Raw genomic sequence first — 55,078 nt, forward strand, 5'->3', positions numbered from 1 at the left:
CAGGCGGGCGACGCGCCGGAGCAGCACCTGTGGGAGCTGCAGCTGATCCAGAAGCGGCGTGGCGTCGAGGACTCACCGTCGCTGTACTCGTCACCCGGCTGGCTGAAGATGCGCAACGACTACCTGAGCACGAGCTCGGCGCCGTCGGTGAACATCCAGTACTTCGGTTTCGGGTCGACCAGCCCGCAGTGCATCGGCGTCGCGTACGTGCTGCTGCCGGAGTCGTTGAATCTGTACCTGTGCACGCCGAAGCACGTGGCGCACGAGATGGAGCTGTTCGCGACGGAACTGACCGGGGCGGTGCGGGAGCTGCAGGAGCTGCTGGCCTAGTGAGGGTCTGAAACGGGCCGAAGGCGTCCTTCGCCGCGTCGGATGCGGTGATGGACGCTTTCGGCCCAGGTAAGGTTCCGGTGTGCTGGGGAAACTGGGGTTACTGGGTGGATTGCTGCTGGTCGTGGCGGGGTGCGGCGAGCCTCCGCCGCCACCGCCGCCGGTCCCGCCCACCGTCCACACGCCGGATCCGGGCCCGGTGGTCCCGGCAGGCTGTCTCGACACCGGCGTGACGGTGAAGTCCGGGCCGGTCGAGGCCGCACTGGGCCATCGCGCCGTCGTACTCACCCTCACCAACTGCGGCACGACCCCGCGCACGCTTACCGGCTATCCCGAAATCCGCTTGCTGGACAAGGAAAAGCGGCCGATGAACGTCGCCGTGGAGCACGGCACGTCGTATATGGCGATCGATCCCGGCGTCAGCCCGCAGACGGTCCAGCCCGGCGGGACGCTGCTCTCGGTCGTCTCGTGGTCGAACACGGTCACCGTGGGTTCGCCGGAGGCCGGTGCCTATGTGACGGTCGCGGCGGCGAAGGGCGATCCGGAGCAGCGGATCACGGTCGATACCGACCTCGGGACCACGGGCAAGCTGACGCTGACGGCTTGGAACGCCAAGCTCAAGAACTAGGGTTTTGTGACGAGACCGCACGGCTTCGCGACGGTTCCGCCGCAGGCCACGGCGAGCACGACGAAGCGCCCTTACGATCGGTGAGCCTTTCGATCTTGGGGGAACCATGCCGCGCATCCTGCTCGTCGAGGACGACGTCGCACTCGCCGAAGCGCTCACGCTCGCGTTGAAGGCCCTCGGCCACGACGTCGTCGTCGCGCCGACCGGGGAGCGGGCGCTGGAGGCGCTGTTCACCGACCGGCGCGAACTCGATTTCGTCCTGCTCGACGTCATGTTGCCCGGGATGGACGGGTTCGAGGTGTGCCGCCGGATCCGCGCGCGCAGCCGGGTGCCGCTGGTCCTGCTGACCGCCCGCGGCGACCCGATCGACATCGTCGCCGGGCTGGAGTGCGGAGCCGACGACTACGTGGTCAAACCCGCCGAGCCGCGGGTGATCGACGCGCGGATCAAGGCGATCGGGCGGCGTGCCGTCACCGCTCCCGGGCCGTCGGCCGGTCAGTTGCGGGTCGGGCGGCTGGAGATCGACGCGGCCGCGATGAGCGTGATGCGCGACGGCGTCGAACTGGCGCTCACCGCGACCGAGATCCGGTTGCTGGTCGAGTTCGCCGAGCATCCCAACCAGGTACTGAGCAGGCGGACGTTGCTGAAACGGGTCTGGGACTACGGCTATGTCGGCGATTCGCGGATCGTGGACGCGGCGGTCGCGCGGTTGCGGGCGAAGATCGAGGACGATCCGGCGAATCCCGTGGTGCTGAAGACCGTGCGCGGACTCGGCTACCGGTTGGTGGGCGAATGAGGTTCGGATTGCGTGCCCGGGTGACCGCGGCGGTCGTGGTGGTGACCACGACGGCGACGGTGGTCATGGCCTTCAGCGCGGCCAAGATCCAGGAGGACGACGCGCTCGACCGGTTCACCGCCGCGGCGAAGATGTCGTTCGGGGCGATGTTCGGCCAGGCATGGCCTCATCTCGAACAGTCCATGGCGGGTTCCCCCCGGGCCTTGGAGATGTTCTCCCAGGGAATGGACAAGGCCGCGGCGGACTGGATGCTCGTCACGAGCCATCCCCAGTTGACCAACGACGACTTCAAAGCCCCCGAAGGACCTCTCTCGGTCGTCAAAGCCTCTTCGCAAAGCCACGACTGGACGACGGGTGCCGAGAACGCGGCCCCTCCCGACCGGCGAGCCGCGCTGGAAAGCGTGCGAAACCTGGTCATCCAGCGGACCCAGGGGCCGGAGAAGCTGTTGTCGGCGACCACGACCGATCCGGCGACCGGGCGCAGGCTCCTGGTGCTGAGCGGGAACTTCGTCGCGTACTGGGTGGTGCAGTTCTTCGACCTCACCGCCTTCGAGCAGGATCTGGCCGCCCAGCGCTGGAAACTGGTGTGGATCGCGCTCGGTGTCACCGTCTTCGGCGTGGCGGCGGCCGTCTTCGCGGCGGGCCGGATCCGGCGGCCGGTGCTGCGAGTCGCCTCCGCCGCGCGTGACCTGGGCGACGGCGCCTTCGACGTCCGTGTCCCGGTGAAGGGCCGCGACGAACTCGCCGATCTCGCCGCGTCGTTCAACACGATGGCCGATCGGGTCGGCGCGGCGATCGGGGAACTGCGCGCCAAGGACCGCCAGCAGCAGCGGTTCGTCGCCGACGTCGCCCACGACCTGCGGACCCCGCTCGCGTCGATGGTCGCCACGGTCGACACCCTCGACGACGCCGGCCCCGAGGTCAGGACCCGCGCGGCCGAGTTGCTCGGGACGCAGACCCGGCGCCTGGCGCGGCTCGTCGAGGATCTGCTGGAGATCTCGCGGTTCGACGCGGGTTCCGCGGACCTGCGGCCCGAACTCGTCGACCTGCCCGCGCTCGTCGAGGACGCGATCGAGGTCAGCGTGCCGGAGACGCCCGTCCAGGTGACGAGCACCGGCGACACGACCGTCTCCGCCGATCCGCGCCGCGTCCACACCATCGTGGGCAATCTGCTGGTCAACGCCGAGCGGTACGGCCGGACGCCGATCACCGTGTCGGTGGAAGGCCTTTCCGACGCGGTGCTGATCCGGGTGTCCGACGCCGGACCCGGCGTGCCCGAGGAGTTGCGGCCGATCCTGTTCGACCGGTTCGTGCGCGGCGATCACGCGCGCCAGGCGACCGAGGGCAGCGGGCTGGGGTTGTCGATCGCCAGGGAGAACGCGCTGATCCACGGCGGCGACATCACCGTGGACAACGATCGCGGCGCCGTTTTCACCGTGCGTCTTCCACGGGAGTCACCAGCGTGAGCCCACGTGGCGCGTAGCCGTCGAAATACGGCAACGGGATGTGGGTGAGCACCAGCAGAAGCGCGGTCAGCACCCCGATCTGGGGCAGTTTCAGCTCGCGGTGACCGAGCCAGAGCCACACGACCACGAAGAAGTTGGTCATCAGCAGGAAACCCCACCGGGCGTCGTCCCAGCCGCCGAACGCGAGCAGCACCGGCGCCCCGATCGCGGCGGCGGGCACCACGGCCGCGAGCGTGGGCCGGTGCAGGTACAGGAAACCGCCGAGCACCACGGCCGCGATCGGCAGCAGGTAGAGCAGGACACCGGTGATCGAGTACAGCCGCCAGCTTTCGGACTGGGTGCGCCCGAACAGATCCAGCGCGTCGGCGCGGTAGGCGAAGTCCGCTGTGGACAGTGCGCGCCGGAGACCGTCGATGGTGCCGGGAGCGGCGGGCGGCAGGGCGAGGATCCCCAGGCCGAGTGCCGCCGCCGGAGTGATCAACGCGCACGCGCGCCGGAACGGAAGCTTCCGCAGCAAGGCGAAACCGAAGATCGGCAGCACGGTGAGCAACGCGATCTCGTGCACGGTCACCGAAAGCGCCATCACCGCGCTCGCGAGCACAGGTCTGTTCCGGTGCACCGCCCACAGCGCGCCGGACAGCAGCAGATACAGCACCTGGTCGAGGTAGCCGACCTCGTGGAACAGGTAGCCGCCGGTCGGCAACAGGAGCCAGCCGACGATCAACCACCGTCGGCTTTCGGTACGGCTGTGGAAGAAGACGAGCGTCACGACCGCCAGAAGCGCGCCGAGGACGGCGAAACTCGCGACCGCGAAGACCGTGTAGTCCTGCCCGAACGGCTTCAGGAGCGTGCCGACGAGGAAACGGCGGTGGAATCCGTCCGTCAGGGACACGGCCTGCAGGGTCGCCGCCCACTCCCCCGGCAATCGGAACCCGGTGTAGCCGGCGAGAAGCACGGCGATCGCGAACAGTGCGGTGACGCTTCGTCGCGAAGTCTTCCCGGCGACGGGGACCGGGGCCCGCTCGAGCAAGGTGGTCATGACGCCAAGCTAGGAACGGATCGTCCCACTGCCGTGATGGTCCCGCGACAGTTCCGCCACAGAACCGTTACATGGTTGTCGAAGTCAGGAAGGCCTGTTCGGACCCGTCCGCGACGAACGCGGTCCGCGCCTTGCCGTTCATGGGCAGCTCACAGGAAAGCCATTTCACCCCGGACGGGAACAGCCCTTTCAAGGGCTCGGGCACCGCCGGGGAACCGGCCTGGCATTTGTAACCGTCCAGCACCTTCGCGACGGCCTCGGGACGCAGCTTCACCACCGCGGACAGCCGGAAGTCGGACGGCCCCGGCGCCGCGACCCGCCCTTCGGAGGCGCCCATCCGCTCCTCGACCCAGGACGCCTGGACGATCTCGCCGACCTCCGGGAACGTCTCGGCGACCGGCGCCGGATCGGTGTGGACGGCCACTTCCTTCGGCGGGACCGGGTCACAGGCCGCGATCAGGACGATCGCGGCCGTGACTCCCAGCATCTTCCCCAAGGTGCGCATGGGGACATCTTGGCTCAGGCGGTGAGCTTCAGGATGTCGATTCCGCGAGTGTTGTCGGCGACATAGACGTAACCCTTGTGCCAGTACGGCGCCCACGCGCTGGCGTCGGCCGGGCGGAAGTAGGCGATCTGCTTCGGGTCGGTCGGGTCGCTGACGTCGAGGAAACGCGTTCCCTGCGTGTAGAACGACTGCACGAGGACCTTGCCGCGGACGTCGAAGTAGTGCGCGGAGCAGTCACCCGTGGTCGGGTCGCTGCCTTCTTGCCCGGCGACGCTCCAGGTGCCGACGGACTTGAGGCGGAACGGCTTCTCCGGCGTCGAGCGCCAGCCTTCGCCGTTGTAGGAGTTCTGCAGCGACGAGATCGTCAGCACGCCGTCACCGGCGCAGCCGTCGAGGAAGCTCTCTTCGGTGGCGTAGATCAGGTCACGGCCGTGCCAGCGGTTCGAGTCGGCACCGTCGGCCGAGCGGTGTCCCGCCGGGTGGAAGCTGTTGTGCATGAACTTCGACGGCGCCGCCGTCTCCTCGATCCCGCCGCCCGCGTACGGCACGGGGTCGAACGCCGTCGCGCGGCGGACCTTGCCCTGCACGGGATCGCGGTGGTAGCCGTTGGTCCAGTAGCCGCGGACGCCACCGCGTCCGGACACCCACGCCACGCCCTCGTCGTCGACCTGGACGTCGTGCACGTAGTCGGTCTTGCCGTCGTTGCGCGCGAGTTCGATCGGGTTCGGGAACGTCTTGGGGTTGCGCGGATCGCGGATGTCGGTCACCCAGATCGGGCGGCCGCCCCAGTCCGCGGGCTGGTTCGCGGCCTTCGCGGGGCCGCCGGTCCAGAGGTACCGGCAGTCGTCGACGCAGCTGGTCGTGTGGCCGGCGGGCACCTTGGTGTAGCTCAGGATGGCCGGTTTGTCCGGGTTTTTCAGATCGATGATGTAGATACCGGATTCGCCGGTCTGCGTGGTGCCGCCGTAGGCCCGCGGGTCCCGCGCGAGGAAGACGAGCTTGCGCTTGACGTCGACCTCGGTGTCTTCGGTCTCCCACAGGCCGGGGAGGCTGACCTCGCCGATCAGCTTCGGGGCGGTGGGGTTCTTCGTCAGGTCGTAGACCTTCAGGCCGAACTCGCCGGAGACCGCCATGACGTCACGTTTGCCGTACTGCAGGAACCCCATGGCGATGGCGCCTTGCGCGTCGGGCACGTTGCCGACGGCCTTGACGTTCTTCACCGCGCCGGGCGCGCCGGCGACCCGGACCTTCTCACTGGCCGGTTTGTCCTCTTCGCCGCAGGCCGCGGCGGGCAATCCGGTGGCGATCAAGGTCGCGGTGACCGTGGTGAGCGCCAAACACGAACGGAGCAACCAGTTTCCTCGCACAGAAACCTCCCAGGCTGGTCCCCGCACCCTATGATCGCCACTTTGCCCGCACAACCGCCATTGGTTGTGGGACTGCTCGGTGCGGGACTGCTAAGACATCCTCATGCGCTTGCGTCTTCTGGCCCCGCTCCTCGCCGCCGCCCTGGTCGCGGCGGGCTGCACCGAATCCGGCGAACCGCCCGCACCGGACGTTCTTCGCGTGGGCCTGGCCGCCCCGGCGACCCTGCTGCCCGCGGACGTCCGCGACCAGTCCGGACGGATGGTCACCGGCGCGCTGTGGACGCCGCTGGCGGACTACGACCCGGCGACGGGGAAGACGGCGCCGCGGGCGGCCGAATCGTTCTCCAGCCCCGACCGGGTCACGTGGACGGTCAAGCTCAAGGACGGCGGGAAGTTCCACGACGGCACCCCGGTCACCGCGCAGTCCTATGTGGACACCTGGAAGGCGATCGGCGCGGAGCAGTGGCAGGCGTCCCGGGTCGTCAAGGAGCTCTTGCGGGCCAAGGAGATCACCGCACCCGACCCGCTGACCATCCGGCTCGTGCTCGACCGGCCGTCCGGGCAGGTTCCGGCGCTGCTCTCGTCGCCCGCGCTGGTCCCGCTGCCCGCTTCCGCGCTGGCTTCGCGTGATTGGGCGGGCTTCGCGCAACGGCCGGTCGGCAACGGGCCGTTCCGGCTGGACGGCGCGTGGCAGCCGTCGGGCGGCAAACTGGTCCGGGTCGCCGACGCGCCGGGCAAGGCGCGGACGGTCGAACTGAAGACCGGCGACGCGGCGGCACAGTACGACGAGGTGAAGGCCGGGAAACTCGACCTCTCCACCTTCGTCCCCGGCGATCGCCACGAGGCCATGCACGCGGATTTCGCGCAGCGGCACGTGATGTGGGCCCTGCCCACCGTCGCCTACCTCGGCTTTCCCTTGAGCGCGCCGCATTTCTCCGACGCGACCGTCCGGCACGGCTTCGGGCTCGGCATCGACCGCGCGGCCTTGGAGGCCGGCGCGCTCGGCAAGCAGGTGGATCCGGCGAAGTCGCTGCTGCCGCCCGCCGTCGCCCCTGGCGAGCGCAGCAGCACGTGCCGTCCCTGTACCTTCGACGCCGGAGCCGCGAAATCCTTGCTGACCCAGGCGGAGTTCCCGACCGCTCCGGTCCACTTCGGACAGTCGCAGGCGAGCTGGCTTCGCCCGCTCGCGGAGCAGGTCGGCAAGGCCGTCGGCGTCCCGCTCGCCCCTGAACCGGGGCAGGGACCGTTCGCGATCGACGTTGCCCTGACGACACCGAGCCCGCAGGAAGTGCTGGCCGAGATCGTGCAGGCGACCGGCTACCAGAGCGACGGATTCGCCGACCTGCTGAAATCGGCCGAGGAGACCGACTCCGCCGAGAGCGGCGAGGTCTACCGGCTGGTGGAGAACCAGTTGCTGCGGGATCTCCCGGTCGTCCCGCTGTGGTCCGGGCACGGGCACGCCGTCTGGGCGGACCGCGTCGGCGACGTCAAGGCGACGGCGTACGGCGGTGTGGACCTCTCAGGGGTTTCCGTGCGGTGACCCGAGCGTGCATTTCCCCGCGACGACGTCGATGAAGGCCGAGGTCAGCGGGTCGGGAGTGCTGCGGCAATAGGCGGCGAGCGTGCGGTGGATCGCCGGTTCGGGCCGCAGGACGCGGCCGTGGAAACCTTCGGGCAGCACGTTGGCGGGCACCAGCGCGGGACCGAGACCCGCGGCCGCGAGCAGCGGGGCCGCGGCGCTCTGCTCGGTGCGGACCGCGGCCCTCGGCTGGAATCCCGCCGCGGCGCACGCCTGGTCGACGAGGTCGGCCAGGCCGTTGCCCGGCGCGTAGTGCACCCACGCGCAGTCGGCGAGGGTCGCCAGGTCGACGACGCCGGTGCCGTCGTCCTCGCGCGGCCCGTCGATCGGCAGGACGACGACGAACTCCTCGACCCCGAGTTCGCGCACCGGCCCGTCCCAGTCCGGCGGGACCGGGCCGACCGCGACGTCGGCCTCCCCCGCCGCCATCGCCTCCCGGAGTTCGTCCGCGTGCCGGAACTCCACCAGCCGGACGTCGACGTCGGGCCGCTCGCGGCGCCACACCCGCAACGCGGCGGGGAGGACCCCGAGGCCGACCGAGTAGACCGTGGCGATCTGCAGTTCCCCGGCTTCCAGTCCCGACGCCTGCCGTGCCGCGCACCGTGCGCGTTCGGCGTCGGCGAGGGTGGCGCGGGCGTGCGGCAGCATGGCACGGCCCATCGGGGTGAGCCGGACGCTGCGCGGCAGCCGTTCGAGCAGCGGGCCTCCGACGCCTTTCTCCAGCGCGCGCACCTGATGCGAGAGCGCGGGCTGCGTCACGTGCAGCAACTCGGCGGCCCTGGTGAAGGAGCCGGTGTCGACGACGGTCACCAGGTATTCGAGCTGCCGCAGACTGGTCATGAAGAGAGTTTATCGGAGCGGTGAGATCTATGCCTTGGACTTATCGACCGGCCGGGGCCAAGCTCGATGACATGAACGAAGAACGCAAGGTCGCCCTGGTCGCCGGGGCCAACGGGGTCGTCGGCAAGAACCTGATCGCCCATCTGGAGACGCTGCCCGGCTGGCGCGTCATCGGCCTGTCGCGGCGTGGCGGCCCCGGCCGGATCGCGGTCGATCTGCTCGACGCGGACGACACCCGCGCGAAGCTCGGTGGCCTGGACGACGTCACGCACGTGTTCTACGCGGCCTATGTCGACAAGCCGACCTGGGCCGAGCTGGTCCCGCCGAACCTGGCGATGCTGACCAACCTCGTCGACGCGATCGAACCCGTCGCGACCGGCCTGCGGCATATCAGCCTCATGCAGGGCTACAAGGTCTACGGCGCCCACCTCGGCCCGTTCAAGACCCCGGCGCGCGAGGACGACGCCGGGCACATGCCGCCCGAGTTCAACGTCGACCAGCAGCAGTTCCTGGAGCGGCGCCAGGCCGGAAAGCCCTGGACGTGGTCGGCGATCCGGCCGTCGGTCGTCGGCGGGACCGCGCTGGGCAACCCGATGAACCTGGCGCTGGCCATCGCGGTCTACGCGTCGATCTCGAAGGAACTCGGCCTGCCGCTGCGGTTCCCGGGCAAACCCGGCGCGTACGACAGTCTCCTGGAGATGACCGACGCCGGACTGCTGGCGAAGGCCACCGTCTGGGCCACCGGTTCGGAGAACGAGGCGTACAACATCGCGAACGGGGATCTGTTCCGGTGGAACGACCTCTGGCCGCGGATCGCGCGCTACTTCGACCTGGAGGTGGCGCCGCCGCTGCCGATGTCGCTGGACGTCGTCATGGCGGACAAGGAGGAACTCTGGACGTCGATCGCCGCGAAGTACGGCCTCGAAGTGCCGTACAGCGCCGTTTCGTCGTCGTGGGCGTTCGCGGACTTCGTGTTCGGCTGGGACTACGACATGTTCGCGGACGGCTCGAAGGCGCGGCGCGCCGGTTTCCACGAGTACGCCGAGACGCCGGAGATGTTCTTCCGGCTGTTCGACGAGTTCCGCAAGGCGAAGGTGATCCCGTGAGGCGCTCGTGAGCGGCTGAGATCGTTCTAGCGAGGGGCGAGTCAAAAGTGGCGTGATGGAGTCGGCGGTGCAACCGGGCTCGCCACCGAGGCCTAGACCCTCAGACTATCCAAAAAGGACATTCGTCGAGATCCTCGTGTCTGATTTGATCACTTTGCGCAGTATTGTCCGGGGGTCGTGAGTGGTAATGGTCGTTCTAACCCTCTTTACCACTCACGACAGGCGTAACCTGGCCGGAAAACTAGCCGCGCCCGATGTACGGCATCGCGGTCGCCGTGACGGTCAAAAATCCGACGTTCGCGTCCAGCGGCAGCCCGGCCATGTACAGCACGGCGTCCGCGACGTGCCGCGCGTCGAAGGTCGGCTCGGCCTTGACGCTGCCGTCGGCCTGCGGGATCCCGTCGGCCATCCGCAGCGTCATCTCGGTGGCCGCGTTGCCGATGTCGATCTGTCCACATGCGACATTCCAGGCGCGGCCGTCGAGGGAGATCGACTTCGTCAGCCCGGTGACCGCGTGTTTCGTCGCGGTGTAGGCGACGGACGCGGGGCGCGGAGCGTGCGCGGAGATGGAACCGTTGTTGATGATCCGGCCACCGCGCGGATCCTGCGCCTTCATCAGCCGCACGGCCTGTTGCGCGCACAGGAACATCCCGGTCAGATTGGTGTCGACGGCGCGTTTCCAGTCCGCGAAGGACAGTTCGTCGACGGCCCCGCCCACGGACACGCCCGCGTTGTTCACCAGGAGGTCCAGCCGCCCCCACCGGGCGCGGACCGTCTCGAACAGCGCCGCGACGGAATCGGGGTCGCCGACGTCGGTGGGCACGGGAAGCGCGTCCGCCGCGCCCTCGGCGGTCTCGGCCAGCGCGTCCGCGCGGCGGCCGGCGAGGGCGACCCGGTAGCCGGCGCCGAGCAACGCGCGGGAGATCTCCCTGCCGAGCCCGGAACCCGCCCCGGTGACGACCGCGATCCTGCCGTTGCCCATCGATCCTCCTCGCAGACCGTGCCGGAGCGGACCGGCTCGGTGATTTTTTCCGATTACCCGCGTCCGTTCAGGCTAGCGCGCCGCCGCCGGGGGAAAACGTTCACCCGTCGGCCGTCGCGCCTTAAGCGGATCCGGTAACCCCTTCACCACATGGCGGCGATTCACGGGATGTGACCAGGGGGAATTCAGTAGCGAAGAATCCACGCTTTCAACTCGTCCAGACCGGCGAGCAGACCCTGCGATGGCGGCTGCTCGGCGGCAACAACGTGTCGCTGGGATCGGCGCCCGAAGACTATCCGCGAGCCGAGGAATGCCTTGTCGCGATCGCCTGGCTCAGCACGCATATTTCCGAACTGACCAGCGATTTCAGTCATCTCAGCGGTGGTCGCTGGCGCTGGCGCCTGCACACCGGCGACCGGCTCGTCGCGATCGCCAGCCACGCCTACGGAAGACGTATCGAGGCGCAGCGCGGCCTCGACCGGTTCCGCTCGGCCACCACCGAAGCGTCCATCGGCGAAGGAATCGAGACGATAGCCGATTGGCGCCGGAAATACCGTCGCGATTCCGGCGGACATTCACCGAATCGTTCTCCGTGACGGCCGATCACGGAAAGTTCGTTCCCCGGAGATTAACCACCATGACGTCGGGCGGGAACGCGAAGCACCGCCGCCGGACAGTGTCGCGGAGCGAGGATTGTGCCAAGTCACGGAATCCCGCGACTACTTGGGGACTAGAGAAAGAGTGCAAACAAGATGCGTGCTCGTACCACTCGGTTTCTCGGCGCCACCGCGATCGCCGCGTGTGCCTGCCTCACCCTGACCGGCACCGCCTCGGCGGTCACCCCCGCCAACGGCCTTTCCGAGGTCATCGCCGCGGCGGGCTCGGACACCACCGTCGACATCACCGGCGCGATCCTGGCGAACGCGAACGGCGGCGCCTGGAACAGCGACCCCGACAACTTCGTCAACGTGCCGCCGCTGCTGTCCGGCACCCAGACCTTCACCGTCCCGGCCGACCCGTTCGCCGACGAGGTCGTCTACAGCGCCGGCAACCCGGCCCCGAACGGTTCCTCGCAGGGCAAGGCCGCGCTGAAGGCCTCCGCCGAAGCGGGTGACGGCAAGATCGACATCGCGCGGTCGTCCTCGGCCCGCGGCTCGTCCGACCCCGGCACCTTCGAGTACTTCGCCTTCGCCACCGACGGTGTCACCTGGGCCTCGTCGGCCACCGGTTCGGGCGCGGGCCTGACCCTCACCCTGGCGCAGCTGCGCGGCATCTACGACGGCTCCATCACCAACTGGAACCAGGTCGGCGGCGCCAACTCCCCCATCAAGGTCTACCTGCCGCAGACCGGTTCCGGCACGCTGAGCTTCTTCACCGGTACCGTCCTCGGCTTCGACCCGACCACCAAGCCGGTCACCATCAAGCGCTTCCAGGAGCACGACGGCAACTCCATCCCGACCGCCGACCGCGCCACCGCCATCGCGCCGTTCTCCATCGCGCAGTGGATCGCGCAGGGCAACACGGTCGTCGCCGACAAGCGGGCGGGCTTCACCGTCAACCCGCTGACCGGTGCCGGCTTCAACGGCTCCCCGGTCGCGGGTTCCGCGGGCAACTACACCCCGGCGTTCACCACCGCGTTCCTGGGCTCGCGCAGCGTCTACAACATCGTCGACTCCCGCACCCCCAGCTACGACCAGGCCAAGCGCGCCGTCGGCTTCGACGACGGTGACACGGCCTCGACGGCCAGCCCGCTGTGCGGCGGCCAGCTCGCCACCACCATCAAGCGGTACGGCTTCCTGACTGTGTCGGGCCCGAACGGCCTGTCCTGCGTCAAGTCCTGACCCCTCCTAGCGCGTGAAGGCCCCCTTCCCTCTGCTGAGCCGAGGGAAGGGGGCCTTCACGCGGGAAGTGCTACTTGGGGGCGACGCCCAGCGCGGCGAGCGCCGGGCCGGTCATGATGACGCCCGCGCCGGTGACCGGGTCGAAACCGGGGGCACCGAGGTCGATCGCGGTCGACACGAGCGCGTTCCGGATCTCCGCCGGGGTCGCGGCCGGCTTGCCCTGCTTCAGCAGCGCGGCGATCGCGGCGGCGCTCGGCGCGGCGGCCGAGGTCCCGAAGAACGGCTGGAAACCGCTCACCGAGGTCGCGACGCCGTCGGCCGCGGTGATGTCCGGCTTGTTGCGCGTCGCACCACCGGTCGAGGACACGTTGCCGGGGGTGATCACCGAACCGTCCGGGTTGTAGAACTGGTGACGGCGACCGTCCGAAGTGAACCGCTCCCACTTGCTGGCCGAGGTGAACAGACCCGGGTACGGACCGGCCGGGTTCGCCGGGTCGCCGGTCTCGAGCGCGCGGCCGAAGGCACCGGCGGCCGGGGCGGCGGCGACGCTGAAGGCGTTGACGGCCGCCGAGTGGCCGGAGGTGACACCGTTGGTGCTGAAGGCTTTCAGCGCACCCGAGGTGACGAAGCGGCCGCGGATCACGTTGAGCGCGATGAACCGGTCGGAGCCGCTGTACTTGACCACAGCGACCTTGAAGCCCGAGCCGCTGGCCGGGACCTGGGCGATCTCGTACGGGTTCTGGGTGCCGTTCTGCGAGCCCTCACTGGAGGCGACGACCGAACCGGACGAGTTCAGGACGAACAGGTCGTAGTCGCTGGTGGCCTTGCCCCACGGGTCGGACCAGAACAGGGTGACGTAGCGGCCGACCGAGTTCGGCGAAAGCGCGTTGTACAGCTGGGTCGTGGTGCTCGGGTCGAAGTCGTGCGGCGTGCCGGTGATCCCGGAGATCTTGCTGCTGGAGCCGCGGAAGTCGCCCTCGTAGTAGCCGCTGGTGCCGTCGGTCAGGTTGCCCGAGTTCCCCGCGGAGGAGAAGTAGAGCACGCCGGCCGCGGTCACGTCGTTGACGGCCTGCGCGACCGGGCCGTCCTGGAACGGCGACTCGTCGAAATAGGACACGTCGTCGACGATGATCGTGCACTTGCCGGTGGTGCGCAGGGCGCGGATGTTGTCGGCGAAGCTCTGCTCGCTGGTGAACGCGGTGGCGAAACCGAGCGCGGCGCCGGGCGCCATGTCGTGGATGATCTCCAGCATCGCGGTGCCCTCGTCACCGCTGCCCGCCTGGCCGGGGAGGACGTCGACGGCGGGGAGCTCGCCCGCGGTCTGCGACGCCTTCAGGGATTTGATGCCGTCGGAAAGCACGCAGACCTTCTGGCCCGCGCCGGTGACGCCGTACTTGGTGCGGGCGGTGTCGTTGCCGTGCGCCTTGTCGCCCTCGGCGACCTGCAGCGCGGCGGCGGTCTGCTTGACCGCGGCCTGCCGCCGGTCCTGCTGCGCGGATTCGTTCCAGGTCATGGCATGGGAAGCGGCCTTGACCTCGGCGACGTCCCCGCGTCCGGCGATCGCGTCGACGGCGTTCAGCGGGAGGTCGGCGCGGATCGCGCCGGCGGGAGAGGCGTAACGGACGGTGCCGCCCGCCGCCTTGACGGCGTCCACCAGGGACTGTCCGGCGCCCTTGATGTCCACCGCGACCGTGCCGGCGTCGCTGACACCCAGTCCGGTCCGGTATTCGGGCAGCTTGCCCGCCAGGCCCTTGTCGGCGCGCAGACGCTTCTCGACGACGAGCTGGCTCGACTGCTTGCGCTCAGCCGGGGTGAGGCTCTTCTTGATGCTCTGCAGCGCGGTGATCCCGGCCTGCGTGCGCGCCTCCTCCGACGGTTGGGCGCCGGAAACCGCCGTCGACAGCAGCAAAGCGCCGACCGCGACCGGAACCGAGCATGTGACCACCCGGCTGAATCTGCTCATCGAAATCTCCCTGGCTTTTCAAAAGCACTGCCCACACGACACAGCCCGCAACAGGAATCCCTTCGGCCGCCCGAATGAATTACCCTGACCGGGTGTAATGGGGAGAATCTAAAGAGCGATCCGTGACGAGTCCACCGACCAAAGTCTGGATCGGGGGATGATCCACATCCTGGGAACGATTTCGGTCCGAAAAGACCGATATCCGGTTTACGCCCAGGCCGGGAACAGCCGCCACAACGCCAGCGCCGCGAGCGCGGCGAGAGTGAGCAGCACCGGCCCGGTGATGACATAGGTCGAAACCGGACGCCAACGGCGATAAAGGAATGTCGCCCCGGCCGCCGCGACCACGAATCCGCCGAAGGCCAGCACCAGCCCGGCCCACGCTTCGCCGTCGCCGGTGCGGCCGTCCTGCGCGTCCGCCCGGCCGTTCTGCGGACTCGGCCGGAAGGGCCTGCCCTCCAGGACGGCAGTCACCACAGTCGCCTCCTCGGCGGCCAGCGGCCACCACGACGCCGACGTCACCAAGGTCAGCCGGTCGTTTTCGGTCTTGCCGTAGTCGGCGCCCTCGTCGAGGGGGCGGGTGGCCTTGTCGGTCACCCGGTAGACGGACTTGCCCTGCGTGGTCGCGACGACGATCTCGTCGCCCTTCTCCAGGGCGCCGAGCGAGCCGAACGGGCCGCCGAATCCGGCGTTCCGGGCGGCGATCACCGCGTTGCCCGGCTGCCCCAGCCCGGCCGTCCCCGGCACATGCCCTGGTCCGGACGCGGTTTCCCCGCTCGAAGCGCCCTCGATGACGACCTGCTGCACCTTGAGGGCGGGGATCTCCATGACCGCCACCGGCCTGCCGAACTCGACCGGTTTCGCGGGCGGCGCGGCACCGAAGAGGCTCTGGCTGGCACCCAGCGCCACGCCGATCTCACCCCGGATCTCGGTCAGGGCCTTCCGCTGATCACTCGACTGCAGCAAAGGGCCCAGCGCGTAGACGACCAGCGCCAGCGCGACCAGGGTGGTGACCAGCCAGGCGAACACGACCGCGCCGATCCAGCCGGGACCGAACCGCAGGAACTGCCTTTCCTCCACTTCGGTGTTCACGCCGCGCCGCCCGACTGCCTACGCCGCAGGAGAGCGGCCAACGCCCTCGTCAACCACGACGGCACCGGCCGCCCTGCCGCGAGATACGCGGTCGCGGACGGCAAGGTCGCCAGGATCACCAATGCCACCAACGGGATCAGGGCACCGAGCGCGCCGGCACCGGCGAACTTCGGGATGTCGATCGATTCGGCGAGGTTCTTCGCCGCCGCCACGCTTTCGGGTGTCGGGGCTGCCGCCGGTGCGGGTCCGGTGGCGGCCGAGGGGGTCCCGGCCGACGAGCCCGGACCGCCGGACGGGCCGGTGAGCGAGGCGTTGGACGCCTGGGTGGCCCCGTTCGCGCCCGGTGGCGGCGGATTCTTCGCTTCTTCCTTTTCCTGACAGGCCTTTTCGGCGGTCCCGGTGCCGATCTTGGCGACGCGTTCCGCGGCGGTCGCGGCCAATCCCGGGGTCAGCCGGGCCATTCCGGGCGGAAGCAACGCCTGTCCGAATCCGGCCGCGAGACCGGCGAACGCCTTCAGCTGGTCCTGCTTCTCCTTCATCGGCTTACAGGTCGCGTCGATCACCGGGTTGACCGGAACTGCCATGTACTCGACGAAGGTGAGCGGATAGGCGCCGTCCTTGGTGACGGTGCCGGGCTCGGCCGTCCCGTCGGGCCCGACCTTCATCGAATCGGCCGCCAGCTGCAGGCTCTGCTCGGTCGGCGCGACGAAGTTCCCCTTGCCGTCCGGGAGCGCCACCGGCGTCCAGCGGTTGACCGTCGCCGTCGCGAGATCGGTGATCACCCAGTTCAGGCAACCGCCCGCGCAGTCCGCGCCCCGGCCGACGACCGCGTTGTCCACGGTCTTGCGCACCGACAGCTGCCCGGTCTTCGCGTCGACGTTGTTCACCCGCGACTTGCCGGGATCGAGCGCGCTCAGATCGGAGATCACCCCGGGCGACTTCCCGCTCAGCTCGCCGAAATAGTCGGCGCCCAGCGCCGGGAAGACCCACGCCTCCGGCGCCGTCGTGGCGAGGAGCCTGCTCAGCGCGAACGGGACCGTCCCCGCCCCCGATTCCCCGGTCACCCCGAAGAAGTCCGGGTTTCCGCCGTATCCGGCCCGTCGGTTCACCGCGATCACGCCGGCGGGCTGGCCGTCCTTGATCGCCGAGAGCGCGGGATTGCGCTCGACCAGCGGCGAACCGTTCTTGAAGACGCCGCCCCGGCCGTTGGCGTCGGGGTTCTGCCCGCCCTTCGTGAACATGTGCGCCAGTTCGGTGGTGGTGAACGACATCGTGGTGGCGAGCTTCGAGCCGAGCGGGTTCCCTTCGTCGTTGACGTCGGTCGGCGACCAGCCGACCGCGGCGATCACCGCCGCGTTGACCCCGACGGGGACGTATTCCCTGGACCGCACCGTCTGGGCGGCCAGCGCGTTCCCGCTGCCGGTGATCAGGAGATCGGAGGTGCCCTTGTCGAACGCGGTCAGCCCGGTGTCCTCGGTCTCGCTCACGATGTTGGCGGGCTGATCGGCCTGGGTGGGCGCGCACAGCGCCTGGTTCCAGGCGACCGCGGCCCGGCCGAGCCGCTCCGGCATGCTGGCGTTGAGCGTGTTCCGGCCGATCCCCTTGCAGCCCTTCACGCCGATCCCCGGCAGGTACGGGGTGAACTTGATCGACTCGTCGACCCAGGTCACCGTCTTGCCCGTCGCGTCCTGCGCGGTGATCTGGATAGTGACGGTGCAGGGATTGTTCTCGTCGCAGGTGAACGAATACTGCCTTCTGGTCTTCGCGCCGGTCACCGGATCGACGACGACGGGATTGTCCGCCCACGGCACCTTGGGGAATTTGTCGCCGGGATTCACCGCTTTTTCATAGGTGGTGTAAAGCGGGTCCCAGGCCACCGCGTGCGGGCGCAAGGTACCGCGTGGAATCGTCGTGTCGAAGACGATGTCGCCGGTCGTGCTGCTCCGCACCCTTTCCATCGACTGCATCCCCGCGGCCTTGCCGGTGAATTCGTCGCCGAATTCGTCCTGACAGTAGGACTGCACCCGGGTGAGCAGGGTGCTGTCCTTGGGCCACGGCGGGACGTACACCTTCTTCATGAGGTTGTCCGGCACGTCTTTCGGGCAGATGACGAGCTTCGCCTTGGCCCCCTTGGGCAATCCCGAAAGCGTGATCCTCAGTGGATCGCCGTTCTGGACCGCCGAAAGATCGGCGGGTTCGATCTTGAGCCGATACGGCGGATTCGCGGGCGCCTGCGCCTGCGCGGCGGGAACGGACACCCCCGCGACCGCGAGTATCCCGCAGAGCAGCACGATCCCGGCTCGTCTCGCGCGGAACAGGAACACGGACGACTCCCCAGATTTCACGGGATCCAACGTCCACGAATCACCCGGCGGGGGTCAACGGGTCCCCCGCACTGATTCACACACGTCCCGTCGGGCGTTCTCCGTGTGGACACCTTTCCCGGGCGCGGGCACCACATACTGGCCGCATCGGGGGCGACGTGGTGTGCCCTCGACTCCTTTACCCGCCAACACGAAGGAAGGCCGCTCGTGACCATCGCGCCACCCCGGCCCGACCCGTCGCCGCCCGGGGTCCCGGCGCGGCGGGCGATCACCGAAGTCCTGTCGCGGGCCGACCGCGCGTTCCGCCGCGTCACCACCGGCGCCGGGCTGACCATGCTGGCGATCCTCGTGGTCATCGGTTTCTTTCTCGTCTACCGGTCCGGGCCGGCGTTCGACTCCAGCGGTTTCGGCTTCTTCACCACGATCCGGTTCGATCCGGCTTCAGGTGTTCTCGGCGTACTCGGCCTGCTGTACGGGACGATCGTGGTGGCGCTGATCGCGGTCCTGATCGCGGTCCCGCTGAGCGTCCTGGCCGCACTGTTCATCACGGAATACTCCAGCGGGCGGATCCGCGGCTTCCTGACCGGGCTGGTCGACCTGCTCGCCGCGATCCCGAGCCTGCTGTACGGCCTGTGGGGGTTCGCCTTCCTCGGACCGCAGATCGTGCCGGTCTCGTCGTGGCTCACCGAAAACCTCGGCTGGATCCCGGTGTTCTCGGCCAAGGAGAACGCGCTGTACATCCAGTCCATGTTCATCGCGGGCCTGGTGGTCTCGCTGATGGTCCTGCCGATCACGACCTCGGTGATCCGGGAGGTGTTCGCGCAGACACCGCCCGGGGAGAAGGAGGCGGCGCTCGCACTGGGCAGCACGCGCTGGGGCATGGTCAAAACCGTGGTGCTGCCGTTCGGCCGCGGCGGCGTCATCGGCGGTTCGATGCTCGGGCTCGGCCGCGCGCTCGGCGAGACGATCGCCGTTTCCCTGCTGCTGCCGCAGGTTCCGGAGATCACGAAACATCTCGTCCAGTTCGGCGGCGCGACGATCTCCGGGTTCATCGCCAACAACTCCGGCGCGTCCGGGCTCGCGCTGTCCGGGCTGATGGCCGCGGGCCTGGTGCTGTTCGTGTTCACTCTGGCGACGAACTTCACCGCGTCGGTGATCATCTCCAAGAGCCGGTCCGGCGCGGGAGTGGACGCATGACCGCGACCATGACTCCCCCGGTGACCCCGCCTCGCAAGCTCGTCAAACGCCGCCCGTCGGAGACGACCAGGCAGGACCGGCTCGCGGCGCTCGGCTGCGCGGTGTCGGCCACGCTGCTCACCTGGTTCGTCATGCATCTGCTGCTGGATTCCCCCGGCTGGCTGGCCGACCTGATCGTCGCGTACCTGCTCTACCTGGCGATGCTGTACCTGGTCACCCGCGACCGGCTGGGCAAGCTCGCCGCGTCCGACCGGCTCGTGTCCACCATCGTCGTCACCGGGGCGCTGGTCCTGCTCGCGCCGCTGCTGTCGCTGTTGATCTACATCGTCGCCGAGGGCGCGCCGTACCTGCGGCCGGGCTTCTTCACCCACGACATGTCCGCGGTCGCGCCGACCGATCCGGTGACCGACACCGGTGGTTTGCACGCCGTCGTCGGCACGCTCGAACAGACCGCGCTCACGTTGGTCCTCGTCGTCCCGCTGGGCGTGCTCACCGCGGTGTTCCTGAACGAAACGCGGTCGCGGTTCCGCCGTCCGGTGCGGATCATGGTCGACGCGATGAGCGGCCTACCGTCCATTGTGGCCGGTCTGTTCGTCTACGCGGCGTTGATCATCCCCGGTATCCAGGCGGGCGTGGGATTGTTCAGCTACAACGGGATGATGGCCACCCTCGCCTTGACGATGGTCATGCTGCCGACCGTCACCCGGACCGTGGACGTCGTGCTCCGGCTCGTCCCGGACGGCCTGCGCGAGGCGTCGCTGGCGCTCGGCGCGAGCCGGGCCCGCACGGTGTGGTCGGTGGTGCTGCCGACCGCCAGGACCGGCGTCACCACCGCCGTGATCCTCGGCATCGCCCGCGTGGCGGGGGAAACCGCGCCGCTGCTGTTCACCTCGTTCGGCGCGCTGGGCATGAACGCGAACCCGTTCTCCGATCCGCAGGAGAGCATCCCGCTGTTCATCTACCGCTTCATCAAGCAGCCGCTGGAGAACGTCCAGCAGCGCGGCTACGTCGGCGCGCTCGTGCTGATCCTGCTCATCTTCGGCCTGTTCGCGATCGCCCGGGTGGTGGGCCGCGACCGGTCGAAACGCAAGGCGAAGAGAACCACCGTCAAGACACAGGAGAACCGGTGACCGACACTGAAGTGTCCTACGTGGACAGTCCGGCGCGCCCGCTGGTCGCACTGACCGGCGGGCCGCCGCCCGGCGCGGCGGAACTCGAGTCCCGCGAGATCGGTGCCTGGTTCGGTGACCGCCTGGTGCTCGAAGGGGTTTCGCTGCGGATGCCAGCCAAGGAGGTGACCGCGCTCATCGGCCCCTCCGGCTGCGGCAAGTCGACCTTCCTGCGCATCCTGAACCGGATGCACGAGCTGGTGCCGTCAGCGTCGCTGACCGGCGAGGTCCTGTTGGACGGCAAGGACATCTACGCCGACGGGACACGTCCGCAGCAGGTCCGGCTGCGGATCGGCATGGTGTTCCAGAAACCGAACCCGTTCCCGGCGATGTCCATTCGCGACAACGTGCTGGCCGGGCTGAAACTCGCCGGCGTCAAATGCGGTGACAAGGACGCGCTCGTCGAGCAGAGCCTGGAGCGGGCCGGGCTGTGGCGCGAGGTCCGCGACCGGCTCGGCTCCCCCGGCGGCGCGCTGTCCGGCGGGCAGCAGCAGCGGCTCTGCATCGCGCGATCGCTGGCCGTGCAGCCGAACGTGCTGCTGATGGACGAGCCCTGCTCGGCGCTCGACCCGACGTCGACCCGGCGGATCGAGCAGACCATCGCCGAGATCGGGCACGAGGTGACGGTCGTCATCGTCACGCACAACATGCAGCAGGCCCAACGGGTTTCGGATCACTGCGCGTTCTTCCTCGCGGCCGAGAACGAACCCGGCCGGGTGATCGAACACGGGCCGACGGACACCATCTTCAACGCACCGTCGGACGAACGGACCTACGACTACGTGAACGGGCGATTCGGATGATCGCGAGGCTGGCCGCGGTGATGGCGTTGCTGTTCTCGGTCTCCGTGGCGACCGCGCCCGGCGCGACGGCGCTCACCAGGATCACCGGCTCCGGCTCCAGCTACGTCGGCCCGGCGATGAACGACTGGCAGAACGGCGCGACGTCACGCGGTATCCCGGTCAACTACTCGGCCAACAACTCCCCCGCCGGGGTCAACCAGTTCGGCGACCGGACCGTCGACTTCGCCGGTACCGAGGCCGAGGTGTCCTCGCTCATCGCGGCGGGCGGCGGCGGACTGTCCGCGCAGACCCGCGGCTACCAGTACGTCCCGGACGTCGCCGGCGCGATCGCGCTGATGTACAACGTCAACGACCAGGCCGGTAAACGCGTCGACTACCTGCACCTCAGCCGCGAGGCGATCGGCCGCATCTTCAGCCGGGACATCACCCGCTGGAGCGATCCCGCCATCACCGCGACCAACGGCGGGAAGTCCTTGCCCGATCAGCCCATCACCCTGGTCGGCCGGACCGGGCAATCGGGGACGACGGCGCTGTTCTACGACTTCATCGCGCACGCGGCACCCGATGCCTACAACCGGTTCGTCTCCCGCAACGTCGGGAACGGGATGGGGAACCTGCCCGCGGGCGTCCGCCCCATCCAGCTTCCCGGGCAGGGCCCGGACGCCGAGTGGTACCGGCTGCTCGCGGATTCCGACCAGATCGCGACGGCCATGGACAACGCGACCATCCCGTTCTCCATCGGCTACGACGAATTCGCCTACGCCCAGCGGTATCAGGTACCCGCGGCCTGGGTGCAGAACGGCGCGGGCCAGTACACGCAGCCCTACGCGGAGAACATCGCGGCCGCGTTGAAACACGCGGAACTGCGGCCGGACCTGAGCCAGAAACTGGACAAGGTCTACTCGAACACCGACCCGAAGTCGTATCCGATCTCGGCTTACTCGTACGTGATGATGCCGTGCACCAACGGCCGTGACACCTGCCGCGGCGGCTACGGCGACCAGGGCAAGACCGACACGATCACCGCCTTCCTCGAACACGTCGCCTGCGACGGCCAGATCAACATGGCCCGGATCGGCTACTCGCCGCTGCCGCCCAACCTGTCGCAGGAGATCATGAACTCCAACGCGCGGCTCACCGGGCAACCGGCGAAACAGCTGAACGCGGGCAACTGCGGCAACCCGACCTTCCACGGCAGCCTCGGCGCCGGCGCGGCCAGCCCGCCCGATCCACTGGTGACCGCCGGGATCATCGCCCCGGACGGCAAACCCAAGGCTGCCACCTCGGGTCCCAATGCCTCCGCCGGTCCCGCCGCTGGTCCGGCCGCCGGCGACAAGACCGCGACCGCGACGGCGAACGCCGACGAGGAGTCGGCGGGCGGCGGCTCGAAGAACTGGCGGGAAGCCGCCCCGGCGTCCTACGACGAGGGCGGGTTCGGGGGCTTTGGCGGCTGGGCGGCGCTGGTGCTCTTTGTGGCGATCGTGACGCCTTTGGTGGTGCGCGGGGTGGTGAGGAAGGTGCGAGGGGCGTGAGTGGCCAGTCCCGGCCGCGCCGGGAATGCCGAGGGGCCCGTCGCCTGGGTGGCTGGCGGGCCCCTCGGGGTTCAAACGTGGCGCCGGGTTGGGCCTGAGGGGATCAGGATTTCGGGTGCCGGTGTTTCGGTCGTGACCGGTCCGGTCGCGATGGACTGTGTGGATTTTGGGACGTCAGATGTCCCGAAATCCACACAGTCGCCAACTGCGGGCATGCCGAGGGGCCCGTCGGGGTTCAAACGTGGTGCAGGGTGTTGCGCCTAGGTTTTCGAAGCGGGTCCCTGTATTGGGGTGGGATGAACTCCGGTAACCCATCGGCCGCCATGCGGACTTGCCAGTCGCCGTGGTGAATCAGCCGATGATGGAACCCGCAAAGCAACACGAGATTCCGGAGATCGGTCGGCCCGCCGTCTGCCCAGTGATGAATGTGGTGGGCGTGGCAGTTCTTGGGTTTCCGGTGACATCCAGGGAACGCGCAACCGCCGTCGCGGATGTTCAACGCACGTCTCTGCCCGGGGCTGACGAACCGTCTCAGCCGCCCCATATCCAGCGGCTCCCCCGAGGCACCCATCACCACCGGCAACATCAGGCAATCGCAAGCGGCCAGCCGGGCTTCGCGGGCAGTCATGGTCCCCACGAAGTCGAGACAGGCGGTCCCGAGACCCGATTTGAGTTCCTCGAGCCCGACGGTGACATGCACCAAGGTGCGGTAGCCGCTGGTACCCGGCTGATCGGGGCAGGCGACCGCCAAGTCGAGCAACTCGGCCCAGGCGTCTCCCATGCGTTCGCATTTCATCCGCAGATCCGCCTGCCCGAACTCGTCCACCGGCCGCGGCTGGGCGTGTGCCTCCAACGCCGCTGCCGTGCGGGCCCCGGTCTCGTCGTCGAGGAGACCGGTGAGTTTCCAGAACCCGTCCTTACGGCGTTCCAGGGTGATTTCGCGGCGTGGCTCTTTCGGCTCGGGGTCTTTGGGTTCGTTGCCGTCGGGGTTGAGCCAGCCCTGCAGTTTCGCTTCAGCGTTGGCGAGTTGGCGGGGACCGGCATTCGGGGCAAGCTCGGCCAGGATCTTCTCCGCACCCTCCCGATCCTCAGCAGAAATATCGGCGGGGAGCCGTTTCAAGATCTCCAGGATCTGATCGATCCGCTCATCCCCGACCAACCCCTGAGCGGCGACCGCAGCGGTAGCGGGAGCGACAGGCGGAACCTCCGTGCCATCCAAAGCCCGCGTCGGGTTCAACGCGACGGCCCGCTTCACCACCGCACCCGCCTCACCCCGCGACAGCCCCGCAATCTCCGCGAACCAGCTCGCCGTACTCCCATGCCCGTACAAATCCTTGGCACCACGAGACTCAATCTCCGCCAGAAACCGCCCCAGGCAAGCGGTCGCCATCCGGATCACCTGCAACGACTGCAGCACACCATGAGCAAGCTCCAACTTGCCAGCGCGCCACAACTCCTGCGGCAACTCGGGAAGAAAGGTCTCGGACACCCCTCCATAATACCCCAACAAACCGAACATATGTTCGTAATTTTAAGCAACAATCAAAGAGCGCATTTACCACTGAAGGGTGATATCGGCAGGACGTGTCGTAACACCGCGCGCGGAACGAGCGAGTACGTCCGGCAAGTACCACCAGAAGCGGGAGAGCGCCATGTACATCCCACCCGAACCGGCGACACGTCCGGGCAAACCTCGACGATGGCCTTGGATACTCGCCGCCGCAATCGTCGTCGCAGCGCTCTCAGCGACTTTGACCTTCGTACTGCTCGGCAACGAACGCAATGGGAAGGCGGGCGCGTCGAAGTCGACCGCGTCACCTTGCCGGGACCAGGCGCTCAAGCCGCCCTGTCAAGGCATCAACGGCTGGGTCCTGGCCGACGGTTCCTACGAGAGCACCACACGCGCGATCCCTCCCGCCTACGTGGCACCGACGACGACCAGTGCTCCGCCGCTCACTCCGGCGGATTTCACCCTCGACCTGAAAACCTATTCCAAACAATGCTTCGGCTCCGCCGGCTGCAACGTGGTCGTCGAACCCGCCTTGACCTACAAAGGGTCCCCGGAAACCCTGTTGAGCCACGGAATGTGCTCGATGACCTACGACATCACGGGCGACGAATCGGGTACGGTCACCGATACCCTCAGTTGCGTCGGAACGAGCGTGACCGCGCACCGATCGGTACTTTCGACGCCGTCCTCGAAGACCAAGGTCTCCGTCAAAATCGTCAGCGTTTCCTGCACCTGACCGGGGGCGCCCCCGGTCAGATCTCTAGGGGAAGGTCAGCACGATCTTCCCGCGCCCGTGCCCCGTCTCGATCTCCCGATGCGCCGCCGCGGCCTCGGTGAACGGATACGTCCGCCGCACGAGGAAGCGCAGTTCCCCCTTGGCGTACAACGACGCCAGCATCCCCAGCCGCTCGGCTGACCGCGTTCCGGTGACCACCCGCGCCCCCGCCTCGGGCGCACGCCCGTGCTCGACCAGCGTGAGCACGCGGTCCGGATTCCCGACCAGCTCCAGCGACAGATCGAAGGCCTCCCCGCCCGCGCCGTCCAGCGCCGCGTCGATCCCGGCGGGAGCCAGCGCCCGTACCCGGTCGGCGAGTCCGTCGCCGTAGACCACCGGTTCGGCGCCGAGCGAACGGACGTAATCCTGGTTCGCCTCACTCGCCGTACCGATCACCTTCGCCCCACGCAGCACGGCGAGCTGGACCGCGGCCGTGCCCACCGCTCCCGCGGCCCCGTGGATCAGCAGCGTCTCACCACGGGCGACACGCAGAGCGTCCAACGCGAGGTACGCCGTCTGCGTCCCGGCGGTGAACCCGCCGGCGACCTCCCAGGGCATCTCCGCCGGCTTCGGCGTGACGTTGTCCGCGGGCACCACGATGTACTCGGCGTACGCCTGCACCGCGGTGAACCCGAGCACCTCGGCCCCCGCGACGAGGCCGGTAACCCCGGAACCGACCTCGTCGACGACCCCGGCGAACTCGTTCCCCGGGACACGCGGCCAACGCAGCTCGAACCCCGCGGGTTCCCAGCCCGCCCGCACGGCCGCGTCGTACGGCTGCACCCCCGCCGCCTTCACCCGCACCCGGACCTCCCCCGCTCCGGCGTGCGGCTCCTCCAGCTCCAGCACCCGGAGCACCTCCGGGCCACCGGCTTCCGTGAACGCGGCCGCTTTCATCTCGTTCCTCCAGTCGTTCCCCAGCTGTCGGATCCCAGCCTGATACCTCCAGATAGCTGGAGGTCAAGAACTGTCGGTGTGACGTTCTAAGCTGCGCTCGTGACGAGCTACCGCATCTCCAGGGCAAGCGCTTCCGACGCAGGCAGGCTGACGGCGCTGATGCACGAATCGGCCGCCTACCAAGGGGAATACGCCTCGATCCTCGACGGCTACCAGGTCACCGAGGACTACCTCGCCACCCATCCCGCGTACGTCGCCCACGCGCAGCGGGACGTGGTCGGTTTCTACAGCCTGATCGAGTACCCGGCCGAGCTCGACCTGCTGTTCGTCGCCGATTCGGCACAGGGCACGGGCATCGGCGCGTGGCTGGTCGAGCATATGCTCGGGCAGGCCGCGAGCCTCGGCATGACCGAGATCCGCGTCGTCTCCCATCCGCCCGCCGCCGGGTTCTACGAGCGGATGGGTGCCCGCCGCGTCGGCGTCGTACCACCCAACCCGCCGAAGATCGCCTGGGAGCGCCCGGAGCTGGTCTTCGACGTCAAGCATCCACCGCGCGGCTGAACCGTCCGATCAGTTTGCGCAGGTGGCCGGCGAATTCCGGCGAGTCGACGACCTCGAAGTCGGCGTCGAGCAGGCCCAGGTAGAGCGCCAGATACTCCAGTGTGTCCGCACCGGCTTTGAGCAGGCAGGTCCGCTCGTCGACGGCTTCGACGACGACGGCGGGCGGCACCTTCGCCGCGGCTTCGGCGGCCGGGGCGTGCAGCCGGATCGTCGCGTGGTGCCGCCACAACGCCGCGCCGACACCACGCTGGAGGTAGGCGACCACGCCGCCTTCGGGTGGTTCGCGTTCCTCGAAACGGCGTCCGTTCGGCGTACGCGGCCGCACCCGGTCGGCGCGGAACGTGCGCCACTCCTGCTTTTCGACGTCCCAGCCGACGAGGTACCACCGGCGGCTCATATGCACGACGCGGTGCGGCTCAACCTGCCTTCGGGTCTCGGATCCGTTGTGTCCTACGTAATCGAAGCGCAGGGTCTCGCGGTCGCGGCAGGCCGCGGCGATGGCGGAGAGCACTTCGGCGTCGACCGTGGGTCCACCGCCCTGCACCGCGAGGGTCGCGGAATTCAACGCCGCGACACGGTGCCGTAGCCGCGACGGCAGCACCTGCTCCAGTTTCGCCAGCGCGCGCACCGACGTCTCCTCGATGCCCGCGATCGTCCCGCCAGCGGCGGTGCGCAGGCCCATCGCCACCGCGACCGCCTCCTCGTCGTCGAGGAGCAGGGGCGGCATGGCCGCGCCGGCGCCGAGGCTGTACCCACCGGAGACGCCGGGTGTCGCGTCGACCGGATAGCCCAGCCCGCGAAGGCGCTCGACGTCGTTCCGGATCGTCCTGGTCGTGACGTCGAGCCGCTCGGCCAGTTCCGGGCCCGTCCAAGTGCGCCTGGCCTGCAGCAACGACAGGAGCCGCAGCAGTCTCGCCGAAGTTTCCGCCATGAATCCCACCTTGTCCGCAATCGCGGAACGAACCTTTCCGCAATCGTTCCTAATCTAGCCCCATGACTGAGATCAAGCCCTTCCGCATCGCCATCGACCAGGCCGAACTCGACGACCTCAAGGACCGCCTGAGCCGCACCCGCTGGCCCCGCGAGGTCACCGGCGACTGGAGCCGAGGTGTTCCGGTCGCCTACCTCAAGGGGCTGGCCGAGTACTGGGCCGACGGCTTCGACTGGCGTGCCCAGGAAGCGGAACTGAACGAGTTCCCGCAGTTCACCACCGAGATCGACGGCCAGACCATCCACTTCCTGCACATCCGGTCGACCGCACCGGACGCGCTGCCGGTGGTCCTCACGCACGGCTGGCCGAGCTCGCCGTTCGAATTCCGGCGGGTCGTCGAGGAGCTCAGCGGCGAATTCCACCTGGTCATCCCGTCGCTGCCCGGTTACGGGTTCTCGAGCCCGGTGAACGGCCCCGGCTGGGGCAACCTGTTCCGCGTCGCGCAGGCGTGGATCACGCTGATGGACCGCCTCGGCTACGAACGTTTCGGCGTTCACGGCACCGACGCGGGTGCCGGGGTCGCGGGCATCCTGTCGATGATCGCCGCGCACCGGGTGGTCGGCGTGCACCTCACCGGGACCAGCGCGGGCATGCCGTTCGGCCCGGCCATCGACCTCGACGGCCTCGACGAGAAGGACCGCGAGCGCGGCGAACGCTTCAACCGGTTCCAGTCCGACGGTCTCGGCTACCTGCACCTTCAGGCGACCCGGCCGCAGACGCTGGCCTATTCGCTGAACGACTCACCGACCGGCCAGCTCGCGTGGATCGTGGAGAAGTTCGCCGAATGGACCGATCCGGCGAAGGAACTGCCGGACGACGCCGTCGATCGCGACCACCTGCTGACCGCGGTGAGCCTGTACTGGTTCACCGGTGCCGGCGCTTCCTCCGCGCACGCGGTGTACGAAGGCATGGAGGTCTACCGGCAGATGGCCCAAGGCGGATGGGACGACGGCGGCGAGGCGCCCGCCGGCCCGCCGCGCGGGATCGCCGTCTTCGCCGGGGACACCACGATCCGGAGTCTCCAGGACGGTCCGGTGGCACACTGGTCCGAGTACGACACCGGCGGCCACTTCCCGGCGATGGAGGTCCCCGGTCTGTTCGCCGAAGACCTCCGTTCCTTCCTGCGAAAGTGCGTCTGACGAATGGATCAGCTCAGCCCACGGGCCCTCAACCGCGCGACTCTGGCCAGGCAGCTCCTGCTGGATCGCGCCGATCTGCCCGCCATGACCGCGATCGAGCGGCTGGCAGGCCTCCAGGCGCAGGCCCCCGACTCGTCCTATGTCGGACTGTGGTCACGGCTTCGGGATTTCCGGGTGGACGAGCTGGCGAAACCGCTGGCAGCCCGCGAAGCCGTCCGGATGACCTTGATGCGCGGCACGGTGCACCTGGTGACGGCCGCCGATGGTCTCGCGCTGTGGCCCACCCTCAAACCGGTGGTCGAGCGCGGTTTCCTCGGCCACTACTCGCGGGAGGTCGCCGGGCTGGACCTCGCCGCGATCGCCGAAGCGGGGCGGGCCCTGGTCGCCGAACGGCCACGCACCCGCGCCGAGATCCGGGCCGCGCTGGCGCCCCGATGGCCCGACGCGGATCAGCCGACGCTCGGCTACGCGGTCAACAGCCTGCTCCCCCTCGCGCATGTGACCCCGCGTGGCCTGTGGGGACAGACCGGACCGGCCGCGTTCGCCCTGCTCGAAGACTGGGTCGGCGAGCCGATCACGGACGGGATCTCCCTCGACGACCTGGTGCTGCGCTATCTCGGGGCGTTCGGCCCGGCGACCGTCCGCGACGCGCAGGTCTGGTCGGGACTCACCCGGTTGAAGGAGGTTTTCGAGCGGCTGCGGCCGCGGCTCATCACCTTCACCGACGTCGAGGGAAAGGAACTGTTCGACCTTCCCGACGCCCCACGCCCCGACCCGGAAACCCCGGCGCCGCCCCGGTTCCTGCCCGAATACGACAACGTCCTGCTCTCCCACGCCGACCGCGTCCGGGTGATCCCCGACGGCCGCCGCGTGCCGTTGCCACCGGGGAACGGCGGCCGCCGGGGCACTCTCCTCGTCGACGGTGAATTCCTGGCCATTTGGGCGATCAAAGGGGCGACCCTCACGATCGAATCGCGGGAACCCTTGCCAGATCAGGATTCGATCGCCGAAGAGGGCGCCCGGCTGCTGGAATTCGTAGTGCCGGATTCCGAGCACGACATCCGTTTCGGTATCGGCGGATAACGGTCCGGCCTTTTGCCGTAACGATGGGCACCGTTCGGGCGAAGCATGGGCGCAAAGAGCCTGAAGGGAGCGGGCCATGAGCAGGAACTACGGTTTCATGACGGTGCTGGCGGGCCTCAGCGCGCTCGCGGTGATCGCGGTCGCGGCGGTGTGGCGGTATCCGAACACTTCGGACGTGACGGCGGTGATCACCGCGGCTGGAACGGTGATCGGCACCGTGGTGGGCGCCTTCTTCGGCGTGAACGCGGCCTCGGCGGGACGCGTGAAGGCCGAAGAAAGCCGAGATCAGGCGACCGCCGCGCTGGTCAAGGTGGCCACCCAAGCGGATGAAGGCAGCGACGTCGCGAAGACGGCGATGGAGGGCGTGCGCTGACCGTCCTCTATGGACAGTCAGTCGAGCGCTTCGAGCAGGGCGAGGTCCGGCGGGACGAGCGTCGTGGACAGCACGAGCTCGCGCAACAGGTTGTCGTTCAACGCGTTCCCGACCGGCTCGCCGACCTCTTCGCGCCGCAGCCCGAAAACGCCGCCGGCGGACAACCGCCCCCGGACGTCGATGACGACGTGCTCGACCCGGCGGGCGGTCCACGTCTCGTCCGGCCGGAGTTCGGAGAGCACCTCGGCCGTCTGCTGGCGGGACAACGGCTGCGGATTGAGGTCGTGCAGCAGGTAGCGCTGCCCGAAGACGACCAGGACCAGGCGTTCTTCCGCGCTGAGGCGCCAGCGGCGGGGCGGCACGGTGACGTCGTCGTGGCGGGTGACGGGATGCCCGCCCTCGGGACCCGCGACGTACAACTCGAGCAGGTGCTCCCGCCTGCCCGAACCGCGGACGAACAGCGGCGTGTACCCGTCCGACAGGGGAATCGGCTCCTCACCGCGGGAAAGCCAGCGGGAATTCGGCAGGCGGATGGGCAACTGGCCGGTGTTGCTGACCCACCATTGCCCGTCGGAGAAGTTGAGCAGCCCGTGCTTGCGGCTGACCTGCAGGTCGTTCTCGCCCACACAGACGTCGACCTGCGGCCGATTACGCCCGAAAGAGATCTCGCCGCCCTCGCCGGGATCGACGGACACGCCACCCGCGAGCGTGAGCGCGAAGACCGCGCCGGGCACCGACCGGGGCACGCCGAGCGCCAGGCTCTCGTGCGTCGTCGTGAGCCGCTTCATCGTCCCTCCTCCTGATCCCCGGCATTATGCGAGATCCCGCCGGGGACGGGTCCCGGTGTCGCGTTCGTCCGTGTGTTTTCGTCCGTATGTTGGAGTACATGATTGACTTCTCCAAGGACACCGTCTTCAAGCTCACCCCGTGCAAGCCGAAGGACATCGCGCCGACGGTGCAGCCGATCATCATCCCCGGCGAGGAGATCATCTCGTCGTTCAAGGCGGTGCGCGACTTCGTGGTGTTCACGAACAAGCGGCTGATCGCGGTGAACGTCCAGGGCATGACAGGCCGGAAGAAGGACTTCACCTCGCTGCCCTACAACAGGATCCAGGCCTTCTCGATCGAAACCGCGGGCACCTTCGATCTCGACGCGGAACTGGACCTCTGGTTCAGCGGGCTGGGGAACGTGCGCCTCGAGTTCCGGGGCTCCGACATCCGGGCGATCGGCCAACTGATCGCTACCCACACGCTCTAGCCCGCTTTGCGGCTCGCCGCCTGGTCGCGCCTGCCGGCCGGGCTGCGGCGGGGCTCTGGGTCCCGTTGGTCGTGAGTGGCGATTCGGGTTCTAACCCTCATCGCCACTCACGACCCACCCGACCGCCCGCTTTCTGGCCGCTGCCTGCGGGTTCGCGTGCTTAGACGGACGACACACGTGACTACAGGGACGACACACGTGCTCGGACGGACGACTCACGCCCCGTCGCGCTCGTGTCGTCCATCCAGTCACGCGTGTCGTCCGGCTGATCACGCGAACCCGCCGGCGCGGTACCGGTGGTCGTGAGTGTTTCGGGTCGTTAGAACGACCCGAAACACTCACGAGGACCTACATGTTGATCTTTTGATGCCGGGGCTTCGCTGACCTCGGCATGATCGCCGTTTCGGCCACTGACCTGCGCGGATAGGGCTGGACGCTTCTCGCGTGTTCTCGCCCTTACCCGACGTCTGACGGCCTGGAGACGGCCTGGCCACTCCTCCCCCATCTCCCCGATACGAAGCCATCCACGCGGCCGTCTCGTCGGGTCAAGGCACGCTTTCCCGCCTTGACGCGGCGTGACGGCCGTTGTGACGATCTGGCATCGGGGCGGTGGCTCCGCGTAACAGCCGTCAGTCCTCTTGCGACATTGCGGGCACGAATGTCTCAGCGAGGAGGCTGACGTGCTCTTTGGCGTACCTGCGCGCCGCTGGCGGCGGCAACACCTGTCCACGGCTTCAGCGGGCGCACCGCCCGGCCGGTGGGCGGAGCGGAGCGGCAGCCCGCCGTGTCGGGCAAGGTGCGCCCGCAGGTGAGACGCGGACGCAAGGTGACCAGCGCGCCGCCGACGGCGGCGCGCCTTGATCCCATAGAGCCAAGTTCGGCAGAAGACATGAATCGAGGAACCCTAAGATGCTTAAAAGGAAGCTTGTATTCTATCGATGGACCTCACTCGACAACGATCGCCAGTTCAATCCATATGCAACAATGACAACCTTGGCGTCCGAGATAGACCGACAAGAAGAGTTTGAAGTCTTAGACTCTGGCGAGTACAAGACAGCCGTCTTACCAGTCTTCTACTCGGATCGATCGCGCCCAGTACGACTTCAAATGCTATCTCTTCGCGGCGGAACGACGCTGCCCGTAAAATGGCGGTCAGATTCCAGCCTTGAATCAATTAATCTCCTGGATGGCGAGTACTCGGCAGACGTGACACACATTGTCATCTGGCCAGACGGGGTCGCTGCTCAGGAGTACCACGGCAACGCCCCGCGCATGGGTCGACTATCCTACTTTCTTCGCAAGAAACTAGACCAGAAAATCCTTATCGACGGACTATACAACCCCAACATGTTCGCAAGACTAGATGAGATTCGCGGCCAAGTCCGCCAGGTACATTTGGCTCTCACAAGGCCAGAGACGTGGGCGCAAGATTCTCGACCGGGCGCATTCTCCACACTTCTACCCGCCTTCGCTGGCGTCAAGACGCCGTCCTTAAAAGTAGCATTTGGCATGGGGCGATATGGTCCACGAGACAGGTTTCTTGACCCTGACATCGAGGAAACCGTCTTTGAGATTGCCGAGCGAGCACAAGAACAGGTCGATAGCATGGTAATCGGCGGCCTAAGCCGAAGGACTGGCAAAACCGAGAGAATCGATCTCCTGAACGAACGCCTACATGAAGCAGTTGAACTTCCAGCCGAACGCGAAGTTCCTTCTATTCCTCGATCAGACGATGCCTTTAGCGCCATCGAGAATGCTCGTAGGTCACTTGACGAAAAGGGTCTCATCGCGGACGCGATCAGAGCCCAAGCCGTCCAAGAACGATGAAACTTGACAAGGCTTCACGCAAGAGGCGGACCGGCGGATGGCTGGACAGGAATCATTGGGCAATACCAATAATTTCGACACTCGTAGCGGCAGCAGCGTTGACGATTTGGTCCATATTCGCTAGCAGTCCAATAGTTCTTGCAGCCGCGAAACTCCAAGTACGTCAGCAGATGTATACATCTCTCGCGAGCTCATCGGGATCACTGCTAGGCTTCACCGTAGCCGCAGTTACCATTCTTGCAGCCTTCGGCCAGGTAAGAATGCCGGACAGGGAGCGACAACACCAGGAAGAAAATCTTGCAAGAGCGCGCAGCATAGTGTCAGGCTCTTTGCTCACTTCAGCTCTCTTGCTACTGGTGTCACTAGTTACTTCCACGGTCCTACTAGGAGTAGATACAGCCGAAGTTGCGCCAGAGATGTGGATAATTGCTAACTTGAGCGTTTCAACCGGCGCAGTCGTCGGCCTCATCGTTGGCGGAATCGGGCTTGCTCTATCAATTTTGAAGCGGAATCGCATCAAGCCAGCACCATGAACCCACGGCGAATTCTCACGTAAAGTATGCAGAGGAGCGCAATTCAAGCGCGTGCCGAAGTCGAAGCTTTATCGACTGATGAATACGCAAAGTGTCCAGGTCCGAGGACATAACCCAAATAACCTCCTTGCTCTCATCGCTGGTATGCAGGCGACCGCCTGTCGCGTCTGCGCGGAAGCAGATCGAGAACTCCTGGCGCACCTCGCCATCGTCGTACGCGATGACGTGGTTGGGATTCGAGTACAGCCCGATGACACCCGTCACCTCGCACTCGATCCCGGTCTCCTCGCGAACCTCCCGCACGGCGGCCTGTGCCAACGTCTCGCCGAGTTCGAGCTGTCCGCCGGGGATCGCGTACAGGTCGTTGTCGGTGCGCCGGATCATGAGGATGCGGCCTTCGTCGTCCTGGATGAACGCGGACACCGCGACCGCGATGCTGTTCGCCTTGGGGGCGTTCGGGTCGTTGTAGTAATCGACGCGTGCCATGTGTGGCCTCCTAGAAGGTGGCGGGCTTGGCGAGGTTCCAGACGGCTTCGAAGCTCTCCGAGTAGGTCTCGAAGAGGTCCCCGGCGGATAGCCGGCGGAGGTGCAGGGACGGGGCGTGGGCTCCCTGGAAGCCGTAGACGTGCGTGTTGATGATCATTTCGTCGTCGAAGCGGAAGATCGAGTTGTAGAGCGTGGTGTTGTGGAAGCGCATCTCCACCCCGTCTACCCCGATCAGCGGCCGGTAGAACGCCAGCGCGTTGCGGATGCGTGCCGCAAGCGTCCCGTCGCCTAGCTGCTCCTCGTCGCCGCGCAGAGCGACACTCCCCCCTTCGGGATCTCCGAAAATCAACCGAATCTTGGCCCCGGCCTGCGCTTTTGCTGTCAGGTCCTTGATGAACCGCGGGCGCTCCACCAGGAACAGCGCGGCGTGGACCAGGACTTCGACGGTGTCCGACGCTTCCTTGATCAGCCGGTCCCACAGTTCGACGGGGATGGCGTTGCGGTGTGGGAACACGCGCACGACCTCGGCGGCGGCCGTCTCGGCCTTGCGCTCCGGGGCCACCGAGTCCGGCCAGAGGTAGGTCTCGGACTCGCGCGCCATTGCAGCGATCTTGTGCCGGTGCTTCGGGTACGGCGTCCGCCCCTTGGTGATCCACCGTTCCACGGTCTTCTGATCGACCCCGGTGGCGTCGGCGACCTGCTTCGGCGTGAGGCCGTTGCGCAGCAGGGCGTCCCGTAGGCGTTCGTTCGGCATCCGCCCTCCTAGGGACTTGTAGGGACGTCTTCGACCGTACCAGGGACGTCCCTAGATGTCCCGCCACGTGGTGATCACGTCCCGCGTTTTGGCGGAGATTAGGTGCCAGGTTGCCGGGGACTCGCCCCAGCACCTCGACACCAAGAGGGAGGCAGGCATGACGACTCCAACCGCCGGTCGGGCAGCGTCCGCGCGCGGCTCGGGATCGTGGACAGCTCGCCGGTTCGCGATCTGAGCGCCCGATGCGTGACACGGTCCAGATCCACGTCACGGCAGACCTGCCGATCCGCGTCCGTGCGCTCACCTACGCCAACCGGGCGGAGATCCGTTTCGGCAAGGCGTTCCCCGTGGTCCTGCTCGTCGATTCCGACGCGATAGCGGTGCTGGGGAGAGAACTCGCAGAGGTACAGGCCGCACTGAGCGCGGCTGCCGCAAGGGGCAAAGACGGCGACGAAGTGCCGACAGACAAAGACAAGCAAGGGAACTAACGACATGGCTATCTACAAAGGACACCGCTTCAGCATCGACTTCGACGAAGCGTTCGCGCAGGGCCTCGTGATGGTCGGCGAAGTCTCGCCGGACAACGAGTACCAGTCGCGGGAAGACCGTGCTGCGGGTCGTCCGGCTCGGCAGCGAGTCGACGAAGTGACGGGCAAGCGTCAGTGGAAGGTCACCGTGACCGACCCGGACGAGACGAAGGCCAAGCGCGCATCGTTCGAGATCACGCTGCTGGCCGATGTGCAGCCGGTGCCGACCACCTCGGAGGTGCTGCCGGGTATGCGGCCGATCGAACTGGAGGGCCTCACGGCTGAGCCGAAGGTGGCTGGTCAGGGCGAGTTCAAGTACCAGTCCTACCTGTTCCGCGCGACCGGCTTCAAGGCTGCGGCGTCCGGCGGCGGAGCGAAGTCGGGCCGGGCTTCCGCCGCTGCCGAGTCAACGCCCAAGGCGGCGTGATGGCGGGCGGGGCGCCGGGGGTGGCATCCCCGCACCTGGTCCAAACCTGGGAAGCCGCTTACCGCCACTACAGCGCAATGACGCAGCGGACTGCGGAGGGCGGGGATGCCCTGGCGGCGCATGACATGGCCGTCGCTTCCTTGGCGGTGGCGTCGGCATGGCGAGGCCTAGCGGCTCAAGGCCAGTTGCCGTGGTGGGTGCTGGCTGCGGTGTCGGCGGCTGCTGAGGGGTTCGAGGAGAACGCGCGGTCGTGGGACATGCGCGCCTACAGCGAGGAGAGTCAGGGCCGTGGCGTTCAACGCGATGTGGAAGCCGGGGCCGCAGGCGGTCGCGGGGATGCAGGGCAATGGTTCGGCGAACCCGGCGCTGGTGATCTACCTGGACCCGGACAGCCTGGCGATCCTGCCGCCGTCCGACCCGGCCGCGTGGCCGGAGTTCATCCGGCTCCTTCGCCAAATCCGCAACAGCGCGGACGAACTGGCCGTGTTCCTCGGCAAACACGCGACGGTGCGCGATGACGACGCCCGGCCGGAATGAGCCGCAGACGCTTCAGGACGCGCACCTCGTCGCCTCCGCTCGTCGCCCGAAACCGGGGTCGAACCTGACGACGTGGCTGAAGTTCCATCAGGCCAACGCGCGCATGTATCGCGAAGTGTCCGATGTGGACCGAGCACACCACCACGAACTCCGTTACTGGGTGGGCTACGAGGAGCGCAAGGCGGAGGAGGTGGCTGCGCAGATCCAGAAGAACAAGACGGAAGCTAGCTGAGAACTGAACAGCAGTAGGGAAAACGTGCGTGGGGACGTGCGGCGTACAAACACGTCCTCACGCGCTTCCCGCGTCTCGTAAGGCGCAGAACCGGTACCTGGCCTAGGAAACCTCGCCGGTCCTGCGCTGTCCACAACCTCTGGAAGTGAACAATGACAACGCTAAACGATGACAACAACCGGCCGCTAGACGGGGTCACCCGAACGCGCTGCACAGTCTGTAAGCGGTTCGCGAAGCTCCTTCCCGGTGAGGCGGAATGTGCTCCCTGTCGGGGAATGCTGCCGCTGGATCTGACCGGCGGTGGTCGCCGATGAACGCGAACGGGATCGGTCTCCTCCTCGTCGGCGGCGGGGTGCTGGGTGTGGTGGTGTGGCTGCTGCACAAGCTCGGCCGCGCGCTCGCCACGATCGCGGAAGTCCTGGCCGCCGCTGCGGTGGTCTTCATCGCCCTGTGGTCGGCGGTGAAGTTGTTGGTGTGGCTGGGAAAGCAGGTCTTCACGCACTGGCGAACCAGCCTCGGCGTGATCGCGGTGGTGGCCTGGTGGCAGTGGCTCGACTGGCCGTCACTCGCGATCACGGTGGGGTCGGTCGCGGTGGTCCTGGTGGTGTGGCGGCTGCTCGACGTGGTGTCGTTCGACCGGTGCTGTGGTCGGTTCCTGCGTGCGTGGTGGCTGCGCTGGTTCACCTACGCCCGGAAACTGCCGGGCTGGCTGCACGCCTGCGGCCTGTCCATCTCCGACGGCACCATGCCCGTCGAAGTCACCGTGAACCTGGTCGGCCGTCGCCGGAAGGCTGTTTCTCGTGCTGCGGGCGGTGGTGCTGCGGTGCAGGTGCCGAAGGTGCTGGGTGTGCGGTCGGGGCCGTCGTGGGATGAGGTTCGTGTCCGGCTCGTACCGGGTCAGAAGCCGGAGGACTTCGACGACGCCGCCCGCGCCCTGGCCGTGGCTCGCAAGGTCACGCGGTGCCAGGTCCGGGAGCTGGAACCCAACGTCGTCTCACTCGACTTCCAACGCCGGGACCTCCTCAAAGCACCGGTGGACTGTGCGGAGCTGCCCGACCTGGCGGCCGTCGACGGCGTGGATCTGCGGCGGGTGCTCGCCGGACGCACCGAGTACGGCAAGGACTGGCGGCTGCCACTGACCGGTCCAGGCGCGCACATGCTCGTCGCCGGAGCTACCGGAGCTGGGAAGAACTCGGTCATGTGGTCCCCGCTCGTCTCGGCCGCCTCGGCGATCCGGGCCGGGACGGTGCGCATCTCGGGGATCGACCCGAAGGGAATGGAACTCGCCTACGGGCGTGGAATCTTCGCCCGTTACGGCGTTACGGGTAAGGAGGCCATCGAGGTTCTGGACGACCTGCTCGGCGGTCTTGAGGTTCGTAAGCGCGAGTTCGCCGGGCACACCCGTGAGGTGCCGATCTCCACCGATCACCCCTTGGAGGTCCTGGAGTTCGACGAGATCGGCGCACTCACCAAGTACACCGACCGCAAAACCCGCGAAGCCATCGTCGAACGAGTCGCCATCCTGACCACTCAAGGTCGGGCACTCGGCTACACGGTGCGCGGGTACGTGCAGGAGCCGACGAAAGACACGGTCCCGGTTCGGGAGCTGTTCCCCCGCCGGGTGTGCCTACGCGTCACCTCGAAGACGCACGTCGGGATGGTCCTCGGAGACGGTGCCTATGAGCGCGGAGCGTGGGCGAACCGGATCGAGGAGTCGGCTGCGGGCGTCGGCTACATCTGGGGCGAAGGCATCCGCGAACCGCTGCGGGTCCGGGCTGGCTGGGTGCCAGACGAGACAGTCAAGGCGCTGGAGACCTACGTGACCAACGGCGGCGCGCATGTCGTCGACCTGGCCACACGTGGCGGTCCTGAGGGGGTGGCGGCGTGAACCGGCTGATGGTCTTCCTCGACGCGATCCGCGATCACCTCGACTCGTTCGCGCTGCCTCCGGCTGCCTCGGTCCGGGTTGGGGTGGGGCCTGATCCGATCACAGTGCAGCTCGACTCTCGTCGGCTTGAGGACGTGGCGCGCGGCTTGCTCACCTGGGCTAACTCCCTGGAGGACGTGAAGGCGTCGCTGTGGCGTCCTAAGGGCGGTGCCTCGGTGCACCTCGAACTCACTGGCCGCACTCCCTGCGGCATCCCGGTGGTGGTCTACGGCGGCGTCTGGTTCGACGAAGCCACGTTCCCGGACTTGCCTGCGGGGATGCGGCAGGAGATGCCGGTGTTCGTGCTGCGGCAGTGGAACGCACCTGGGGAGGTGGCTGCCTGATGAGCGCCAAGGAAGCCGCGGTGACCCCGCCGGCCAAAACCCGCGCCGCCCGGATGCGCGAACCACTCGCCTCCGACGTGGTGAAAGCGACCGCTGAGAAGCACGGGGTCTGTGTCCGGCCGTTCACGATGGAGGTCGGGGACACCGACACCGGAGAACTCCGGTACGTCCCCGTCCCGTGTGGCTCAACGGTCGAATCGGTGTGCCTCCCGTGTGCCCGGAAAGCGAAGGCACTTCGACAGGTTCAGTGCCGCGAGGGCTGGCACATGACCGAAGAACCCGACTTCACAGCAGAGCCACCGACTGAGACTCAGACGGAGCTGTTGGCGTTCCGAGCTGACCTCGTCGCCGCTTACCGGCAAGAGACGAACCAGGCGGAGGCCGACGAGCTGCGGGAGGAGATCCAAGACGTCGACGACGAACTTCGGCAACTCGGGATGCGGGGCCGTCTCCCGTCGATCGACCTGCCCACGAAGAAGGCGGTGAAGCGGTCAACGAAGCGGCGGCAGGACGCGCCGAACCTCCCTCGTCGCAAGGTCGCCAAGACCACTGTGGGCCGGGAGTACGCGGGACGGTTCCGGCCGTCGATGTTCGTCACGCTCACCTGCGACACCTACGGCCCCGTCCGCTCCGACGGTGCACCGGTCGACCCGGCGACGTATGACTACCGGCGGGCGGCTCGGGACGCGGTGCACTTCTCCGCACTGGTGGACCGCTGGTGGCAGAACCTTCGGCGGGTCGTGGGCTGGGACGCCCAGTACTTCGCCACCGTCGAACCCCAACGACGAGCCGCACCGCACCTGCACGCGGCCATCCGGGGATCGGTCCCGCACGACGTCATCCGCCAAGTCACCGAAGCGACCTATCACCAGGTCTGGTGGCCCAACCATGACCAGATCGTCTACGTCGACCGGATGCCACTGTGGGACGGCGACCGCCGGATATTCGTCGACCCGGATACCCGCGAGCCGCTGACCGAGTTTGACGACGCAGTGGAGGCCGTGGAAGCCCCGGCGCACGTGGTCACCTTCGGCCGTCAGGTCCACTCGAAAGGCATCCTCGGCGGGACCGAAGAGGCCGGGCGGCACATCGGCTATCTGACCAAGTACCTCACCAAGTCCACCGGTGAGGTCGTGGAAGCCGACACCGCGCGGCAGAAGGACCACCACGACCGGCTGCACGCGGAACTGTCCGTGACGCCCTGCTCGCCTCGCTGCGCGGTGTGGCTGCTCTACGGCATAAACCCCAAGGGAGCCAACGGGAAAACGACTCCAGGGCACTGCAAGGGCCGGGCGCATCGGCGGACCACACTCGGCCTGCCGGGGCGCCGGGTCCTGGTGTCCCGGAAGTGGTCGGGGAAGACGCTCGTCGACCACAAAGCGGACCGGAAGGCGTTCGTCCTGCAAGCGCTGGCGTCCGTGGGCATCGAGCAACCGACACCTGATCCCGCTCGGCTGGTCTGGCGCAAGGTCGATTCGAGCGACGCGAACGTGCCTCCTCGGGACCACCTGGTCATGCACGCAATCTCTGAACGCATCACCTGGAAAGCCGAGTACGACAAAGCACTACTAGCCGCGCAGAGTCCACCAAATCTTTCGGCAACTCCGCTCGCGGCTTAAGGGGGAAGGCATGGACAGCATCGATCCACTGTGGTCAGTCGAAGACGTCGCGGACTACCTCCGCGTGCCAGTGAAGACGCTCTACCAATGGAAATGGCTCGGAGAGGGACCGCCGGTACGGAAGATCGGCCGTCACCTCCGCTATGACCCGACGAAGGTTCGGGCCTGGGTTGCTGAGGAGGCCGCCTGATGGGACACATCCAAGATCGCTGGTACAAACCCGCCAAGGACGCCAAGGGGAACCTGCGGCTCAACGCGCGCGGAAAACCCGTTCTGGAGAGAACCGAGCTGTACGGCGTCGGGATGCGGTACAAGGTCCGCTACCTCGACCCGGACGGTAGCGAGCGGTCGAAGTCCTTTCCGGACAAGCAAAAGAAGCGCGCCGAAGACTTCCTCATCGAGATGGAGTCGGACAAGCGCGAGGGCAAGTACATCGACCCTCGCGCGGGCCTGGTGCTGTTCGAGGTCGTAGCGCAAAGCTGGCTGGACTCGCAGACGGTCGACTACACCAGTCGGGAACGCTTCGCGACCCGCGTCAACGTCCACCTGCTTCCGTACTTCGGCAAGAAGGCGGTCGGGTCGATCCGGCCGAGTCACATCCAGACCTGGTTACGGAAGCTCCAGGACGACGAAGCCTCAGAGACGTCGCGGGCGCTCTACTTCGGACATCTGGTGTCGATCCTGAACTTCGCGATGGCGGACAAGAAGATCTCGGAGAATCCGGCGCTGTCCAAGGTGATCTCGCGGCCGAGGGCGAGCCGGAATCAGGTCGTGCCCTGGTCCCGCGAACGGGCTCGGGCGGTGCGGGACAACCTCCCGAGGCGGTACAAGCCCGCTGTCGATGTCCCGGCCGGTCTGGGCCTGCGGAAGGGCGAGCTGTTCGGGTTCTCGCTCGATGACGTCGACCGGAGTAAGAACCTGGCATACATCACCCGACAGGTGCGAGTGGTCGCCGGGAAACCGGTGTTCGCTCCGCCCAAGGGCGGCAAGTCACGTGAGGTGCCGATCGGGCGGAAGCTGCTCGGTCTCCTCGACGAGTACGCCGAGGAGTTCACGGCGACTGAGGTCACGCTCCCCTGGTCGCATCCGGGCGGCAAACCCACCACGGTCCGCCTGCTGATGGTCAACGGGTACGGGAAGGTGCTCATAGCTGAGCGGTTCCGGCGGAACTTCTGGCTGCCCGCGCTCAAGGACGCCGGGGTGGAGAAGCCGACCAGGGCGGACGGCGTGCACGCGCTGCGGCACCTCTACGCCTCGGTCCTGCTCGACGCTGGCGAGTCGATCAAGGCGCTGTCCCAATACCTCGGTCACACCGACCCCGGTTTCACGCTCCGGGTGTACACGCATCTCCTGCCGAGTAGCCACGCTCGGACGAGGAAGGCCGTCGACGACTTCTTCGACGAAGCGCTCGGCGACCAGGCTGCATGACGGCCTGGCCACGGCCTGACACCTGCCCTGACCCGCAAACCAGCAGGTCAGGGCAGGTTCACGCTTACATGTTGATCATGTGGCCAGCGAGGCCGTGCACGGCTTCCTTGACCGCTTCCCCCAGGGTCGGGTGAGCGTGCACGTTCCGCGAGATCTCGTGCACCGTCAGGTCCCACTGCTGCGCCAAAGTCAGTTCCGGCAGCAGTTCGGTCACCTCCGGGCCGATCAGGTGCGCGCCCAAAAGCTCGCCGTGCGTCGCGTCGCTCAGGATTTTCACGAAGCCGACGGCCTCGCCGAGGCCGTGCGCCTTTCCGTTGGCGGTGAAGGGGAACTTCGCCACCTGGACGTCGAAGCCCTTTTCGCGGGCCTGTTCTTCGGTCCAGCCGAAGCTGGCGATCTGCGGCTGGCAGTAGGTCGCGCGCGGGATCATGACGAAGTCGAGTTCCATGGTCTCGGCGCCCGCGATGGTTTCGGCGGCGACGACGCCCATGGATTCGGACGCGTGCGCGAGCATCAGTTTCGCGGTGACGTCGCCGATCGCGAAGATGTGCGGGACGTTGGTGCGGCCGCGCGAGTCGATGGCGATGGCACCGCGGTCGGTCAGTTCCACGCCGGTCTTGTCCAGGCCGTATCCCTCGACGCGCGGCTGGAAACCGATGGCCTGCAACACCTTGTCCGCTTCCAGGACACGCTGCTCGCCGTTCTTCGACACGGTCACGCGCACGTTGGAGCCGGTGTCGTCGATCGACTCGACCTTCGTCGAGGTCAGCACCTCGATGCCGAGCTTCCGGTAGCGGCGCGCGAGTTCCGCGGAGACCTCGGCGTCCTCGAGCGGGACCATCCGGTCGAGGTATTCGACGATGGTCACCTTCACGCCGTAGTTGTGCAGCACGTAGGCGAATTCGACGCCGATCGCGCCCGCGCCGGCGATGACGATGCTCTCCGGCAGCTCGTTTTCCATGATCTGCTGTTCGTAGGTGACCACGCGGTCGCTGCGCGTGGTGCCCGGCAGCAGGCGCGCGGTCGCGCCGGTGGCGATCACGCAGTTGTCGAAGGTGATCCGCTCCCCGTTGACCTCGATGGTGTTGGCGTCGAGGAAGGTGCCGTGCCCGTCGTATTCGGTGATCTTGTTCTTCTTCATCAGGAAGTGCACGCCCTTGACGCGACCGTCCGCGACCTTGCGGCTGCGATCGAAGGCGGCTTGGTAGTCGAAGCTGACCTTCCCCTCGACCTGGATCCCGAAGGACTTCGCCTCTTTGGTCACGATATGCGCGAGTTCGGCGTTGCGCAGCAGTGCCTTCGACGGGATGCAGCCGACGTTGAGGCAGACACCACCCCAGTACTTCTCCTCCACGACCGCCGCGCTCAGCCCCAGCTGCGACGCCCGGATCGCCGCCACGTAACCGCCGACTCCGGCCCCCAGGACAACGACGTCATAGTGTGCACTCATACCTCGAAACCTACCCCTCACCGGGACGGTCCGAAGGGTGAGACTGCCTACTCGGGACGCGAGCCGCGGATCTCGATCAGCAGCTCGGTCACCGCGGTCATGATCCGCTTGGTCGCCTCCTCCAGCACCTCACGGGACGGCGAAGGCGTCATGAGGTCCGAGAGGTCCACCGGCGGACCGGCGACCAGGTTCACCGTCTTGCGCGGGAAGGCGCGCGGGAGCACGGCGTCCGACGGCAGCAGGTGGTGCGTGCCCCAGTTCGCCAGCGGGATCACCGGGACACCGGTCTCCAGCGCGATCCGCGCGATGCCGGTCTTGCCGCGCATCGGCCACCCGTCCGGGTGATCCGTGAAGGTGGCTTCCGGGAAGATGACGACGCATTCACCCTCACGGACGGCGCTGACTGCGTCGCGGTACGCGTCCGACGCCGTGGCGGCCCCGCGGTAGACCGGGATGTGCTTGCCGGAACGCATCACCGAACCGATGACGGGCGCGTCCCACAGGCTCGCCTTCGCCAGGTAGCGCGGCACGCGTCCGTGCGCCAGGCAGTACGCCGTCACCGTCGTCGGGTCGGCGAACGAGAGGTGGTTCGACGCCACCAGGAAGCCGCCCGACGACGGCAGGTGCTCACCGCCGCGTACCCGGAACCGGGTGAACAGCACGAGGAACGGCCACACGACGTTGATCGCGAAGGCGAACCAGGCGCCCCGGCCGGCGCGGGCGAAGCGCCGGCCGAAGGCGATCATCTGGCGGAACGTCAGCAAGTCCCCCGAAGCGGGGCTCAGCGCGGTCCAGCGTTCACGGGGTCTCAGCACCATGGACGTAATTCGTAGCCGAACCCGCTCCGGTTCGGCTACGACCACGCGCGAACGCGGCGCGGATCACACGCGCTCGAGCACCACCACGGGGATCTCGCGGTCGGTCTTCTTCGCGTACTCGTTGTAATCCGGCCACACGGCGGCGAGCTTCTCCCACAGCTTCGCGCGCTCCTCGCCTTCGAGGGTCCGGGCGCGCGCGGTGAACTTGTCCGCCTTGACCTGGGCCTTGACCTCAGGGTTGGCCTGCAGGTTCTTGTACCAGCCCGGGTCCTCCGGCGCGCCGCCCTTGGAGGCCACGATCACCGGGTTGCCCTGGTCGTCGAACTGGTAGATCAGCGCGAACTTGCGGTCCTCGCCGGTCTTCCGGCCCTTGGTGGTGAGGATGAGGCAAGGTGCGCCCTTCTCCCAGTCGTGGCCCACCTCGCCGTCGGTCTCTTCGTAGCGACGGACGTGCTCGTCACCGAAAAGCATGTCTGCGTTCCTCTCGTCCTGGCGTGTACCGGCGCCCCGCCAGTCTGACGCGAATCGGTCGGTCGCGCTGATCAACTCGTGCAGGGTGCCGGGTTCGTCGAACGCGTGACCCGAGTCGCCGACCATCACCAGTTCGGCGGAAGGCAGCACCTGGCTGAGCTCCCACGCGGTGATGGCCGGGGTGACCACGTCGTAGCGTCCCTGGACCAGAACGCACGGGATGTCCCGTAGCTTCCCGGCGTCGCGGAGCAGCTGATCTTCGGCCAGCCAGCCGCCGTGCCGGAAGTAGTGGTTCTCGATCCTCGCGATCGCGAGGGCGAACGCGGGATCGCTGAACGCGTCGATCACCTCGTCCTGGGGACGCAGTTTGACCGTCTCCCCCTCCCACCGGCTCCACGCGATCGCGGCGGGGCCGTGCACGGCGGGATCCGGGTGGCTCAGCAGTTCGTGATAGACCTCGATCAGGTTCTCCTGGCGGCGCGAATACGGCACCGGGGCCAGGAACCGCGACCACGCCTCGGGGAAGAGGAACGCCGCTCCCCCGCCGTAGAGCCATTGCAGTTCCTTCACCCGCAGGGTGGCCACCCCGCGGAGGACGAGTTCCGTGACGCGCTCCGGGTGGGTTTCCGCGTAGGTCAGCCCGAGCACACTCCCCCACGAACCGCCGAAGACCATCCAGTGTTCGATGTCCAGATGCTCGCGCAAGCGCTCGATGTCGGCGACCAGATGCCACGTCGTGTTGACCGAGAGGTCCGCCTCCGGGGTGGCGCAGTTCGGCGTGCTGCGCCCGCAGCCGCGCTGATCGAAAAGGACGATGCGGTACCGGGCCGGATCGAACAGCCTGCGATGTCTCGGACTCGAACCGCCCCCGGGGCCGCCGTGCAGGAAAATCACCGGCTTGCCCTCGGGATCGCCGCATTCCTCCCAATAGATCTCGTTGCCGTCACCGACGGGCAACATCCCTTGGACGTAAGGTTCGATTTCCGGATAAAGGCCGAGCATGTCCGCCACTATGCCCCAAACGCCAGCTTGGAGGATCGATGAAGGCCCGCCCCCACGTGACGCTGGAAGATGTGGCGCGCACCGCGGACGTGTCGCTCGCGACCGCGTCCCGCGTACTCAACGGCACCGCCACCGTCCGGGGGGATCTCCGCGAACGCGTGATCGCCGCGGCGGCCGAGCTCTCCTATACCCCCAATGCTCACGCTCAGGCGTTGGCCGGTGGCTCACAGCCGACCGTCGGAGTGATCTGCCACGACGTCGGCGACCCGTATTTCGCCGCGATCGCCGGCGGGATCATGCGCGCGGCGAGTGAAAACGATCTTCTGGTGATGCTCGCGAGCACGTTCCGCGATCCGGCCAAGGAGGTCGCGTACGTTTCGACGCTGCGCGCCCAGCGCGCGTCGGCCATTCTGCTGATCGGTTCCGCGTTCGAGGACAAGGCGTGGGAAAAGGCGATGGCCGCCGAACTCGAGCCGTACCGGCGCGGCGGTGGGCACGTCGCCGCGGTCAGCAGGCACCGCGGGCTCAAAGTGGACACCGTCCAGCCCGACAACCGGGGTGGCGGCGCCGAACTGGCGAAGGCCCTGCTGGACTTCGGACACCGGCGTTTCGCCGTGCTCGCCGGGCCGAAGAGCCTGACCACCGTCGTCGACCGCCTCGACGGATTCGCCGCGGAACTGCTGGAGCACGGCGTCGAACTGGCCGAAGACGACGTCTTCGAGGCGGCGTTCACCCGCGACGGCGGCTACGAGGCGATGGAGAAGGTCCTCGCCCGGCCGCGCAAGCAGTGGCCGACGTGCGTGTTCGCGGTGACCGACGTGATGGCGATCGGCGCGATGTCGGCCTTGCGCGACGCCGGGGTCTCCGTGCCCGGCGAGATGTCGATCGCCGGTTTCGACGACATCCCGGTAGTGCGCGATCTCACGCCCGCGCTGACCACGGTCGCGCTGCCGCTGGAGAAGCTGGGCGAACGGGCCATGGACCTGGCGTTCAAGGCCTCCCCCGGCACCCGGCCGCGCGTGGTGAAGATGTCCGGCGAGGTCGTCCTGCGCCGCAGCACCGCCGCTCCCGCCCGCTGAAACCCTTGTGTGTGGCCCGAGGGGTGACTTAACGTGGTCTGAGAAAGCGCTTTCTCACACCCCGCGCCACGGAGACCCGATGACCTTGATCGCCCTTCCCACCGCCGACGGCGGACTGGTGGAGTGGACGCCGCGAGGGGCGGAAACGCCCGCGAAACCGGCGACGCCGCCGACCTCCCGCATCGCCTACGCCGCCGCACACGTGGTCGCCGACCAGTTCGCCCCCGCCGACCCCGAAGAAGGCGCGGTGCTGGACTGGGACACCACGCTCGCCTTCCGCGAGCACCTGTGGTCCTGCGGTCTCGGCGTCGCCGAAGCCATGGACACCGCGCAGCGCGGGATGGGCTTGGACTGGGCCACCACCAAGGACCTGATCCGCCGCACCGGGGCGCTCGCCGCCGGACGGCCGTGGGTGGCGGGCGTCGGCACCGACCAGCTCCCCGCCGGTGAAGCGACCGCCGGGTCCATTGTGGACGCTTGGCGCGAGCAGCTGGACCTGGTCGGCGAGGCGGGCGCGATCCCGGTCGTGATGGCCAGCCGCGCGCTCGCCGCGTCGGCTTCCGGTCCGGCGGATTACCATGCCGCGTACGGAAAACTGCTCTCCGGCGCGGACCGCCCGGTCCTGCTGCACTGGCTGGGCGAGCAGTTCGACCCGGCGCTGGCGGGCTACTGGGGCCACGGCGACGTCCGCGAGGCGGCCGAGGAACTGGGCAGGCTCTGCGCCGAGCACGCCGGCGTGATCGCCGGGGTCAAGGTTTCCGTACTCGACGCGTCGATCGAGACCGAATTCCGCCGCGCGCTGCCCGAAGGCGTCAAGTGCTACACCGGCGACGACTTCAACTACCCGGAACTCATCGCCGGGGACGACCAGGGCCACAGCGAAGCTCTTCTGGGCATCTTCGACGCCGTGGCGCAGGTCGCGGGCGCCGCGCTCGCCCGCCTCGACGAGGGTGACAAAGCCGGTTTCCACGGCCTGCTCGACCCGACGGTCGCCTTGAGCCGGGCCATCTTCCGTGCTCCCACCAGGAACTACAAGACCGGCGTCGTCTTCCTCGCCTACCTCAACGGGCACCAGGACCACTTCCGCATGGTCGCCGGCCGCGAGTCGGCCCGCTCCATCACGCATCTGGCCGAACTGCTGCGCCTGGCCGACGCCGCGGGCGCGCTGACCGATCCGGACCTCGCCGTCGCGCGGATGCGGCCGCTGCTGGCCGCGGCGGGGGTGGCCTGATGGACCGGTTGAGCCTGAACCAGATCACCACCAAGGCGTGGTCGCTGCCGGAGGCCGTCGCGGGCTGCGCCGAGGCGGGCGTCCGCTGGATCGGCCTGTGGCGGGACAAGGTCGCCGAGACCGGCGTCGAGGAAGCCGCCCGGTTGCTCAAGGAGTACGACGTCGGCGTGTCGTCGTTGTGCCGTGGCGGTTTCTTCACCGGGGTCACCCCGGAAGGATCCCCTGTGGACGGTGTCGCGCAGACCAGGGAGGCGATCGACGAAGCCGCCGCACTGGGGGCGGACGTCCTCGTCCTGGTCGTCGGCGGGGTGAACGGCAGCCTGAAGTCCTCCCGGCAGCGGGTGGCGGACGCGGTCGGCGAACTGGCGCCGTACGCCGGTGAGCGCGGGGTCCGCCTCGGCCTGGAACCGTTGCACCCCATGCAGTGCGCCGAGCGTTCGGTCCTGTCCACTGTGGACGAGGCGCTGGCGATCGCGCTGGAGCATCCGGCCGATCAGGTCGGCGTGATCGTCGACGAATTCCACGTGTGGTGGGATCCGCGGATCGAGGAGTCGATCGCCGCTGCGGCGGGCCGGATCGCCGGATTCCACGTCTGCGACCAGAAGGTGCCCCTGACCGACACCCTGCTCGGCCGGGCGCTGCCCGGCGACGGCCCGATCGACCACCGGCAGCTGAAAGCGTGTGTCGAGGCCGCCGGGTACACCGGGCCGATCGAGGTCGAGGTGTTCGACGCCGACCTTTGGCGCCGCCCCGGTGGCGAGGTGCTCGCGGAGACCGTTAAGGCCTACCGCGACCACGTTTCCTGACCGTACGGACGGAGCGCGTCGGTCGGCTGCCATGACGCTCAGCGAGAACACAGAGCGTGTACGCCCGTGTCGGTGACGTGTTCGCCTGGCTGTGCCTCGCGGCCGCCGCGCTCTGTCCTTTATGGACATATCGAAGGAAACGTTAGCTCCCCGTTACGGAACGGGTGGTGTTCCTAACGTCCAAGCCGAAAAGAACAGTGTTCAACGGTTAAGCTGCCCCGCATGCCGAAACTGCTGGTGGTGGAAGACGACGACGCGATCGGCGGCGTCCTCGAATCGACCCTCCGTCTGCACGGCTACGAGGTTTCCTGGCAGCGTGACGGCCGCACCGCGCTCGCGGCCGCGGCGGACGGCGACATCGACTTCGTCCTGCTCGACCTCGGCCTGCCGGATCTGGACGGGGTCGAGGTCTGCCGCCGGCTGCGGGCGGAGCTGCCCGGCGCCGTCCTGGTCATCCTGACCGCACGGCAGGAGGAGATGGACGTCGTCGTGGGCCTGGAGGCCGGCGCCGACGACTACCTCACCAAACCCATCCGGCTCGGCGAACTGCTCGCCAGGGTGCGGGCGCATCTGCGGCGCGGGACGGCGCCGCCGGAGAGCAGGCCCGCGATCGCCATCGGCTATCTGCGGGTGGACACCGCCGGCCGCCGGGTCAGCGTCGGCGGCAAGGAGATCGCGTTGCGGGCCAAGGAGTTCGACCTGCTCGCCCGGCTGGCCGAACAGCCGGGTGTCGCGGTCAGCCGTGACACCCTGATGTCCGAGGTGTGGGACGCGCACTGGTACGGCTCCACGAAGACGCTCGACGTCCACATCGCGGCGCTGCGCCGGAAGCTGACCGAATCGGCGCCCACGCCCGAGCAGGCGCCCAGGATCTCGACCCTGCGCGGCCACGGCTACCGCCTGGAACAACCCTTCGAGAATCAGTAATCGCGCAGGTCGGAGACCTCGTCGCGGGCGGCGAGCTGCGCGATCCTTGCCGACGCCGCCACACACGACCCGATCACCACCAGCGCCAGCAGCCCGAAGTAGCCGTGCGGCGAAGGCACCCTTTCCACCTTCGAGACGAAGACGAACAGCACGCCCAGCAGATGCCCGGCGATCAGGCCGCCGCCGCCGACCACCAGCGCGTCACCCGCGATGAACGCCGCCACCTGCCGCCGTTTCCCGCCGAGTGTGCTCACGATCAGCAGATCGCGGCGACGTTCGTTGAGCGCCGCCCCGAACGACGGCCCGGCCGCGGCGGCCGCGAGGATCAGGGAGGCGATCAGATCCACCTCGGCCTCACCGCAGCCGTCCTTGGTGAGGGCGGTCGCCATGGCGAACGCCACCGCCAGCGCGACCAGCACCAGAGATCGCGCCAGGAGCGCGCTCCGCCACGAAATGGACAGCGCGATCACGCCGGCGAGTCCCGAGACGAGCGGCCGGAGTATCCCACCGATCGCCCGTTTTCCCTTTCGCAGCCCCAGCTCCACCAGCCGCCACAGCAGCATCGTGCCGCCCGCCCAGCCGAACAGCGGCCAGACGAAGGCGAGCGCGAGCAGGATGACGTCGAGACCATAGGGCGACCACCAGGGCGGCCCGCCGTCGGCCGGGACGAAGTACCACTCGCGCAGCACCGGGGGCAGGATGGCGAGTGCCGCCACGAGCACTCCGGCGAGCAGCAAGAGAACGATTTCCCGGGCGACCGCTACGCCCGTACCGGTCGCGAAGCCACAAGCCAGGGACACGACGCTCCCGACCACACCGCCCGCCAGCCCGGCCGCCGCGGCCTCCGCCGCGGCCAGCCCGACCACCTGCCCGCCGGTGGCGCCGCGGGCACGCAGCAGATCCTGATCCGCCCGCAGCACCCTCGCCGAGGGGGTGGACAGCAGCACCACCAGCACCATCGCGGGGATCCAGCGCGGTGCCGGGGCCCAGGTCCAGTCGTGCACCGCGAGCAGCGTGGTCACGATCGCGACCCCGGCCGCGGGCACGCCGAGCCTGGCGGGGCGCACGCGTGCGATCCCGCCGACCCACAACGCCATCGCGGCGATCACCGGTCCAGCACCAGCTTCCCGTCGACCATCGCCCATTGTTCCCCGAACAGCCCGGCCGGGGCGGCTTCGGCCGTCGCCACCAGCAATCCGGCGGCCAGCTGGTCCGCGGCGCGCACGAGCCTGCCGAGCAGCCGCTCGCCCTCGCGCTGGTCGAGCCAGCCCGCCGGGTCGTCGGCGAGGATCAGTTTCGGCGCGGGCGCGAGCGCCCTGGCCAGGATGGCGAGCCGGATCTGCTCGCCGGTCAGCTCGCGGGGCGCCTTCTTGGCGAAGCCGCCGAGGCCCACGAGCTCCAGCGCCCCGTCGACGGCGTCACGGACCGCCGTGCCGGTCCGCCCGGCGAGTACGAGCGGCAGGGCGACGTTGAGCCGGACGTCGAGGTCGCGCAGCAGCCCGCCGTCCTGCAGCACCAGCCCGATCAGGTCGGGTCCCGGCGGCGACGGCTCGAAGGCGGGCCAGTCGATGGTGCCCGCGGTCGGTTTCTTCATCCCGGCGAGCAGATGCAGCAGCGTGGTCTTCCCCGCGCCCGCCCTGCCGGTCACCACCGCGCGGGTCTCCGCGCCGATCACGCAGGTGACGCCGTGCACGGCGACCACGGCGGTCAGCCCGGAACCGTAGGTGTGTGCCAGCTCGTCGGCGCGGACGAGTGGCGCCGTCACGCCACTCTCACGATCCGCTGCGCGGCCGCCGCGATCTCGGGGTCACGGGTCGCCACGACGACGGCCGTCCCGCGGGCCGCGACGGCGCACAGCAGATCCATGAGTTCGAGCGCGGCGAGCCCGTCGAGTTCTCCGGCGGGTTCGTCGGCGAGGAGCACGTCAGGCGCTCCGGCGAGCGCGACGGCGACCCCGGCCCGCGCGCCTTCCAGCGCCGAAAGCGTGTCCGGGTAGTCGTCGCCCCGTCCGGCCAGCCCGACGAGTTCGAGCAGGTCGCCCGCGGTGCGCCGCCCGGCGAGCCGCCCCGCCAGCACGACGTTCCGCTCGACGGTGAGGTGGTCGAAGAGGTTCCCGCGCCGGAGCAGCACGCCGACACCGGGAGCGCCGAGGAGGGGCTCGCCACTTCCAGCGGGCAGCACGGCCACACACTCGCCCGGGACGGCGAACCGGACGAGGGGGACGGATCCGGGCCCCGGGCCTGCCATGACGGCGGCACGTCGGCGCATGGCCCCAAGGTAAGGCGAAGGGGGTCAACATCGCCTTGATCTCAGGTCAACGGACGGCAAAATATCGCGTCGGGTGGGTGATCCTCTCGCACTTCGGCCACACTCTGAGCGTGCGCCGCCGGATCGTCACCCTCACCGTGCTGGCCGCGGTGCTGGCGATCACCCTGTTCGGGGCGCCGCTGGCCGTCGCGGTCGCCCGATTCCACGAGGGCAACTCGACCCACGACCTCGAACGGGTCGCCGACACCGTCGTCCTCGGCGTGGCCGGCGACCTGGCCAACGGCCGCGTCCCGGAACTGAGACCGGTCAAAGAGGAGGAAGGCCGGATCCGCGGGATCAGGGTCGCGGTCTACACCCCGACCGGCAGGCTCCTGGCAGGCAACGGCCCGAACAGCGAAGACCGCTTCGTCCGCGAAGCGCACTACACCGACATGGCGACCGGCACCCGCGACGACGAGATCGTCCTGGCGGTCCCGGTGCTCAGCGGCCCGTCGCTGGTCGGGGTGGTCCGCGCCGCCCATCCCCGGTCGGAACTGGACGCCAAGATCCGCCTGACCTGGCTGAAGATGATCGCGCTCGCCGGGATCGCGATCGGCGCGAGCTGGCTGATCGGGCGCCGGATCGCCACCCGGCTGGCGCGCCCGCTGGAGGATCTGGCCGCCACCGCCGAACGGCTCGGCGAGGGCGACTTCACCGTCCGCGCCCGCCGGACCGGGGTCCACGAGATCGATCAGGTCGCCGAGGCACTCGACGTCACGTCCGAGCGGATCGGCGAGACGCTGGACCGCGAGCGGACCTTCTCCTCCGACGCCTCCCACCAGCTGCGAACCCCGTTGACCGGGCTTCGGCTCCAGTTGGAGGCGGCGCTGGAAAGCCCCGATCGCGACCCCTACGCGACGATCCGCGACGGCATCGCCTCGGCCGACCGGCTCGAACGCACCATCGACGACCTGCTGGCGCTGGCCAAACAGACAAGGGCCCCGCGCGCGCTGCTCGACCTGGGCAAACTCTTCGAAGAGGTCCGCCAGACCTGGCACGGGCTGCTCGCCGGACGCGGCCGCGCGCTGCGGATCAGCGGCCGGGACGCCCTGCCGGCGCGGGCGGCGGACGCGGCCGTGCGGCAGGTGCTCGCCGTACTGCTGGACAACGCGGCGACCCACGGACGCGGCACGGTGTCCGTCCTCGCGCGCGACGCCGGCGACGCGCTGGCCATCGACGTGAGCGACGAGGGCGCCATCGAGGACGGGCACGATCCGTTCGCGACCGTCGACCGGACCGAGGACCACGAAGGCAACGGGATCGGCCTGCGGCTGGCGCGGAGCCTGGCCGAGGCGGAAGGCGGGCGGCTGCGGCTGACCAGCCCGGCGCCGACGACGTTCACGCTGCTGCTGCCCGCCGAACGCCCCTCGCCGAAAGAAGAAGGCCCGGGCCTGGCGAGCTAGGGGGGGTTACTCGCCAGGCCGGGCCGGTAGGAGGCAAACGCGCCCCGACAGCGCGCACGGCATGCCACCTGACTGAAGACGGTAAAGACCAGCGGGCCAACAGACGGTACACGCCGGATTAACTGACACTTTGCTTTTTGATGTCACACGGGTTCGGACATCGTCCGGCCGGGCTGAATCGATCGTGGGAAGATTGACCGCATGACCACCGAGCCGGCGCCGAGATGGCGGAGACTGGAACCGGACGAGCGCAAGGAGCAGATCTTCGCCTGCGCGGCCCGCCTTTTCTCCGACCGCCCGTACTCGGAAGTGTCCACTTCGGACATCGCCGCCGAGGCCGGGGTCGCCAGGGGTCTGATCAACCACTACTTCGGCACGAAACGCGAGCTCTACCTGGAGATCATCCGGCGGGCGCTGACCGTGCCGCGGCTCGCCGTCGAGATCCTGCCGGAAGGCCCGCTCGAACTGCGCGCCGACGTCGCCATCGACTGGTTCCTGGACATGGTCACCAGCCAGGAGAAGATGTGGCTGGCCGCGATCGCGCCCGAGGGCATCGGCCGGGACCTCGAGGTCGAACGGATCCTCGAAGAAGCCGATCGCGAATCGGCCGACCGGGTGCTCGAAGCCGTCGGCCTCTCCCGCGAAAGCGAACACGGGCCGGAGCTGAACGCGCTCGTCCGCGCGTTCGGCGGGATGGTCAAGGCGGCGGGCCGCGAATGGCTCGTGCGCGGTTCACTCGATCGCGCGCAGGTGCACACCTTGCTGAGCAAATCGCTGGTCACGCTGGTCGGCGAGGTCTTCCCGGAGATCCAGCGAGGCTGAGAGAGGGAGAAGCCCCCGGCACCTCGAGGGGGAGGTTGGTGCCAGGGGCTTCGGGACCGGTGACGAGCACCGGTATTCCTCCACACTACGCCGATTCCCTGTCACGGCTCTGTCAAACGTCCGATTGCGTTCAGCTGGGTGAGCCGGAGTTCGAGACCGTCGAGACAACGCTGCACGGCGTAATGGTAAAGCCGCTCGTAGTAACCGGCCGCGAGGTCGGGATCCGCGACCAGCTCGGCGATCGACTCGCCCAGCGCCGCCATTCCGGGCAGGTCCTCGCGCGTGCGGTACGCCGCGTAGCCCTCGCATCGGTCGAGCTGGAGCGCCATCGCGCTCTCCCGGTCGTCCTCCATCGCGACGAACTGGCAGGCGGTGGCGAGCAGCAGGTTGTAGGCGAACGGCGCCTCGCCGCCGAAACCGGCCGCGAGCAGACGGCCGATGCCGGTGTTCATGGTCGGCACGGCGGCGGCGACCGACGGCCCGAACAGGGCGAGGCGGCGCGCCGAACCGGGATAGCGGCGCAGCACGGTCCGCACGGTCGGCAGGAACTCGTCGAACCAGTCCCGCCACGGCAAGGTCTCGTCGGGCAGCGTCAGTTCGCCGACCACCCGGTCCAGCACCGCGACGACGACGGTGTCCCGGTCGCCGACGTGGTGGTAGACCACCGCTGGGTAGGCGTCGACGGCGGCCGCGAGCTGCCGCAACGTCCAGTTCTCCAGGCCCGATTCGGCCGACAGCTCCAGCGCGGCGTCGACGATCCGGTCCCTGGTGACGGCCGGCCGTCCGGAAGCCGCGCGGGACCTCGGCCGGGAACCCGCGTCTTCGGAGAAAGTCGGCATGCGGGCTACCGTATCCGCATTCGGCTGGTCGGACGGCGGGGGCTTCCGGCAGGATCAGGCCATGCCCCGCGCGCGTGTGAACGGTCTCGAACTCGAGTACGACACCTTCGGCTCCCCCACGGATCCGCCGCTCGTC

At 68.3% G+C, this 55,078-nt stretch carries 56 protein-coding genes (1 of these 56 cut by a window edge); 35 read left to right on the top strand and 21 right to left on the bottom strand.

The window, feature by feature from the left end; all coding sequences use genetic code 11:
• From AB8M46_RS36380 to AB8M46_RS36395, 4 genes are all read left to right on the top strand, one after another.
• Window positions 1-330, top strand: a 330-nt coding sequence (locus AB8M46_RS36380) for a choline/carnitine O-acyltransferase (protein WP_394363120.1), incomplete at its 5' end; no start/stop codon positions are given.
• An 82-nt stretch (window positions 331-412) separates the two neighbouring features.
• Window positions 413-958, top strand: coding sequence for a DUF4232 domain-containing protein (locus AB8M46_RS36385; RefSeq protein WP_394363121.1), 546 nt, complete (start codon window positions 413-415; stop codon window positions 956-958).
• 106 nt (window positions 959-1,064) lie between these two features.
• Window positions 1,065-1,754 carry a response regulator gene (locus tag AB8M46_RS36390; protein WP_394363122.1) on the top strand — a complete coding sequence of 230 codons (690 nt, stop codon included), beginning with the start codon at window positions 1,065-1,067 and terminating at the stop codon, window positions 1,752-1,754.
• The gene (locus tag AB8M46_RS36395; RefSeq protein ID WP_394363123.1) at window positions 1,751-3,220 is read left to right on the top strand and encodes a sensor histidine kinase; all 1,470 of its coding nucleotides are present in this window, start codon (window positions 1,751-1,753) and stop codon (window positions 3,218-3,220) included. Before AB8M46_RS36390 ends, AB8M46_RS36395 begins: the two co-directional genes overlap by 4 nt.
• Here the strand turns inward: AB8M46_RS36395 and AB8M46_RS36400 are convergent.
• From AB8M46_RS36400 to AB8M46_RS36410, 3 genes are all read right to left on the bottom strand, one after another.
• Window positions 3,186-4,259, bottom strand: coding sequence for a hypothetical protein (locus AB8M46_RS36400; RefSeq protein ID WP_394363124.1), 1,074 nt, complete (start codon window positions 4,257-4,259; stop codon window positions 3,186-3,188). The two genes, AB8M46_RS36395 and AB8M46_RS36400, sit on opposite strands and share 35 nt — an antisense overlap.
• 67 nt (window positions 4,260-4,326) lie before the next feature.
• Window positions 4,327-4,764, bottom strand: a complete 438-nt coding sequence (locus AB8M46_RS36405) for a hypothetical protein (RefSeq protein ID WP_378428083.1) — start codon at window positions 4,762-4,764, stop codon at window positions 4,327-4,329.
• A gap of 14 nt (window positions 4,765-4,778) precedes the next feature.
• Window positions 4,779-6,116: a hypothetical protein gene (locus tag AB8M46_RS36410; protein WP_350598764.1), complete on the bottom strand. Its 1,338-nt coding sequence runs from the start codon at window positions 6,114-6,116 to the stop codon at window positions 4,779-4,781.
• Between the two features lie 118 nt (window positions 6,117-6,234).
• On the opposite strand from AB8M46_RS36410, the gene AB8M46_RS36415 reads away from it, so the two are divergent.
• Window positions 6,235-7,671 (top strand): ABC transporter substrate-binding protein, encoded by a 1,437-nt coding sequence (locus AB8M46_RS36415; RefSeq protein WP_394363125.1) that lies wholly within the window; start codon window positions 6,235-6,237, stop codon window positions 7,669-7,671.
• Here the strand turns inward: AB8M46_RS36415 and AB8M46_RS36420 are convergent.
• Window positions 7,651-8,550, bottom strand: a complete 900-nt coding sequence (locus AB8M46_RS36420) for a LysR family transcriptional regulator (protein ID WP_350598742.1) — start codon at window positions 8,548-8,550, stop codon at window positions 7,651-7,653. The genes AB8M46_RS36415 and AB8M46_RS36420 overlap by 21 nt on opposite strands.
• 71 nt (window positions 8,551-8,621) lie before the next feature.
• Between AB8M46_RS36420 and AB8M46_RS36425 the strand changes: the two genes are divergently transcribed.
• Window positions 8,622-9,656, top strand: a complete 1,035-nt coding sequence (locus tag AB8M46_RS36425) for an SDR family oxidoreductase (protein ID WP_394363126.1) — start codon at window positions 8,622-8,624, stop codon at window positions 9,654-9,656.
• Between the two features lie 241 nt (window positions 9,657-9,897).
• On the opposite strand, the gene AB8M46_RS36430 is transcribed toward AB8M46_RS36425, so the two are convergent.
• Window positions 9,898-10,638 carry an SDR family oxidoreductase gene (locus AB8M46_RS36430; protein ID WP_394363127.1) on the bottom strand — a complete coding sequence of 247 codons (741 nt, stop codon included), beginning with the start codon at window positions 10,636-10,638 and terminating at the stop codon, window positions 9,898-9,900.
• Between the two features lie 170 nt (window positions 10,639-10,808).
• On the opposite strand from AB8M46_RS36430, the gene AB8M46_RS36435 reads away from it, so the two are divergent.
• Together AB8M46_RS36435 and AB8M46_RS36440 are read left to right on the top strand one after the other, a co-directional pair.
• Entirely contained in the window at window positions 10,809-11,234 is a 426-nt protein-coding gene (locus AB8M46_RS36435; protein ID WP_037346876.1) for a hypothetical protein, read from the top strand.
• 156 nt (window positions 11,235-11,390) lie between these two features.
• Window positions 11,391-12,479: a substrate-binding domain-containing protein gene (locus AB8M46_RS36440; protein WP_394363128.1), complete on the top strand. Its 1,089-nt coding sequence runs from the start codon at window positions 11,391-11,393 to the stop codon at window positions 12,477-12,479.
• A gap of 70 nt (window positions 12,480-12,549) precedes the next feature.
• Here the strand turns inward: AB8M46_RS36440 and AB8M46_RS36445 are convergent, their stop codons facing one another.
• The 3 genes from AB8M46_RS36445 to AB8M46_RS36455 form a co-directional block, all read right to left on the bottom strand.
• Entirely contained in the window at window positions 12,550-14,442 is a 1,893-nt protein-coding gene (locus AB8M46_RS36445) for a S8 family serine peptidase (protein WP_394363129.1), read from the bottom strand.
• Between the two features lie 207 nt (window positions 14,443-14,649).
• Window positions 14,650-15,534, bottom strand: a complete 885-nt coding sequence (locus AB8M46_RS36450) for a sortase (RefSeq protein WP_394363130.1) — start codon at window positions 15,532-15,534, stop codon at window positions 14,650-14,652.
• Window positions 15,531-17,858 (bottom strand): hypothetical protein, encoded by a 2,328-nt coding sequence (locus tag AB8M46_RS36455; RefSeq protein ID WP_394363131.1) that lies wholly within the window; start codon window positions 17,856-17,858, stop codon window positions 15,531-15,533. The genes AB8M46_RS36450 and AB8M46_RS36455 overlap by 4 nt, the downstream gene beginning before the upstream one ends.
• A 207-nt stretch (window positions 17,859-18,065) precedes the next feature.
• On the opposite strand from AB8M46_RS36455, the gene pstC reads away from it, so the two are divergent.
• Genes pstC through AB8M46_RS36475 form a run of 4 tightly spaced genes read left to right on the top strand, consistent with a single transcriptional unit; the run spans window position 18,066 to window position 22,559 of the window.
• Entirely contained in the window at window positions 18,066-19,055 is a 990-nt protein-coding gene (pstC, locus tag AB8M46_RS36460; protein ID WP_394363132.1) for a phosphate ABC transporter permease subunit PstC, read from the top strand.
• Window positions 19,052-20,185, top strand: a complete 1,134-nt coding sequence (gene pstA / locus AB8M46_RS36465) for a phosphate ABC transporter permease PstA (protein ID WP_350594696.1) — start codon at window positions 19,052-19,054, stop codon at window positions 20,183-20,185. Before pstC ends, pstA begins: the two co-directional genes overlap by 4 nt.
• Window positions 20,186-20,226: 41 nt before the next feature.
• Window positions 20,227-21,027, top strand: coding sequence for a phosphate ABC transporter ATP-binding protein (locus tag AB8M46_RS36470; protein ID WP_255355409.1), 801 nt, complete (start codon window positions 20,227-20,229; stop codon window positions 21,025-21,027).
• Window positions 21,024-22,559, top strand: coding sequence for a substrate-binding domain-containing protein (locus AB8M46_RS36475; protein WP_394363133.1), 1,536 nt, complete (start codon window positions 21,024-21,026; stop codon window positions 22,557-22,559). The genes AB8M46_RS36470 and AB8M46_RS36475 overlap by 4 nt, the downstream gene beginning before the upstream one ends.
• Window positions 22,560-22,794: 235 nt before the next feature.
• Here the strand turns inward: AB8M46_RS36475 and AB8M46_RS36480 are convergent, their stop codons facing one another.
• A complete protein-coding gene (locus AB8M46_RS36480) occupies window positions 22,795-24,048 on the bottom strand; it encodes a DUF222 domain-containing protein (protein ID WP_394363134.1) in 1,254 nt (417 codons plus the stop codon).
• Between the two features lie 163 nt (window positions 24,049-24,211).
• Here AB8M46_RS36480 and AB8M46_RS36485 point away from each other — a divergent pair, with 163 nt between their 5' ends.
• Window positions 24,212-24,805, top strand: a complete 594-nt coding sequence (locus AB8M46_RS36485; RefSeq protein WP_394363135.1) for a hypothetical protein — start codon at window positions 24,212-24,214, stop codon at window positions 24,803-24,805.
• Between the two features lie 24 nt (window positions 24,806-24,829).
• Here the strand turns inward: AB8M46_RS36485 and AB8M46_RS36490 are convergent, their stop codons facing one another.
• Entirely contained in the window at window positions 24,830-25,741 is a 912-nt protein-coding gene (locus tag AB8M46_RS36490; RefSeq protein ID WP_378421494.1) for an NADP-dependent oxidoreductase, read from the bottom strand.
• Window positions 25,742-25,840: 99 nt separating this feature from the next.
• Here AB8M46_RS36490 and AB8M46_RS36495 point away from each other — a divergent pair, with 99 nt between their 5' ends.
• Window positions 25,841-26,302: a GNAT family N-acetyltransferase gene (locus AB8M46_RS36495; protein WP_394363136.1), complete on the top strand. Its 462-nt coding sequence runs from the start codon at window positions 25,841-25,843 to the stop codon at window positions 26,300-26,302.
• Here the strand turns inward: AB8M46_RS36495 and AB8M46_RS36500 are convergent.
• Complete coding sequence (locus tag AB8M46_RS36500; RefSeq protein ID WP_394363137.1) at window positions 26,280-27,233, bottom strand: helix-turn-helix transcriptional regulator; 954 nt, start codon at window positions 27,231-27,233, stop codon at window positions 26,280-26,282. The two genes, AB8M46_RS36495 and AB8M46_RS36500, sit on opposite strands and share 23 nt — an antisense overlap.
• A gap of 62 nt (window positions 27,234-27,295) precedes the next feature.
• Here AB8M46_RS36500 and AB8M46_RS36505 point away from each other — a divergent pair, with 62 nt between their 5' ends.
• From AB8M46_RS36505 to AB8M46_RS36515, 3 genes are all read left to right on the top strand, one after another.
• Window positions 27,296-28,432: an epoxide hydrolase family protein gene (locus tag AB8M46_RS36505; RefSeq protein ID WP_037346855.1), complete on the top strand. Its 1,137-nt coding sequence runs from the start codon at window positions 27,296-27,298 to the stop codon at window positions 28,430-28,432.
• 3 nt (window positions 28,433-28,435) lie between these two features.
• Complete coding sequence (locus AB8M46_RS36510; RefSeq protein WP_394363138.1) at window positions 28,436-29,515, top strand: winged helix DNA-binding domain-containing protein; 1,080 nt, start codon at window positions 28,436-28,438, stop codon at window positions 29,513-29,515.
• Between the two features lie 76 nt (window positions 29,516-29,591).
• Window positions 29,592-29,888 carry a hypothetical protein gene (locus AB8M46_RS36515; RefSeq protein WP_037346853.1) on the top strand — a complete coding sequence of 99 codons (297 nt, stop codon included), beginning with the start codon at window positions 29,592-29,594 and terminating at the stop codon, window positions 29,886-29,888.
• Between the two features lie 17 nt (window positions 29,889-29,905).
• On the opposite strand, the gene AB8M46_RS36520 is transcribed toward AB8M46_RS36515, so the two are convergent.
• Complete coding sequence (locus AB8M46_RS36520) at window positions 29,906-30,676, bottom strand: hypothetical protein (RefSeq protein WP_037346852.1); 771 nt, start codon at window positions 30,674-30,676, stop codon at window positions 29,906-29,908.
• Window positions 30,677-30,774: 98 nt separating this feature from the next.
• On the opposite strand from AB8M46_RS36520, the gene AB8M46_RS36525 reads away from it, so the two are divergent.
• Window positions 30,775-31,146, top strand: coding sequence for a PH domain-containing protein (locus tag AB8M46_RS36525; RefSeq protein WP_125735413.1), 372 nt, complete (start codon window positions 30,775-30,777; stop codon window positions 31,144-31,146).
• Between the two features lie 909 nt (window positions 31,147-32,055).
• A complete protein-coding gene (locus tag AB8M46_RS36530) occupies window positions 32,056-32,973 on the top strand; it encodes a DUF6731 family protein (protein ID WP_394363139.1) in 918 nt (305 codons plus the stop codon).
• A gap of 548 nt (window positions 32,974-33,521) precedes the next feature.
• On the opposite strand, the gene AB8M46_RS36535 is transcribed toward AB8M46_RS36530, so the two are convergent.
• Window positions 33,522-33,992, bottom strand: a complete 471-nt coding sequence (locus AB8M46_RS36535; protein ID WP_394363140.1) for an NUDIX hydrolase — start codon at window positions 33,990-33,992, stop codon at window positions 33,522-33,524.
• A 10-nt stretch (window positions 33,993-34,002) separates the two neighbouring features.
• Complete coding sequence (locus AB8M46_RS36540; protein WP_394363141.1) at window positions 34,003-34,746, bottom strand: DUF5919 domain-containing protein; 744 nt, start codon at window positions 34,744-34,746, stop codon at window positions 34,003-34,005.
• A gap of 242 nt (window positions 34,747-34,988) precedes the next feature.
• On the opposite strand from AB8M46_RS36540, the gene AB8M46_RS36545 reads away from it, so the two are divergent.
• The 9 genes from AB8M46_RS36545 to AB8M46_RS36585 all read left to right on the top strand — a co-directional run bounded on the left by AB8M46_RS36545 (window position 34,989) and on the right by AB8M46_RS36585 (window position 41,787).
• Complete coding sequence (locus AB8M46_RS36545; RefSeq protein ID WP_126735590.1) at window positions 34,989-35,234, top strand: hypothetical protein; 246 nt, start codon at window positions 34,989-34,991, stop codon at window positions 35,232-35,234.
• Window positions 35,235-35,238: 4 nt separating this feature from the next.
• A complete protein-coding gene (locus AB8M46_RS36550) occupies window positions 35,239-35,700 on the top strand; it encodes a hypothetical protein (RefSeq protein WP_126735588.1) in 462 nt (153 codons plus the stop codon).
• 288 nt (window positions 35,701-35,988) lie between these two features.
• Complete coding sequence (locus AB8M46_RS36555; protein WP_394363142.1) at window positions 35,989-36,237, top strand: hypothetical protein; 249 nt, start codon at window positions 35,989-35,991, stop codon at window positions 36,235-36,237.
• Window positions 36,215-36,469, top strand: coding sequence for an AMED_5909 family protein (locus AB8M46_RS36560; RefSeq protein ID WP_219145314.1), 255 nt, complete (start codon window positions 36,215-36,217; stop codon window positions 36,467-36,469). Before AB8M46_RS36555 ends, AB8M46_RS36560 begins: the two co-directional genes overlap by 23 nt.
• Before the next feature lie 310 nt (window positions 36,470-36,779).
• Window positions 36,780-38,357 carry an FtsK/SpoIIIE domain-containing protein gene (locus tag AB8M46_RS36565; protein WP_394363143.1) on the top strand — a complete coding sequence of 526 codons (1,578 nt, stop codon included), beginning with the start codon at window positions 36,780-36,782 and terminating at the stop codon, window positions 38,355-38,357.
• Window positions 38,354-38,740, top strand: a complete 387-nt coding sequence (locus tag AB8M46_RS36570; protein WP_394363144.1) for a hypothetical protein — start codon at window positions 38,354-38,356, stop codon at window positions 38,738-38,740. Before AB8M46_RS36565 ends, AB8M46_RS36570 begins: the two co-directional genes overlap by 4 nt.
• Window positions 38,740-40,359 (top strand): replication initiator, encoded by a 1,620-nt coding sequence (locus tag AB8M46_RS36575; protein WP_394363145.1) that lies wholly within the window; start codon window positions 38,740-38,742, stop codon window positions 40,357-40,359. Before AB8M46_RS36570 ends, AB8M46_RS36575 begins: the two co-directional genes overlap by 1 nt.
• A 10-nt stretch (window positions 40,360-40,369) precedes the next feature.
• On the top strand, window positions 40,370-40,549 hold the full coding sequence (locus AB8M46_RS36580; protein ID WP_007033922.1) for a helix-turn-helix domain-containing protein: 180 nt from the start codon (window positions 40,370-40,372) through the stop codon (window positions 40,547-40,549).
• The gene (locus tag AB8M46_RS36585; protein ID WP_394363146.1) at window positions 40,549-41,787 is read left to right on the top strand and encodes a tyrosine-type recombinase/integrase; all 1,239 of its coding nucleotides are present in this window, start codon (window positions 40,549-40,551) and stop codon (window positions 41,785-41,787) included. The genes AB8M46_RS36580 and AB8M46_RS36585 overlap by 1 nt, the downstream gene beginning before the upstream one ends.
• 64 nt (window positions 41,788-41,851) lie before the next feature.
• Here the strand turns inward: AB8M46_RS36585 and lpdA are convergent, their stop codons facing one another.
• The 3 genes from lpdA to pip all read right to left on the bottom strand — a co-directional run bounded on the left by lpdA (window position 41,852) and on the right by pip (window position 45,528).
• Window positions 41,852-43,237, bottom strand: coding sequence for a dihydrolipoyl dehydrogenase (lpdA, locus tag AB8M46_RS36590; protein WP_037346846.1), 1,386 nt, complete (start codon window positions 43,235-43,237; stop codon window positions 41,852-41,854).
• Between the two features lie 47 nt (window positions 43,238-43,284).
• On the bottom strand, window positions 43,285-44,055 hold the full coding sequence (locus tag AB8M46_RS36595; protein WP_037346845.1) for a 1-acyl-sn-glycerol-3-phosphate acyltransferase: 771 nt from the start codon (window positions 44,053-44,055) through the stop codon (window positions 43,285-43,287).
• 63 nt (window positions 44,056-44,118) lie between these two features.
• Window positions 44,119-45,528, bottom strand: a complete 1,410-nt coding sequence (pip, locus tag AB8M46_RS36600; protein WP_394363147.1) for a prolyl aminopeptidase — start codon at window positions 45,526-45,528, stop codon at window positions 44,119-44,121.
• Window positions 45,529-45,566: 38 nt separating this feature from the next.
• Between pip and AB8M46_RS36605 the strand changes: the two genes are divergently transcribed.
• The 4 genes from AB8M46_RS36605 to AB8M46_RS36620 all read left to right on the top strand — a co-directional run bounded on the left by AB8M46_RS36605 (window position 45,567) and on the right by AB8M46_RS36620 (window position 49,571).
• Entirely contained in the window at window positions 45,567-46,607 is a 1,041-nt protein-coding gene (locus AB8M46_RS36605) for a LacI family DNA-binding transcriptional regulator (protein ID WP_037346841.1), read from the top strand.
• Window positions 46,608-46,686: 79 nt separating this feature from the next.
• Window positions 46,687-47,838 carry a dihydrodipicolinate synthase family protein gene (locus AB8M46_RS36610; protein WP_394363148.1) on the top strand — a complete coding sequence of 384 codons (1,152 nt, stop codon included), beginning with the start codon at window positions 46,687-46,689 and terminating at the stop codon, window positions 47,836-47,838.
• Complete coding sequence (locus AB8M46_RS36615; RefSeq protein WP_394363149.1) at window positions 47,838-48,644, top strand: sugar phosphate isomerase/epimerase family protein; 807 nt, start codon at window positions 47,838-47,840, stop codon at window positions 48,642-48,644. Before AB8M46_RS36610 ends, AB8M46_RS36615 begins: the two co-directional genes overlap by 1 nt.
• A gap of 222 nt (window positions 48,645-48,866) precedes the next feature.
• Window positions 48,867-49,571, top strand: a complete 705-nt coding sequence (locus tag AB8M46_RS36620) for a response regulator transcription factor (RefSeq protein ID WP_037346833.1) — start codon at window positions 48,867-48,869, stop codon at window positions 49,569-49,571.
• Here the strand turns inward: AB8M46_RS36620 and AB8M46_RS36625 are convergent.
• Genes AB8M46_RS36625 through AB8M46_RS36635 form a run of 3 tightly spaced genes read right to left on the bottom strand, consistent with a single transcriptional unit; the run spans window position 49,565 to window position 51,839 of the window.
• Window positions 49,565-50,680, bottom strand: coding sequence for an FtsX-like permease family protein (locus tag AB8M46_RS36625; RefSeq protein ID WP_037346830.1), 1,116 nt, complete (start codon window positions 50,678-50,680; stop codon window positions 49,565-49,567). The genes AB8M46_RS36620 and AB8M46_RS36625 overlap by 7 nt on opposite strands.
• The gene (locus AB8M46_RS36630; protein ID WP_394363150.1) at window positions 50,677-51,336 is read right to left on the bottom strand and encodes an ATP-binding cassette domain-containing protein; all 660 of its coding nucleotides are present in this window, start codon (window positions 51,334-51,336) and stop codon (window positions 50,677-50,679) included. Before AB8M46_RS36630 ends, AB8M46_RS36625 begins: the two co-directional genes overlap by 4 nt.
• Entirely contained in the window at window positions 51,333-51,839 is a 507-nt protein-coding gene (locus AB8M46_RS36635; protein WP_378421509.1) for a lipoprotein ABC transporter ATP-binding protein, read from the bottom strand. Before AB8M46_RS36635 ends, AB8M46_RS36630 begins: the two co-directional genes overlap by 4 nt.
• 77 nt (window positions 51,840-51,916) lie before the next feature.
• On the opposite strand from AB8M46_RS36635, the gene AB8M46_RS36640 reads away from it, so the two are divergent.
• Together AB8M46_RS36640 and AB8M46_RS36645 are read left to right on the top strand one after the other, a co-directional pair.
• On the top strand, window positions 51,917-53,281 hold the full coding sequence (locus AB8M46_RS36640) for a sensor histidine kinase (RefSeq protein WP_394363151.1): 1,365 nt from the start codon (window positions 51,917-51,919) through the stop codon (window positions 53,279-53,281).
• A gap of 201 nt (window positions 53,282-53,482) precedes the next feature.
• A complete protein-coding gene (locus AB8M46_RS36645) occupies window positions 53,483-54,103 on the top strand; it encodes a TetR/AcrR family transcriptional regulator (protein ID WP_037346818.1) in 621 nt (206 codons plus the stop codon).
• A 101-nt stretch (window positions 54,104-54,204) separates the two neighbouring features.
• On the opposite strand, the gene AB8M46_RS36650 is transcribed toward AB8M46_RS36645, so the two are convergent.
• Complete coding sequence (locus AB8M46_RS36650) at window positions 54,205-54,942, bottom strand: TetR/AcrR family transcriptional regulator (protein WP_394363152.1); 738 nt, start codon at window positions 54,940-54,942, stop codon at window positions 54,205-54,207.
• 61 nt (window positions 54,943-55,003) lie between these two features.
• Between AB8M46_RS36650 and AB8M46_RS36655 the strand changes: the two genes are divergently transcribed.
• On the top strand, window positions 55,004-55,078 hold the 5' portion of the coding sequence (locus tag AB8M46_RS36655) for an alpha/beta fold hydrolase (protein ID WP_037347031.1). It continues 795 nt past the right edge of the window; only the first 75 of its 870 coding nucleotides appear in the window; the start codon lies at window positions 55,004-55,006; its stop codon lies off the right edge, out of view.

The organism is Amycolatopsis sp. SB7-3 (assembly GCF_041021335.1).
GTDB lineage: Bacteria > Actinomycetota > Actinomycetes > Mycobacteriales > Pseudonocardiaceae > Amycolatopsis > Amycolatopsis japonica.

What these genes read in the sequence shown, in the direction of transcription:
- AB8M46_RS36390 (WP_394363122.1), top strand. Translation starts at nt 1,065, where the DNA reads ATGCCGCGCATCCTGCTCGTCGAGGACGACGTCGCACTCGCCGAAGCG.
- AB8M46_RS36395 (WP_394363123.1), top strand. Translation starts at nt 1,751, where the DNA reads ATGAGGTTCGGATTGCGTGCCCGGGTGACCGCGGCGGTCGTGGTGGTG.
- AB8M46_RS36400 (WP_394363124.1), bottom strand. Translation starts at nt 4,259, where the DNA reads ATGACCACCTTGCTCGAGCGGGCCCCGGTCCCCGTCGCCGGGAAGACT.
- AB8M46_RS36405 (WP_378428083.1), bottom strand. Translation starts at nt 4,764, where the DNA reads ATGCGCACCTTGGGGAAGATGCTGGGAGTCACGGCCGCGATCGTCCTG.
- AB8M46_RS36415 (WP_394363125.1), top strand. Translation starts at nt 6,235, where the DNA reads ATGCGCTTGCGTCTTCTGGCCCCGCTCCTCGCCGCCGCCCTGGTCGCG.
- AB8M46_RS36420 (WP_350598742.1), bottom strand. Translation starts at nt 8,550, where the DNA reads ATGACCAGTCTGCGGCAGCTCGAATACCTGGTGACCGTCGTCGACACC.
- AB8M46_RS36425 (WP_394363126.1), top strand. Translation starts at nt 8,622, where the DNA reads ATGAACGAAGAACGCAAGGTCGCCCTGGTCGCCGGGGCCAACGGGGTC.
- AB8M46_RS36430 (WP_394363127.1), bottom strand. Translation starts at nt 10,638, where the DNA reads ATGGGCAACGGCAGGATCGCGGTCGTCACCGGGGCGGGTTCCGGGCTC.
- AB8M46_RS36440 (WP_394363128.1), top strand. Translation starts at nt 11,391, where the DNA reads ATGCGTGCTCGTACCACTCGGTTTCTCGGCGCCACCGCGATCGCCGCG.
- AB8M46_RS36445 (WP_394363129.1), bottom strand. Translation starts at nt 14,442, where the DNA reads ATGAGCAGATTCAGCCGGGTGGTCACATGCTCGGTTCCGGTCGCGGTC.
- pstA (WP_350594696.1), top strand. Translation starts at nt 19,052, where the DNA reads ATGACCGCGACCATGACTCCCCCGGTGACCCCGCCTCGCAAGCTCGTC.
- AB8M46_RS36475 (WP_394363133.1), top strand. Translation starts at nt 21,024, where the DNA reads ATGATCGCGAGGCTGGCCGCGGTGATGGCGTTGCTGTTCTCGGTCTCC.
- AB8M46_RS36485 (WP_394363135.1), top strand. Translation starts at nt 24,212, where the DNA reads ATGTACATCCCACCCGAACCGGCGACACGTCCGGGCAAACCTCGACGA.
- AB8M46_RS36490 (WP_378421494.1), bottom strand. Translation starts at nt 25,741, where the DNA reads ATGAAAGCGGCCGCGTTCACGGAAGCCGGTGGCCCGGAGGTGCTCCGG.
- AB8M46_RS36500 (WP_394363137.1), bottom strand. Translation starts at nt 27,233, where the DNA reads ATGGCGGAAACTTCGGCGAGACTGCTGCGGCTCCTGTCGTTGCTGCAG.
- AB8M46_RS36505 (WP_037346855.1), top strand. Translation starts at nt 27,296, where the DNA reads ATGACTGAGATCAAGCCCTTCCGCATCGCCATCGACCAGGCCGAACTC.
- AB8M46_RS36510 (WP_394363138.1), top strand. Translation starts at nt 28,436, where the DNA reads ATGGATCAGCTCAGCCCACGGGCCCTCAACCGCGCGACTCTGGCCAGG.
- AB8M46_RS36515 (WP_037346853.1), top strand. Translation starts at nt 29,592, where the DNA reads ATGAGCAGGAACTACGGTTTCATGACGGTGCTGGCGGGCCTCAGCGCG.
- AB8M46_RS36520 (WP_037346852.1), bottom strand. Translation starts at nt 30,676, where the DNA reads ATGAAGCGGCTCACGACGACGCACGAGAGCCTGGCGCTCGGCGTGCCC.
- AB8M46_RS36525 (WP_125735413.1), top strand. Translation starts at nt 30,775, where the DNA reads ATGATTGACTTCTCCAAGGACACCGTCTTCAAGCTCACCCCGTGCAAG.
- AB8M46_RS36530 (WP_394363139.1), top strand. Translation starts at nt 32,056, where the DNA reads ATGCTTAAAAGGAAGCTTGTATTCTATCGATGGACCTCACTCGACAAC.
- AB8M46_RS36535 (WP_394363140.1), bottom strand. Translation starts at nt 33,992, where the DNA reads ATGGCACGCGTCGATTACTACAACGACCCGAACGCCCCCAAGGCGAAC.
- AB8M46_RS36540 (WP_394363141.1), bottom strand. Translation starts at nt 34,746, where the DNA reads ATGCCGAACGAACGCCTACGGGACGCCCTGCTGCGCAACGGCCTCACG.
- AB8M46_RS36545 (WP_126735590.1), top strand. Translation starts at nt 34,989, where the DNA reads ATGCGTGACACGGTCCAGATCCACGTCACGGCAGACCTGCCGATCCGC.
- AB8M46_RS36550 (WP_126735588.1), top strand. Translation starts at nt 35,239, where the DNA reads ATGGCTATCTACAAAGGACACCGCTTCAGCATCGACTTCGACGAAGCG.
- AB8M46_RS36560 (WP_219145314.1), top strand. Translation starts at nt 36,215, where the DNA reads ATGACGACGCCCGGCCGGAATGAGCCGCAGACGCTTCAGGACGCGCAC.
- AB8M46_RS36565 (WP_394363143.1), top strand. Translation starts at nt 36,780, where the DNA reads ATGAACGCGAACGGGATCGGTCTCCTCCTCGTCGGCGGCGGGGTGCTG.
- AB8M46_RS36575 (WP_394363145.1), top strand. Translation starts at nt 38,740, where the DNA reads ATGAGCGCCAAGGAAGCCGCGGTGACCCCGCCGGCCAAAACCCGCGCC.
- AB8M46_RS36580 (WP_007033922.1), top strand. Translation starts at nt 40,370, where the DNA reads ATGGACAGCATCGATCCACTGTGGTCAGTCGAAGACGTCGCGGACTAC.
- AB8M46_RS36585 (WP_394363146.1), top strand. Translation starts at nt 40,549, where the DNA reads ATGGGACACATCCAAGATCGCTGGTACAAACCCGCCAAGGACGCCAAG.
- lpdA (WP_037346846.1), bottom strand. Translation starts at nt 43,237, where the DNA reads ATGAGTGCACACTATGACGTCGTTGTCCTGGGGGCCGGAGTCGGCGGT.
- AB8M46_RS36595 (WP_037346845.1), bottom strand. Translation starts at nt 44,055, where the DNA reads ATGGTGCTGAGACCCCGTGAACGCTGGACCGCGCTGAGCCCCGCTTCG.
- pip (WP_394363147.1), bottom strand. Translation starts at nt 45,528, where the DNA reads ATGCTCGGCCTTTATCCGGAAATCGAACCTTACGTCCAAGGGATGTTG.
- AB8M46_RS36605 (WP_037346841.1), top strand. Translation starts at nt 45,567, where the DNA reads ATGAAGGCCCGCCCCCACGTGACGCTGGAAGATGTGGCGCGCACCGCG.
- AB8M46_RS36610 (WP_394363148.1), top strand. Translation starts at nt 46,687, where the DNA reads ATGACCTTGATCGCCCTTCCCACCGCCGACGGCGGACTGGTGGAGTGG.
- AB8M46_RS36615 (WP_394363149.1), top strand. Translation starts at nt 47,838, where the DNA reads ATGGACCGGTTGAGCCTGAACCAGATCACCACCAAGGCGTGGTCGCTG.
- AB8M46_RS36620 (WP_037346833.1), top strand. Translation starts at nt 48,867, where the DNA reads ATGCCGAAACTGCTGGTGGTGGAAGACGACGACGCGATCGGCGGCGTC.
- AB8M46_RS36635 (WP_378421509.1), bottom strand. Translation starts at nt 51,839, where the DNA reads ATGCGCCGACGTGCCGCCGTCATGGCAGGCCCGGGGCCCGGATCCGTC.
- AB8M46_RS36645 (WP_037346818.1), top strand. Translation starts at nt 53,483, where the DNA reads ATGACCACCGAGCCGGCGCCGAGATGGCGGAGACTGGAACCGGACGAG.
- AB8M46_RS36650 (WP_394363152.1), bottom strand. Translation starts at nt 54,942, where the DNA reads ATGCCGACTTTCTCCGAAGACGCGGGTTCCCGGCCGAGGTCCCGCGCG.